We start from the raw sequence: 56022 nt of genomic DNA, 5'->3' as shown, positions 1-56022 counted from the left end.
GACGGCCTGCATCTGCGCGGGGGTCAGCGTGAACCCGAAGATGTCGAGGTTCTGCCGCTGCCGCTCGGCGTCCGCCGACTTGGGAATGGGCAGCGCGCCCAGCTGGGTGTGCCAGCGCAGCAGGACCTGACCGGGCGTCACGCCGTGCGCCTCGGCGACGGTGACGACGACGGAATCCTGGAGCAGGTCGGTGCCGCGGCCGAGCGGGCTCCAGCTCTCCGTGACGATGCCCTTGCCGGCGTGGAAGGCGCGCGACTCCTCCTGCGGGAGGAAGGGGTGCAGCTCGATCTGGTTCACGGCGGGCAGCACGCCCGTCTCCTTCTCCAGCCGCTCGACGTGCTCGACAGTGAAGTTGGAGACCCCGATCGACCGTACGAGGCCCTCCTCGCGCAGTTTGATCATGGCCCGCCAGGAGTCGACGTACTTGCCGACGCGGGGGAGCGGCCAGTGGATCAGATACAGGTCCACCTGCTCCACCCCCAGCCGGCTCCGGGACTCCTCGAACGAGGCGAGGGTCTGCTCGTAGCCGTGGTGCCTGCCCGGGAGCTTCGTCGTGACCACGATCTCCTCGCGCGGGACACGGCTGCGGGCGATCGCGCGGCCCACGCCCCTCTCGTTGCGGTAGTTCGTCGCCGTGTCGATCAGGCGGTAGCCCAGCTCCAGGGCGGTCAGCACCGCCCGCTCGGCGTGCGCGTCGTCCATCGGCCAGGTGCCGAGGCCGATGGCGGGCAGCGCCGTGCCGTCGTTGAGCGTGTGCGCCGGAATGCCGTCCACGGTCCACCCTTCGCTCGACTCTGCCGTACCGACAGTATGGGCGGGCCCGCCCATGCCCGCCGCCGCGGGCCGAGGCGGCCCGGCTGCCCTCGGGCAGGCCGCGAGGCCAGAAGTGGCCTGGACGGGAAGGGGTGCGGGTCGCCACGGTGGAGGATCGCTGTCACGATCTTTCACGGAGCCGGACGACCGATGGAGTGCGCATGACGACGGACAGGGCCATGGCGGGTCAGCGGGCCGCGGGGATCGAGGTGAACCCCGTCGCCGGGCACATCGGGGCCGAGATCACGGGCGTCGACCTGGCCGGGGGGCTGGACGACGCCCAGGTGGCCGCGATCCGCGACGCGGTGCTGCGCTGGAAGGTGGTGTTCTTCCGGAGCCAGAGGATGGACCACGCCGCGCACGTGGCGTTCGCGCGGCGGTTCGGCGAGCCGGTGGTACTGAGGCGGCGGGGCGGGGCCTCACCTGCCGGCTTCCCGGAGATCGAGACGACCGCCGACCGGCTGGAGCTCGGCGGCAGGTTCGGCATGGAGCACGAGGAGTGGCTCCAGCGCCGCCGGCACACCCTGCTGCGCGGCTGGCACTGCGACCACGGCGCCCGGATCGACCCGCCGGCCGCGACGATCCTGCGCGCCGAGACCGTCCCGCCGTACGGCGGTGACACCACCTGGTCGAACCTGGCGACGGCGTACTCCGGACTCTCCGCGCCCGTGCGCGAGTTCGTGGACGGGCTGCGGGCCGAGCACCGGCTCGGCGTCGGCTACCAGCCCCGTCCCGGCGACGACGCCTACCTGCGCAACCTGCTGGACCATCAGGTCGCCTCGGAGCACCCCCTGGTGCGCGTCCACCCGGAGACCGGTGAGCGCGTCCTGTACGTCAACGGCTACTACGTCGAGCAGATCACCGGCGTCTCCCGCCCCGAGAGCCGGCTGCTGCTGGAGATGCTGCTGGAGCAGGCCGTCCGCCCGGAGTACACGGTCCGGTTCCGCTGGGAGCCGGGCAGCGTGGCCTTCTGGGACAACCGCGCCACCATCCACCTGGCCCCCGGCGACAACGCCCACACAGGGCAGCCGCGGATCATGCACCGGGTGATGCTCGCCGGTGACGTCCCCGTCGGCGTCGACGGCAGGCCGTCGGAGCCGATCAGCGGTACCGAGCCGGGCCACTGGTGAGGTCAGGCCCCGGTCCGCCGGCCCGGCGCGGGGCCGGCTTCGTCGCCGTGCCGGTGAGGATCCGCACGCGGTCCTCGTACGCGAAGGTGAACGGCGGCGCGAACGCCACCTCGTCCACCTCCCGGAGCGCGGCGTGCGCATGCAGGCACTCGGAGAGTTCCCCCCTGGTGCGGACCAGGTCAGGCGCGCACACCAGGCGGGCCGGGACCTGCGGGGAGGCCGTGCGGGCCAGGCGCCCCGCGGCGTGCTCCTCGTGCTCCTCGTGCTCCTCGTACTGCGCGGTAGTTCGCGCGCCGCTCCGGTGACGCGGAGTCGGTGGGGCGGGCGCGGAAGTGCGGGGCCACTGATCGGGTGCTGCAATGACTGAAGGTGCTACCTCCCGGCCGCGCCGCGGGCGACCGACGTCGAAGGGGGTGTCGGCCGGATCCGTATCCGCCTCAGAGGAGTGGCCGTGAACCAGGACATCGACGACATGGGGCCGATCGACTATCTGATCATCGAGTTCCCCGGCAACCGCATGACGGGCGAGGGGTTCCCCCTGCTCCTGGATCTGGTGGAGCGCGGCATCATCCGGATCATCGATCTCGTCTTCGTGCGCAAGGACGCCGACGGGTCGGTGGGGGTGATGGAGTTGCGTGAGATCGGCGACGAACTCGATCTGACGGTGTTCGAGGGTGCCTCCTCCGGGCTGCTGGACCAGAGCGATCTGGACGACGCCGGTGCCGCGCTGGATGCCGGCAACTCGGCGGCGATCCTCGTGTACGAGAACGTATGGGCCGCGCCGATGGCCCGGGCGCTGCGGCGCGGCGGGGCCCAACTGGTGGCGAGCGGGCGCGTTTCCGTGGACGCGCTGGTGGCGTCGCTCGACGCGACCGAGCCGGCGGCACCCTGAGCGGACCCGCGGCCGTCGGCTGGGCCGTACGCCCTCCGTCGTCCCGCCGCACCTTCGCGCGGACCAGATGGGAGATGAGTGAGCATGCCAGGACTTCTTCGTGGGGTGGCCCGCACGGCCGTCGTCGCGGGTACCGCCACCGCGGTGTCCAACCGCGTCTCGCGCCGGCAGGCGGGCCGGTGGGCCGAGCAGGACAGCCGGCTCCAGCCGGCGTCCGAGCAGCCGGCCGCGCCTGCCGCCGCCGCGCCCGATCCGGCCGCCGACGACATGACCGGCAAGATCGACCAGCTGAAGCAACTCGCCGACCTCAAGGCCCAGGGAGTGCTCAGCGAGGAGGAGTTCGAAGCCCAGAAGCGCCGGGTCCTTGCCTGAGACGGAGGGGCGAGGAACCGCGAGGGAGGCGGGCCCTGCCCCCGAGGACCCCGCCGTGACCCAGCCGGAGGAGGCGGACCGGCTGCGTAGTCTGTTGCGTACCCCGGCCTACCAGAAGGCCCTCGTCGCCTCGGCGCTCATCGGCGTCCCGGTGTCCCTCGCCGCGTTCTGGTTCCTCGCCGGCCTCCATCAGCTGGAGCACCTGATGTGGGCCGGACTGCCGGCGGGGCTGGGCTGGGAGACTCCTCCCTGGTGGTGGCCGTTGCCGCTGCTCGCGGTGGCCGGCGTCGCCGTCGGGCTGGTCGTCAAGCACCTGCCGGGCAGCGGCGGGCACATCCCCGCCGGAGGCCTGAACGCCAAAGGGACGACTCCCGCCGCCCTGCCGGGGGTTGTCCTCGCGGCCGCGGCCAGTCTGCCCCTCGGCGCCACGCTGGGGCCGGAAGCCCCGTTGATCGCCCTCGGCAGCGGCCTCGCACTGCTGTTCGCGGAACTGGTCAGGACGCTGAAGGCGCCGCAGGGCACGGCGTTCCTCGGCGCGGCCGGCGCCGCCGCCGCACTGTCCGCCATCTTCGGCAATCCGCTGGTCGCCGCAGTGATCCTCATCGAGATGGCCGGAGTGGGAGCCCCTCAGCTGTTCGCGGTCATGCTGCCGGCACTCCTGTCCAGCGGGGTCGGGGCGCTCGTCTTCACCGGATTCGGCCGCTGGACCGGCCTGTCCACGGGAAACCTGTCGTTGACCCTGGGCGTACCGGTTCCCCGCCTCGACGCCGGGGACGTGCTGTGGTCCGTCGTCATGGCCGTCGGCATCGCCGCGGCGCTCCACACGATCCTGGCCACCGGACGGTGGGCGGCGCGATTTGTCTCGGGGCGGCTCGTCACCGGCACGGTGATCTGCGCTCTCGGCGCCGGAGCGTGCGCATCGGTGTACGCGCTGAGTGTGGACCGGACGCCGGCGGACGTGGCGTCGTCCGGCCAGGCCACGCTGGCCCGGCTGGCCGAGAACCCCCACGCCTGGGGCGTCGGTGCCCTGATCGCCGTACTGCTGTGCAAGGGAGTGGCGTACGCGCTGTGCCTCGGCAGCCTGCGGGGCGGGCCCATCTTTCCCGCGCTCTTCCTCGGTGCCGCGGCGGGTGTGCTGCTCGCGCCGCTGCCCGGCCTCGGTGTCGTCCCCGGCATGGCGGCGGGCATGGCGGCCGCCGCGGTGGCCACGCTGCGCCTTCCGGTCAGCAGCGTGGTGCTGGTGGTCCTGGTGCTGCGCAACGAGGCGGTCATCCCCGTGGTGATCCTCGCGTCCGTGGTGGCCTTCGTGACGGTCCAGCTGCTGCCGGCCGGCCGCCCCTTGACGCAGGCCGGCAGGCGGGCGGCACCTCCCGCGGCAGCGGGGGACGACCGCCGCCCGGGCTGACCGCCGCCCACGGCGCGGCGGCGCCGGATGCGTACAGGCCGGGGCAGGCCGACACTGGAACGGGAGTGCGGCGCCGGACGGAGCTCCACGTGACGATCGCAGGAGACGGATCACGTGACGGGGGAGGAGACGCAAGCTCACGTGACGCTCGGAGGAAAGGGGCCGACGTGGCAGTCCTGCCCGGCCGCCGGCCTGACCCCGCGGAGGACCGCGACCCGCATCCGCCCCGCGCGGCATCGCCGCACCGCATGTCCGAGGCGTCCTTCCGGTCCCTGTACCGCACGGTGCGCGACCGGGCCGCACAGGGCCTGGACGACGCGGGCCGCCGGCGTGGGGCGCTCAGCCGGATCACACCCGGTGATGTGACGGCCGCGGCCAACGGCGTCCGCTACGGGCGCACGGTGTCGCTGGCCGCCCCCATCGAGACCCGACCCGGCCCGGACAACCCGGAACCGGCGTCGCACCGCATGACCGCGCCGGCCGGCGACGAGAAGCCCGCCGCGGACGGCCTCGCGTTCGCCCGCGACCGGTTCGCCATGAACGTGCACGGGGACGCCGACAGTCACCTCGACGCGCTCTGCCATGTGATGTTCGACGGCGAGCTGTACGGCGGCGTACCGGCCGGCAGCGTGACACCGGACGGCGCCGGCGCGCTGACGGTGGACCTGGTGGCGGACGGCGTCGCCGGCCGCGGCGTCCTGCTGGACGTCCCGCGGCTGCGCGGGGTGCCCTGGCTGGAACCCGGCGACCAGGTGACCGCCGGCGACCTCGTGGCGGCCGAGGCCGCCCAGGACGTCACGGTCGGCCCCGGCGACCTGCTGTTCGTGCGCGTCGGGCACCGCGACCGGCGGCGCAGCCTCGGCGCCTGGGACGCGGCGCGGGCACGCGCGGGCCTGCACCCGGAGGCGGCGCGCTTCCTGGCCGAGCGGGGTGTCGCCGTCCTCGGTTCGGACGGCAACAACGACACCGCTCCCAGCCTGGTGGCAGGGGTGCCGTTTCCCCTGCACGTCCTGGCCGTGCAGGCCATGGGCCTGCATCTGCTGGACTACCTGGACTTCGAGGAACTGGCGCCGGAGTGCGAACGGCTGGCCCGGTGGCACTTCCTGTGCGTGGTCGCCCCCCTGCGGCTGCCGGCGGCCACCGGTTCCCCGGTGAACCCGATCGCCGTCCTGTGACCGCGCCGGGCCCCGGACGCCCCGAAGTGCCGCATCACCACCGGGCGCGTACGTTCGAGAAGGGGCCGGAGCCGTGGCGTCCCGGCAGCCGCCGGAGCCCGCGAACGCGAGGAAAGGGGGCCGCCATGGGCGACTTCCCCCATTACGACATCATCGTCATCGGCACCGGCGCGGGCGGTGGCACGCTCGCCCACCGGCTCGCTCCCTCGGGCAGACGCGTCCTCATCCTCGAACGCGGCGACTACCTGCCGCGCGAGCGTGACAACTGGGACTCGACGGCCGTGTTCGTCAAGGGCAAGTACCGGGCGCCGGAGTTCTGGCTCGACAGGCACGGCAACGAGTTCCCGCCCGAGGTCAACTACTACGTGGGTGGCAACACCAAGTTCTTCGGCGCGGCGCTGTTCCGGCTGCGCCCCGAGGACTTCGGGGAGCTGCGCCACCATGACGGCCTCTCTCCCGCCTGGCCGATCCGCTACGAGGACCTCGAGCCGTACTACACCCAGGCCGAGCACCTCTACCGGGTGCACGGACGGCACGGCGAGGACCCCTGGGAAGGCCCCGCCAGCGCGCAGTACGCCCATCCACCGGTCCAGCACGAGCCGCGCATCCAGCAGTTGAGCGACGACTTGGAGAAGCAGGGGCTGCACCCCTTCCACCTGCCCATCGGGGTCGACCTGACCCAGGGCGACGGGGGCCGGGCCACGCACGCCAGTGCCTGCATCCGCTGCGACCGGGTCGACGGATTTCCCTGCCTGGTGCGGGCCAAGTCCGACGCCCAGGTGATCTGCGTGGAGCCGGCGCTGCGGCATCCATCCGTCGAGATGCTCACCAACGCGCAGGTGACGCGGCTGGAGACCGACCCGGCGGGACGCAGCGTCACGGCGGTCGTCGTCCGGCTGGCGGGCGAGGAGGAGGCCCGCTTCTCGGCGGACGTCGTGGTGGTGGCCTGCGGCGCGGTCAACTCCGCCGCGCTGCTGCTGGCTTCGGCCGGCGAGGCGCATCCGAACGGCCTGGCGAACAGCTCGGACGTGGTCGGCCGGCACTACATGCGGCACAACAACCTCGCGCTGATGGCCGTCTCGAAGGAGCCGAACGACACCCAGTTCCAGAAGACCCTCGCCCTGCACGACTGGTACCTGGGCGCGGACGACTGGGAGTACCCGCTGGGCGGCATCCAGATGCTCGGCAAGTCGGACGCCGAGCAGATCCACGGCGAGGCCCCCCGCTGGGCGGGCGCGGTGGCACCGGACATGCCCTTCGAGGTCCTGGCCCATCACGCCGTCGACTTCTGGCTGTGCGGCGAGGACCTGCCCCAGCCCGGCAACCGGGTCACCCTCGACGGCGACGGCCGCATCCGGCTCACCCTCGACGAGGGCAACAACATCGCCGGCCTCACGCGCCTGCGGCACAAGCTCCAGCACATGCTCGGCCGCCTCGGCATGCACGAGCACCGTCTGCTGTCCCACAGCATCTACCTGCACAAAGGCATGCCCATCGGCGCCACCGCGCACCAGGCGGGCACGGTGCGGTTCGGCACCGACCCGGCGACCTCCGCCCTGGACGTCAACTGCAAGGCCCACGACGTGGACAACCTCTACGTCGTCGACACGAGCTTCTTCCCGAGCATCGGCGCGGTCAACCCGTCCCTCACGGCCATCGCCAACGCCCTGCGCGTGGGCGACCACCTGCTGGAGCGGCTGAACTGACCTCCGGTCCGACACGTTCTCCGCGCCCGGGTGAAGATCCTCAGCCGGTCGGCGCAACGGGTACGCGCCCGTCCTTCCCCGACCTGTCCGCGGTGATTGTGTGCCGCTGAACATCCGGGCCCGGGCCCGGACGGTCCGGGCCACCAGTCGAGGAGACAGCCATCATGAGTTCCCCCGAGGGCGCATCCCAGGGCGTGATCCCCGCACAGCTGCTCAAGGGCCAGAAGGCTCTCGTCACCGGCGCCAACTCCGGCATCGGCAAGGCCACCGCCGTCGCCCTGGGCCGGGCCGGGGCCGACGTGGTGGTGAACTACGTGGCCGGCCCCGAGGAGGCGGACAAGGTGGTCGAGGAGATCGCCTCCTTCGGTGTGCGGGCGGCCGCCTACCAGGCGGACGTCTCCGACGAGGACCAGGTCGTCGCCATGACGGACCGGATGGTCGAGGAGTTCGGCACCATCGACATCCTGGTCGCCAACGCCGGGTTGCAGCGCGACGCCCCCTTCACGGAGATGACGCTCGCCCAGTGGCAGAAGGTCCTGGACGTCAACCTCACCGGGCAGTTCCTCTGTGCGCGCGAGGCGACCAAGGAGTTCATGCGGCGCGGAGTCGTCCCCGAGGTGTCGCGCGCCGCGGGCAAGATCATCTGCATGAGTTCCGTGCACCAGATCATCCCCTGGGCCGGGCACGTCAACTACGCCGCCTCCAAGGGCGGCGTCCAGATGATGATGCAGACGCTGGCCCAGGAACTCGCGCCGAAGAAGATCAGGGTCAACGCCATCGCCCCCGGAGCCATCAGGACCCCCATCAACCGCAGCGCCTGGGACACCCCCGACGCCCAGAAGGACCTGTTGAAACTGATCCCCTACGAGCGCGTCGGCGACCCCGAGGACATCGCCCACGCGGCCGTCGGCCTCGCCTCCGACCTCATGGACTACGTCGTCGGCACCACCATCTACGTCGACGGCGGAATGACCCTCTTCCCCGGCTTCGCCACCGGCGGCTGACTCACCCCGCCCGCTTCGGCCCCCACAGACCGGACCCCACGAAGAGAGTCATATGCACGACACGGTCCAGCTGCTGGCGGACGCCCCCGCGCAACTTCTCCCGGCCAGATCGCTGATGGCCTTCACCCTCGCCTCCCACATCATCCTGGTGCCCCTGGGCGTGGCGCTGCCGCTGATCACGCTCATCATGCACGGCTACGGACTGCGCCGCGGCGACGCCACCGCCCTGCTGCTGGCGCGGCGGTGGTCGGCGGTCATGGCCGTGCAGTTCGCGATCGGCGTCGTCACGGGCACGGTGCTGTCCTTCGAGTTCGGGCTGCTGTGGCCGGGCCTGATGGGCAGGTGGGGCGACGTCTTCGGCATCGGGTTCGGGGTCGAGGCCTGGGCCTTCTTCCTGGAGGCCGTCCTGATCGCCATCTATCTGTACGGCTGGCGGCGGCTGCCCGCCCGCACCCACTTCCTGCTCGGACTGCCACTGCCCGCCACGGCACTGCTCGGCGCCTTCGGGATCCTGGCCGCCAACGCCTGGATGAACACCCCGCGGGGCTTCACCCTCGACTCCGCGGGCAACCCGGTGGACGTGAAGATCTGGAAGGCGATCTTCACGCCCATGTTCGGCCCGCAGTACTGGCACTTCGTCGTGGCGATGCTCCTGACCGCGGGCTACGTCGTGGCCGGTGTCTACGCGGTCGGCTGGCTGCGCGGCCGCCGGGACCGCTACCACCGGCTCGGCTTCACGATCCCCTTCACGGTCGCCGCGGTGTTCACGCCGGTGCAGTTCATGCTGGGCGACTCCATCGCCCGCCAGGTCTTCCACAAGCAGCCGGTGAAGTTCGCCGCCATGGAGATCGTCTGGGAGACCGACACACACGTCCCGGAGTACCTCTTCGGCAGGCTCCATCCGGACGGCACCGTGACCGGCGGCATCAGGATCCCCCAACTCGACTCCGTCCTCGCCGGGTTCAGCCCGGACACCAAGGTGACCGGGCTGACCTCGGTCCCCGCCGACCAGCGGCCGAACGCCACCCAGGCGACCATCGCCCACTGGGCCTTCGACACGATGGTCGGCATCGGCTCCCTGCTGGCGCTGCTCGCCCTGTGGTACGGCCTGGTGTGGCTGCGCCGCCGCAGGCTGCCCGCCTCCGCGTGGTTCTACCGCGGTGCCGCCGTGGCCGGAGCCGCCTCCGTCGTGGCCGTCGAATGCGGCTGGATCACCACCGAGGTGGGCCGCCAGCCGTGGATCGTCTACGAGAACATGCGGGTCGCCGAAGCGGTGACGCCGACCCGCTCCACCAGCCTGTGGATCATGTTCGGGCTGGTCGTCGTGGTGTACGTCTTCATCTTCGCGTCCTTCCTCGCGGTGCTGCTCGGGATGCGTTCGCGATGGCGGCTCGCCGACGAGGGGGGTGAAGTGGCTCCGCAGGAGACACCGGAGAAGGACACCCCGTACGGGCCGCGCTCCAGGGTCCCGGCCGGGAGCGCGGCCGGCCCCGGCGGCGACGCGGCCGCCTCGTCCCCGGGAGACCGTCCATGATCGCCGGTGTCATCGCCGTCGTCCTGCTGCTCGCGATCGCCGCCTACGCCTGCGCGGGCGGCACCGACTACGGGGCGGGCTTCTGGGACCTGACCGCCGGGTCGGCGGAGCGCGGCAAGCGCCCCCGCTGGCTGATCGACCACGCGATGGCTCCCGTCTGGGAGGTCAACAACGTCTGGCTGATCTTCGTGCTGGTCATCATGTGGACCGGCTTCCCCGTGTTCTTCCAGCAGGTGTTCACCGCGATGTGGCTGCCGCTGGCGCTGGCCACCGTCGGCATCGTGCTGCGCGGCGCCGGCTTCGCCCTGCGCAAGCCCGCCCGGCGGCTGGCCGGCCGGCGCCTGTACGGCGCGATCTTCGCGGTCGCCTCCCTCCTGACGCCGTTCTTCCTCGGCGCGGCGGCCGGGGGAGTGGCCTCGGGCCGGGTGACGGCCGGGACGGCGGCGCCGGCGGACGCCTGGTCCAACCCCACCTCCGTACTGTTCGGCCTGCTGGCCGTGGCGACCACGGCCCTGCTCGGAGCGGTGTTCCTGGCCGCGGACGCCCGCCGGTTCCAGGCGCCGGACCTGGACGGCTACTTCCGGCGGCGGGCCATGGGGGCCTTGGTGGTCGTCGCCGTGCTCGCCGTGATCACTCTGGCGGTCACCCACCAGGACGCCCCTCACGTCTGGCACGGGCTCACGCACGGTGTGGGGCTCTTCTTCGTCGTGGTGGCGGCGCTGGCCACACTCGTCACCGCCTGGCTGCTGGTCCGCCCTTCCGGGGCCTGGTCCCGGGTCACCGCGGTCGCCGTGGTCGCGTCGGCCGTCATCGCCTGGGGGATGGCGCAGCGCCCCTACGTCGTCCCGACCTCACTGACCGTCGCCGACGGGGCGGGCGCACACACCACCCTGCGCTGGCTGGGCCTTGTCACCCTCGTCGCGGTGGTGCTCGTGTTCCCCGCGATCGCCCTGCTGTACTGGCTGGACACCCGCGGTGAACTGGAGGGCCTCACCGACGCCGACCTGCGGCGCGGTGGTGCGGGTGACGAGGGCTGACCCCGCGGTGCCCGCGGGCGCGTCCCGGGGGGGGAGCACGGTGACCGAGGACCGGATCCTGCTGGGCCTCGCACTGACCGTGGCCCTCGCCGTCGGCTCCCAGATCCTCGCGGGCCGGCTGCGGATGCCGGCGCTCATCGTGCTCCTGCCGGCCGACTTCGCCGCCGGCGCCCTGACAGCGGGCGCCGGCGCCTTCGGACCGGTCCTCCTGCGCCGCACCGTGACGTCCCGTCATGAGCGGGGCGCCACGTTCCACGTGCGGTCCGCGTCGGTGCCCCGCCGCCGGGACACGACGCCCTCTTCGTCGTCCGGCGTGACGGACGGCTGGAACCGGTCGCCGAGGAAATCCCCGCCGACGTGGGGGAGGGCGACTCGCTGGAGCTCCTGGGCCCGCGCGGACGCCGGCCGGCTGAAGGGGCCGACGGCTGGCCGACCGCTACGTCCGGCAGAGGGACGCGTTGAGAGTGATCGCCGCGTCGATCAGGGCGAGATGGGTGAACGCCTGCGGGAAGTTGCCCAGTTGGCGGCCCGTCGGGTCGATCTCCTCCGAGTACAGACCCAGATGGTTCGCGTATCCCAGCATCTTCTCGAACACCAGCCGCGCCTGGTCGGTCCGCCCCGCGCGCGCCAGCGCGTCGACGTACATGAAGGTGCACAGCGAGAAGGTTCCCTCCGAGCCGCGCAGCCCGTCCGGCGAGGCGTCGGGGTTGTAGCGGTAGACCAGGCTGTCGCTGACCAGTTCGCCCTCCATGGCGTCGAGGGTCGACGTCCACAGCGGGTCGTCGGGGGTGATGAACCCGACCGTCGCCATGCGCAGCAGCGAGGAGTCGAGCACGTCGCTGCCGTAGTGCTGGACGAAGGCCTGACGGCTCTCGCTCCATCCCTTGGCCATGACCTGCTCGTAGACCTCGTCGCGTGTGCTGCTCCAGCGTGCGGCCGAGGAGGGCCGGCCGTTCGACTCGGCGAGCCGCAGGGCGCGGTCGAAGGCCACCCACGACATCACCCGGCCGTAGGTGAAGTCCTGCCGGCCGCCACGGGTCTCCCACAGGCCCTCCTCGGCCCTGTCCCAGTGGTCGGCGAGCCAGTCGAGGTTCGTCAGCAGCGCGCTCCATCCGCGGTGCCCCACCCGCAGACCGTGCCGGTGCGCGAAGTAGATGCTGTCGAGCGCCTCGCCGTAGATGTCCAGCTGGAGCTGGGTGGCGGCGCCGTTGCCTATCCGCACCGGCGCGGAACCCGCGTAGCCCTCCCAGTGGCCGAGGATCTCCTCGTCCAGGTCGGAGGAGCCGTCGACCTTGTACATGATGTTCATGGGGCCGGTGTCGCTGTCCCGTCCGGCCCGTTCCTTGACCCGGTCGCCGATCCACTGGATGAACGCCCGGGCCTCGTCGGTGAAGCCCAGCCCCAGCAGGGCGTACACCGAGAACGAGGCGTCACGGATCCAGGTGAAGCGGTAGTCCCAGTTGCGCTCGCCGCCCAGTTGCTCGGGGAGCGCCGCCGTCGGAGCGGCGACCACCGCGCCGCTGGGGGCATAGGTCATCAGCTTGAGCGTGATCGCGGAGCGCTCCACGGCCTCTCGCCAGCGCCCCGAGTACTGGGACTGCTGCAGCCAGGAGCGCCAGAACAGGACGGTCTCGTCGTGGAGTTGCTGGTATTCGGCGAGTCTGATCTCGCGGGGTGGCCCGTCGGCGGCCCACTCCAGGACCAGCCCGCGCTGCTGCCCGGCCTGCAGGGTCAGGTTGAAGTGCAGGTCGTTCTGCCGGTCCGTGACGACGTCCAGCAGCCGCTCGTCCTCCGCTTCGCGGACGGGGTGCACGGTGAGTTCCGAGCCGTCCTCCCCGGCGAACACCGCGCCCCTCTCGGTGAGGTGCAGCCGGTGGGCCTCGCGGCCGTAGTCGAAGCGCGGGGCGATGCACACCTCGAACGTCATGCTGCCGCGCACGCAGAGGACCATGCGCACCAGCCGGTGGCCGGCCGTGGCGGTCGTGCCCGTCACGGGCATGAAGTCGATGACCTCGCCGGCGCCCGCCTCGGTCATGAACCGGGTGATGAGGATCGCCGTGTCGGGGAAGTACAACTGCCTCGTCGCGTACGTCGTGTGCATCGGGCGGACCGTGCACTCGCCGCCCTTGTCCTTGTCCAGGAGCGCGCCGAAGACGCTGGGCGAGTCGAAGCGTGGGGCGCAGAACCAGTCGAGGGTGCCCTGGGTCGTCACGAGCGCCGAGGTCTGCAGATCTCCGATGAGCCCGTGGTTCTCGATCAGCGGGTATTCGTCCATCGGGGCGTCCCTTCCGGTGCGCGATTCACCCGGATGCACCCCCCGGATCAGCGTAAGCCGGGGGAACCGGTTCGGCTCGTCGGGTCCCGGGCGCGCGGGGAGGGCGTCGTCGGCGGCCGTTCACCGGGCCCGGCGCGCGGCGGTACGGCGCGTCGCGTGGTGCCGCAGCCGGCGCTGTACGCGCGGGGTGAGGATGCCGGCGGCCATGAGGACCAGGACGTTCGGCGGCAGCTGGACCGGCGAGCCCCGGCTGGGTCACGGTGCGCGGCATGACCGTACGGAAGTGGATCAGGTCCATCCGACCCCCTAGGTCCCCGGACCGTCCCTCCGGTGAGGGGGCCGCTCCCCGTCCGGGCCGGTCGCCGCCCGCAGCGCCGCCGCCAGGACGTCTTCCGGGCTGCCGGACGCTTCGACGGTCGCACCCGGCTCGTCGGGCTCCAGCGGTTCCAGGACCTCGTACTGGGAGTCGAGCAGCCGCGGGGGCATGAAGTGCCCCTTCCGGCGCGCGATCCGCTCCGCGGCCGTCGCACGGTCCACGGACAGATGAAGGAACCACACGTGCGCCCCCGTGCGCCGGAACTGGTCCCGGTACTCCCGCTTCAGCGCGGAGCAGGTGACGACGCCCCCGCGCCCGCTCGCCGCCGCCGACCGGATCCACGCGGCGAGGGCCGCCAGCCAGGGCCGCCGGTCGGCGTCGTCGAGAGGGTGTCCGGACGCCATCTTGGCGCGGTTGGCCTCGGGGTGGAGGTCGTCGCCCTCCAGGAACGGCACGCCGAGCCGTCGCGCGAGCCGCACGCCCACGGTGGACTTGCCGGAGGCCGACACGCCCGTCACGACCACCACTCGCGTTCCCTGGACCATGCCGGTCAAGCCTCCCGGGGTGACGCCGAACGTGCCTCAGTCCACTATGACCCTTTACGTCACCATGTGCCGCGCGTGAGGTGCCCCGCGGGCCGCCGGGGTCCCCGCAACGGTCGTCCTCACCGGGCGCATCCGCCGGCTCCGGCGGATAGTGGTGCCGGGACGACGTTCCAGCCGGCTCCTCGCCACGCACAGGAGGTTCGATGGCCGCCAGACGGTCGCTGACCGCGCTCACCGGCGTCGTGATGCTCGGCCTCGTGGTGACAGCCTGCGAGGATCACGCGCTCGGCACGATCGAGTTGCGCACCGGGCGCGGGTCGGTGGAGGTCCTCTCGAACCCGTCGGTCAAGGGGTGCCACCGCTTCCGCGAAGGGGTGGTCCATGTCAACAACCGGACACTCAACGACATCATCCTGTACACGACTCCCGACTGCACCGAGCCGCGGGGCGGGGAGAGCGTGTATCTGCCCACGGAGACGTCGGACGACGCGGTCCGCTCCACGGGACTGTGGCGGAGTTTCAGCGTCGTCCACTGACGGTCCGCCGGCATGACGCGGGCCGGGGCCGTGGGCCCCGGCCTGGTGAGGGCAGCCGCTCCGGCTCAGCTGAACGGATCAAGCGTCAGGTTCGCCTGCTGCGGATCGCCGTCGTGGATCAGGGACTCGTGGTGGCCGACGTCGTCGAAGGCGAAGGCGTACGCCTTCCCGTCGGCCATCCGGTCATGGATGATCCGGGCGTAGTGGTTGGTGACCGCGTCCTTGTAGAAGTTCACCGGCGAGGTGTCCGGCTGGTCGGGGTCGGCGAGCAGTGTCGAGCGGTTGAAGCCCGCGCACAGGGTGCGGGAGATGGGCCCGCGCACCTGGTCGTTGGGGGCGTCGAGCAGCCGGTGGCAGCCGAACACGCTGCTCGCGTCGGGCTTGTGGAAGCTTGTGACGACGGCGCCGGAGCTGTTGGTGAAGTTCATGACGCCGCCCGAGACCCGCCCGTAGTACTTCGTGTTCGGCTGGTCCCCGAACGGTGTGACGGTCAGCGTCGTGGTGGCGTACTTCTGCCAGACCCTGTCGATGTAGTCGTTCATGACCGACGCCGGAAGGGCCCCGGTCTCCAGCCCGTACAGCGGTGACAGCGCCCGCAGCACCGTGCCGTCGGGGCGGGTCTGGATCAGTCCGCCCCAGCCGCCCGGCTGGGCCCGCAGCGCGTCGAACACCCCGGTGTAGCCGCCCGGCTTCAGCCGTCCGGTGCCCGCCACGCCGCCGTCGGCGCGCCGCAGGCCGACCGAGTAGGGCGCCGAGAACATGTCGACCTGGGTGCTGTTGAGCCACAGACCGGAGTCGTTGAGGGTGTACTCCGACCAGTTGAAGAGGATGTTGCGGTTCGGGTCGCTCGGATTCTGCACGGCCGGCTGCACCAGACCGCCCGTGGTGAGGCGGAAGTCGAGTTTCTGGCCGTACGAGAAGTAGATCCGGCCGGAGAGCTTGGGGATCCGGATCGTCTTGGACTGCCCGGCGGCCGGTCCGGGGATCGACGCGTCCGGCGCCGGGGTCGGCGGGTTGCCGCCGGCGGGCCAGGCGTGGAAGGTGCCGTTCGCGTCGGCCCAGCCCTGCTGACCCGTCGTCAGCGAGGTGCCGAGGGTGTAGACGTACACCGGCTCGCCCCGGCCGGAGCTGTTGGTGATCTTCAGTGGGATCGTGGCGGGCACCGCGGCGTCCGCGGGCGGCGCGGTGCCGAACGTCAGCAGGCCACCGAGCAGGGTGGCCGCCGCGGCTGCCGTGAGGAACCGGTGTGTGAGGCTTGCGAGCACTCTCCACCTCCGTGCGGGTGTGGGGGGGGAGTTGGTCCGTACCTGATTCTGAGAGCGCTCTCAGCGTTGCGTCAGGGCGCGAGCATGTCAATTACTTGGGCAACGGAAAGGCGGCGCCCGCCTGTTGGGGCGCCGCCGTTCGTCTTCGCGGGAGAGGCGGCGAGTGGTCAGAAGGTGCGGTCCAGGAGGTCCAGCAGGAGCGTGGCCGGCGTGACCGGAGTACAGCTCCGCCGTGATGCGGTCCGCCACCAGGTGCGCACCCGCCGGGTGCCCGGCCTATTCGAACCGGGTGGTGTCACCCGCCCCGCGCCGTACGATCTCGGCCTCGCCCCCGGAGAAGTCGATCACCGTCGTCGGTTCCGTGCCGCAGTCCCCGGAGTCGACCACCCCGTCCAGGACGTGGTCGAGCCGGTCCTTGATCTCCCACCCCTGCGTCATCGGCTCCTCCTCGTCGGGCAGGAGCAGCGTGCTGGACAGCAGGGGCTCGCCCAGATCCGCGAGCAGGGCCTGGGTGACGACGTGGTCGGGGATGCGCACGCCCACCGTCTTCTTCTTGGGGTGCTGGAGCATGCGCGGCACCTCCTTCGTCGCGGGCAGGATGAACGTGTAGCTGCCCGGCGTGGAGGCCTTGATCGCGCGGAACACGTCCTTGTCGACCCGCACGAACTGGCCGAGCTGCGCGAAGTCCTGGCACACGAGGGTGAAGTGGTGCCGGTCGTCGAGCCGGCGGATGGACCGGATCCGGTCGGTGCCGTCCTTGCTGCCCAGCCGGCAGCCGAGCGCGTAGCAGGAGTCGGTGGGGTATGCGATGAGCGCCCCCGACCGGACGCTGTCCGCGATCTGGGTGATGGTGCGCGGCTGGGGGTTGTCGGGGTGCACGTCGTAGTACTTCGCCATCTGCCGAGCTTATGCCGCGGGGACGGGGGAGGCCGAGTGGGCAGGGGAGTGGAGTGGTGCGGGAGGGGGAGGAGGAGCGGCGCGTGGCCGGGAGGGCCGCGGCGGCGGAAGAGCGGGCGAGGTGCTGCCCTTTTCGCCGCCCGTTTCCCGGCCCGGTACGCCCGTCCACGCCGCGAAGGTCCCAGGGCTCCGTGGCTCACCTTGAGGTAAGGTCCCCGACCGACGTGCCCGGTGCGGGCGCAGTGCCAGGGGACAGGGAAGACAGGGAAGACAGGGAAGACAGGGACAGGGAGAGGACGTGGCCGGGCGAGAGGGCGAGCGCCGTCGCGCGGAGACGGCGGTCGGCGTGGACATGAAGTGGGCGCAGGAGCTGCTCGACCATCTGCGGCCGTCCGGGCGCGACGTCCGCAAGGTCGTCGCCTGGCTCGCCGCCGCCACCCACGCGGACGTGGCGCTCCAGGACGACGCCGGCCACCTCCTCGCGGGCACCCGCACGCCCCTCGACGAGGCCCTGGTCGCCGACATCGTCGCCGGGCGGATCGCCTCCGCCGGGCTCCACGACCCCGTACGCCACATGAGGATGGTCCGGGTCGAACTCCCGCACCCGGCGACGGCGGGCGTCCTCGCCGTGGCCCGCCCCGCGGCCTTCGACCGGCGTACCGCGGACATGGTGACCCACACCGCCGGAGTGCTCGAAGTACTGCTGCGGGCCCGCGAGAGCGCCGCTGCCGGACACCGTCTGCGCCGCGCCACCTCCGATCTGCGGCTCGCGATCCTGCAACTGCTCATGGTCGAGGACACCGTCTCCGCCCGCCGGGTCGCCGCGGGGCTGTGGCCCGGTCTCCTCGACACGGACACGGCCTGCGTCTATGTCGCCGAGAGCCGCCCCGAGGACCGCGACCGCCTCGCCGAGGAGTGCGTCCGTGCCACGGCGGAGCGGGCACTCGTCGTGCGCTGCCCGGCTGTCGACGCCCATGTGATCGTCGTGACACCGGGCGAGGCCGCCGCCGCGGAACTGCGCGAACTGGTCGGCGACCGCCCCGGCACCTTCCTCGGAGGCAGCGCCCGGCAGAGCCTCGCCCGCACCGCCACCGCGTACGGCCAGGCGGTCAGTGCCCTCGCCGTCGCGCACTTCCGCCCGGACCGGGCGGCGGTGTACGCCGAGCGCACACACCCCGAACGGCTCATGGACCCGGCCGCCCTGCGCGACTGGGCGGCCCGCGTCCTGCGTCCCCTCGACGCGCTGCCGCACCACACCCGCGCCGAACTCCTCGCCACCACCCGCCTGGGCCTGGAGTTCACCGCCGTCAACGCGGCGGCGGTGCTGGGCGTCAGCCGCAACACCGTCCGCGCCCGCATGGAGCGCGCGGAGGGGCTGCTCGGCACCGACCTGTCCGACCTCACCGTCCGCGCCGCCGTCCACCTGGCCCTCAACACCCACGCTTCCGCGGCCCCGTTGCCGGACGGCGGCGGCGGTGCGGGAACCCGGCTGACCGATCTGCTGGCCGGTCCCGCCCTGCGCACGTGGGCCGGTGAGCTGCTGAACCGTCTGGACAGCGACACCCGGAACCTGCGCCGCACCCTGCGCACCTGGATCGCGGCCGGCGGCAACGCCGAACGCGCCGCGCACCTCCTGGGCGTCCACGCGCAGACCGTGCGCGAGCATGTGCGCAGCGCCGAGCCCGTTCTCGAACGGCAGCTTCTGGCCGGGGGCAGTGACCTCTACGAGGTGGTGCTCGCCCATCTCGCGCACGGTGACCTCGACCAGCCCGTCCTGCGGGGGGCGAATCCGGGCCATCCGGACGCACCTGTGCACGGTTGAGTCCTCGCGGCGCCCGAACGGGCACGGACGCGATTCACAATGAGCCAACCGTGCACGTAGGTTCGAGGCGGGCCGCAGGGGCACGACCGGAACGGGGGACCGGTCGGGCCCCGGGCGGTGCCGGCCGGCTCAGTCCCGCAGCCGTACCGGCACCTCCTGCCAGCCGAACGCGATGAAGGACGGCACCTGCCGCAGCTCGTCCCCGGCCGCCCTGATCCCGGGGAAGCGCTCGAACAGCGCGGGCAGCGCGGTGAGCGCCTCCAGCCGGGCCAGCGGCGCGCCGATGCACCGGTGCACACCGATCCCGAACGCCAGGTGGTCGTCCGCGCCGCGCGTGGCGTCGAAGACGTCCGCGTCGGGCCCGTAGTGCGCGGGGTCGAGACCGGCGGCGGCGTACGTCGTGATGATGGCGTCCCCGGCCGCGATGGTGACGCCGCCCGCCTCGATGTCCGTGACGGCGAAGCGCAGCGGCAGCGACGCGATGGACGGATGGACCCGCAGCGTCTCGTCGACGACCGCGTCCCAGGTGATCTCCCCGGCCCGCACGGCGGCCAGTTGCCCGGGGTGCCGCAGCAGGGCGACGACCGCGTTGCCGATCAGGTTCACGGTCGTCTCGAACCCGGCCCCGATCACGAGGAGCAGGGTGTACAGCAGTTCCTCGTCACTCAGCCTGTCGCCGCCCTCGTCCCGTACCCGGATCAGCTCGGTGGTGAGGTCGTCCCCGGGGTGCTCGCTGCGGTGCGCGATCAGCGCCGGCAGCACCGTGCCGATCTGCCGCTGCACGGAGGCCGCGTGTTCCGGGCTGGGGTCGGAGGTGTCCATGATCGCCGCGATCATCCGCCTGGTGTCGTCCCGCATCTTGTCCGGTACCCCGAACAGGTCGCAGATGATCCGCATCGGCAGCGGCTCGGCGAACCCCGCCCTGACGTCCACCACACCACCGTCGGCCCCGGCCGTCTCCAGCGCGTCGAGGAGTTCGGCGGTGACCGCCTCGACGCGCGGGCGCATCGCCTCGGTGCGCCGGTGGGTGAAGCTCGGCGATACCAGCTTGCGCAGCCGTGCGTGGTCGGCGCCGTAGGTGGAGAGCATGTTGACGACGCCGATCCAGCCCAGGATCCAGCCCCAGGAGGGGCGTTCGCCGACCTCGGGCCACAACTTCCAGTGCAGCCGGGGATCCTTGCTGACCCGCGGGTCGAGGATCAGCTCCCGGAGGACGTCGTAGCCGGTGGGCGCCCAGGCGGGAATGCCGCCGGGCAGCTCCACGGGCACCACGGCGCCGAGGGCGCGCAGCCGGGCGGTCTCGGCGGCGATGTCGGCGCCGAACGGGTCGATGGCGATGCGCTCGGTCTCGGTCATGTGCGGTCTCCTGGCTGGTCGGGGGAGCGCGGGGTGAAGCGCACGGGCAGCGCGGTCAGCGACCGGTGGAAGGGACCGGGGCGCCAGGTCAGGCGTTCCCGGGGCACGAGGGGCTCCATGTCGGGCAGCCACTGCGTGAGCCGCTCGATCGCCTCGGTGACGATGAGCAGCGTGTGCTGCTTGACCGGGCAGGCGTGCGGGCCCGCCGACCAGGACAGGTGCGAGGCGTCCCCGGGGCGCCGGGTGCCGCCGTGCTCCTGCTCCGCGAAGTACGCCAGCGCGCCGTAGGAGATGACCACCGGCACCGCCGCCCGGATCCACACGCCGTGGAACGACAGGGGGCTGCGGGCGAAGTGGATGCCGTAGTTGGCGAGCGGTGTCTCGTGGTGCAGCACCTCCACCACCGCGTCCGTCACGGGCCGGGCACCGCTGGTGAGGGTCGAGTAGTACTCGGGGTTGCCGAGGATCCTGGACAGCGCGTTCGACAACAGGTTCGAGGTCGGTTCGTGCCCGGCGCCGAGGGTGAGGAACACCTGCCAGGTGACCTCCTCGGGGGTGAGTCCCGCCGGGTGGTCGAGGAGCCGGCTCGGCAGGTCGTCGCCGCGCTGCCCGACCTTGGCGGCGATCAGACCGATGACGTAGTCGCCGAACTCGGCCTCGCCCTCGGCGGCCTCGCTGCCGCCTTCGATCAGCTTGCCGAGGGCGGCGTTGAGCCGTTCGCTCTCGCTGTCCGGCATCCCGAAGAGGCTGTTGAAGACCAGCGCCATCAGGGGGCGGGCGAAGTCCGCCACCAGATCGGCCTCGCCGAGCGGCCCGAACCGGCTCACCAGCATGTGCACCGCCCGGTGCACCCGCGCCCGCAGGTCGTGCGGCTCGACCAGGTCGAAGGTGTCGATCAGCGTGGTGCGGTAGCGCACATGGTCGGCGCCGTCGGCGAACAGGGTGTTGGGGCGCCAGCGCATCATGCCGAGGACCGGCGAGTCGTCGGCGACGGTCGCCTCCCACGGCCGGGGGTCGTGCGAGAACGTCTCGGTGTCGTGCAGCAGGTCCAGCGCGGCCCGGCGGTCGACGACGACGTACGCCGGTACGCCCGGCGCGAGTTCGGCCCAGCCGATCGGGCCCTGGGCGCGCAGATCGGCGTAGTAGCGGTACGGATCCAGCGCGAAGCCGTCCTCCCACAGCCGCACGGGCACCGAGCGGGAGAAGGCCTGCCGGGCAGGGGGATAGGTGGTCACCGGGACTCCGGGGGGTGGCGGTCGATCAGATGCTGGACCAGGGCGAGCAGCGCGTCGAGGGAGGAGTCGCGCTCCCGGGCGTCGCACGTCACCATCGGCGTGCCCGGATCCAGGTCGAGCGCGGCGCGCAACTGCTCCTCGCTGTAGTGGCGAGGGGCGTCCGGGAAGGCGTTGAAGGCGACCGCGTAGGGCAGCCCGCTCTCCTCGACCAGCCCGAGCACGTCGAACGAGGCCGCGATCCGGCGGCTGTCCACCAGCACGAGCGCGCCGAGCGCCCCGTACGCGATGTCGTCCCACAGCGGGCGGAACCGCTCCTGTCCGGGGGTGCCGAACAGATAGAGCACGATCCCGCCGGTCAGGCTGATCCGGCCGAAGTCGATGGCGACGGTGGTCGTCGACTTGTCCCGCACCCCGGCGAGGTCGTCCACCGTCGCGGACGCCTCGGTGAGGTGCTCCTCCGTGTGCAGCGGCCGGATTTCGGACACGGAGTCGATCAGGGTCGTCTTGCCCACCCCGAACGGGCCCGCGACCAGGATTTTCACCAGTTCGCGGGCGCTGTCGGGGAGGTGGATGCCGCTAGTTGTGCTTGAGGTCGCGGAGGCCATCGGCCACTCTCTTCAGCAGGTCGGGGTCGAACCGTTCGGCGGGTGGGATCGGCGCGCGGGCGAGCGCCAGGTTCCGGTCGACGAGCCCGGCCGCCAGCACCCGCACCGCGGAGACCGGCAGCCGCAGCAGCGCCGCGGCCTCCACCACGGTCAGCGAGCCGTCGGCCAGTTCGTCGAGGAGCGCCAGCTGGGCGGCCGGCAGGTCCTCGGGCGGGGGCTCGCCGCTGCCGGTGAGCACCGAGAGCCGCTCCAGACGCGGGCGGCTCGGCCGGGCCACACCGCCCGTCGACAGATACGCGGGAACCAGGGGACGGCCGCCCCGGCGGGCGGTCATGCCGACGGGCCGCCGTCGGCTCCTCGGGGCGCCGCGGCCATCGCCTTCTCGCCGAGCCGCGCCACCTGCGAGTGCACCCGGTGTGCCAGCAGGTCCAGCCGCACCTCGGCGTCCCCGTGGGCGGCGACGACGGTGCCGTGGTCCGTCGGCACGATCAGTACGTAGCCGTGGTCGGACTCGATGACGACCTGGCGCACCTCGGCCCGGTCCCGGTCGGCGAACGCCGCCGCGGCCGTCCGGCACGCGCCCTGCACGGTGCTGGTGATGGCGGCCACCCGCTCCGCCGACGGCTGCGACAGCGCGTCGGTGTAGCCGGTGACGAGGCCGTCCCGGGTGAGCAGGACGGCGGCCACGACGTGCGGTACCTCCAGGATCGGTTCGAGCACCCACGCCGTGTCGCCCGCATCGCGACTGGTCATCGAGCCGCTCCCCCTTCGTAGTCGGTCTTTTCGGTGTCGCTGGTCGCTTCGTCGGCCGGCTCGGGCCCGCCGTCCCGGGCGGCGGCCCGGGCCGCCGCAGTACCGGACTGCAGCGCGCCCAGAGCGGCCGCTGCCTCCTCGGGCCGCGGCGCCTGTGCGCGGGGCGCGGCCTCGCCGGAGACGGGCGCCCGGGTACGGCGCCGCCGCTGCGGCAGCCCCCCGGCGTCCCGCGGCCCGCCGTGCGGGGACACGGCGCCGGGGGCGGCGTCGTCCGGTTCGGTGCCGTACGCGTGTGCCGGGGACGGCGGCGCCTGCGGCTCGGCCCGGCGGGTCGAGCGGGGGGCGCTGGCCGCGGGCGGCCGTTCCTCGGGGTCGACGCGGCTCAGGAGGTGGCTGTCGATCAGCAGCACGGCGCGCACTCCGCCGTACGGGGAGGGCGAGGACAGGTCCACACCGAGGTCGAACTGCCGGGTGAGCTGGCCGATCGCCGCCAGGCCCATGCGCGGCGGGTCGCCGAGGTCGGTCAGCAGGATCGGCTCCGAGCCGGCCACCAGCCGCTGGGCGCGGTCCCGTTCGTCCTGGGTCATGCCGAGGCCGGCGTCGTCGATGGTGACGCACGCGCCGTGGTGGACGTGCTCCAGGTTGACCGTGACGTCGGTGTCGGGCGCGGAGTGGCGCAGCGCGTTGTCCAGCAGCTCGGCGACGATGATCGCGACCGGCTCGACCGCGTGCGACACGAGGGCCGTGCCCCGTTCCAGATGGTTGTGCACACGGACCCGCCGGTAGCCCGCGAGCCGGGCCTGACCGCCCGTCACGGCGTCCACCAGGTGCGATTCCTCACGGGCGAGCCCGACCCACGCCCCGCACACCACCGCGGCGATCTGCGCCCGGCGCAGCGACTGTTCGTTCTCGTGGTCGAGCTCGAACAGCGTCTGCGCCAACTCGGGGTCGTCGTAGCGCTGCTGCAGCCCGCGCAGGGCGTCTTGGAGCCGGTACAGCGCCGCCTGGATCTCCCGGGTGGCGCCCCGCATCCCGGCCTGCGCGGCCGCGTCGATGCGGGTGCGCTGCGAGGTCAGCTCACCGCGCAGCGCCACCAGGACGTCGTCCAGCGCGCCGCCCAGCGGGGTGCCGGTGAGATGCGGCTGACGTGGACCGGGCACCGTGAGGTGGGGGCGGTCCAGCTGCCGGGCGGCGGCCGGCATGCGCTGTGCGGCGAGGTGCCCGAGTTCCGCGGTGAACGCGTTGAGGCTGCCGTCGAGCTGGCGGCGCAGGGAGGCGATCTCGGCTCGTTGCCGGGCCTGTCGGCGACGGGACCGCACGAGCCCGCCGCCCAGGGCGAGCGCGGACAGTGTGCCGGCGGCGAGCGCACCGGCGGCCAGGTCCGGTAGTTCGATCATCGAAAGGGTTCCAGGGGAGGTCGCGGCAGAACGGAATCCGAGGCCCCGGGGCGAGGCACTCGGAGCACAGTACAACCGTCAGCGACCGATCTCGCACGGTGAGGTGGGACTTGATTCCGAATTGGGCCGCTCTCTGTTCGCTTCTGCGCCGACTGTCGGAAATGCCATGCCGGTCAAGCGAGTTGACGGGCGCGATCGGCCGTCAGGTGCCGCACACCGGCGCCAGGACCGCGAGGCTGCTGTTCGCCTGACGCAGCGCCAGCTCCAGTGTGGTGGGCGAGTGCAGCGCGCCCGTTCCGTCGGGCGGGATCAGCCACTCCAGGCACCGGGTGGACCGGTACGGCGGCGGCACGGCCACCCACGACCCCCGGCCCGCGTTGCGCAGTCCGGCGCCGATCCACTTGCTGTCCGGGTCCGGGGGCAGGAAGAAGCCGACCCGGTGGGCGGCGACGTCCACCAGCGTCGGCCCCGGCATCGGCAACGAGGGCCGCCACAGCAGGTCCAGCGCCAGCAGGCCCAGCTGGTCGGGCACGCTCAGCACGTCCCAGAAGCGTCCGGCTTCGAGCAGGGCGACGCCCTCGCCCCGGTCCCAGTCCCGCTTGCACGCCCTGGGATCGGGTGCGGCGGCGGCGAGCCACTCCACTCCTCGTGTCCAGCCGAGATCGCTCATGTTCCGCTCCGGGGGATGGCCGCCGGCCCCGGTGGGGACCGATCCGGCATATGCATGCTGGTAGATACTTCTATGCGGGGGAAGGGGTGGCGCGGGCTGGCGTTCGTGGCGGTTCCGTTCGGGATCCGGCCGTGTGTCCGAAGTGCGCCGAGTGGTCCGCCTGTGTGCCGGGCAGCGGGAGGGGTACCCGAGTCGCGCTGAGGGGCCCGCGCCCGAAGGGCTCCGCCCGATCGGTGAAGGAGGAGGCCCCGATGACCAGTGGCACGGAGGCCGGCGGCGTCACCGGGACGCCGGACAAGGACTACAACCTGATCTGGTACGTGGAGGCGTGTCTGAACAACGCCCTGCGCCTGGAGACGTACATCCAGGACGCGGAGCGCGAGAAGGACAGCGAGGTCGCGGACCTGTTCCGCAAGGCCCAGGCGGACAGCCGCAAGGGTGCCGAACTGGGCAAGGCCCTCCTGCGCTCCCGGCTCGACGGCACCTGAACCCCGCCTGCCGGGGCCCGGACGCCGGCGTGCCGCGCCGGTGCCCGGGCCCTCGCATGCGCGGGGCGCCGGCGTAATCCGCTGCGGACCGGTGCGTGACGCCCGCCGGACCGCCGGACCCCGGCCGGCAGGCGGGGCCGAGCTCACGGAAGCGGCTGTTCGGCCCAGATCACCTTGCCGCCGGGCAGGTAGCGCGTGCCCCAGCGCTCGGCGAGCTGCGCGACCAGGAACAGGCCGCGCCCGCCCTCGTCGGTCATGGCCGCGTACCGCAGATGCGGGGCGGTGCTGCTGCCGTCGAACACCTCGCAGATCAGGCTGCGGTCCCGCAGCACCCGCACCCGGATCGGCGCACCGCCGTAGCGGAGGGCGTTGGTGACCAGCTCGCTCAGGATCAGTTCCGTGGTGAACGCGAGGTCCTGAAGACCCCATTCCGTCAGTCGCCGGGTGACTCGGGCGCGTAGTTCGGCGACGGCCGCCGGATCGGGCTCCACGTCGCAGGCGTCCACCCGGTCCGGCCCGAGCGCCCGCGTGCGGGCGACCATCAGGGCGATGTCGTCGTTGTGCCTGGCCCCCAGCCGTGAGTCCAGCACCGCCTGGCAGGTTTCCTCCGGCGACGGCCCGGCCTGCTCCAGTGCCGTGCGCAGCAGATCGAGACCGACGTCGATGTCCCGCTCCCGGTCCTCCACCAGCCCGTCGGTGTACAGCACCAGCCGGCTGCCCTCCGCCACCTCCACCTCCTCGGTGTCGAACGGCAGGCCGCCCAGGCCCAGCGGGGGACCGGGGGGCACGTCGAGGAACTCCACGCCGCCGTCGGGCCGGACCAGCGCCGGTGGCGGATGCCCGGCGCGGGCGAGGACGCAGCGCCGCGCCACCGGGTCGTAGATCGCGTACAGGCAGGTCGCGCCGGTGACGGGCGCGGTGCCGCCCTCGGCCGCCTCGTCCTGGTCGATCCGGGCGACCAGCTCGTCGAGCAGTCCGAGCAGTTCGTCGGGCGCGAGGTCCAGGGAGGAGAAGTTGTGCACCGCGGTGCGCAGCCGGCCCATCGTGGCCGCCGCGTGCAGCCCGTGCCCCACCACGTCCCCCACGACCAGGGCGACGCGGGCACCGGACAGCGGCAGCACGTCGAACCAGTCGCCGCCGACCCCGGCCTGGGCCGGCAGATACCGGTAGGCGAGCTCCAGGGCACTCTGCTCGGGGAGGCTGCGCGGCAGCAGGCTGCGCTGGAGCGTCACCGCCATGGTGTGCTCGCGGGTGAAGCGGCGGGAGTTGTCGATGGACACGGCGGCGCGGGCCACCAGCTCCTCGGCGAGGGTCAGGTCCTCCGCGTCGAAGGGCCCGGAGCCGGTCCCGCGCCAGAAGGTGACCATCCCGAGGATCAGGGAACCGGCCCGCAGCGGCGCGGTGATCAGCGAGTGGATTCCGTAGTCCAGGGCCTGCGAGGTGAGTTCGAAGTCCTGCGCCTGCCAGCCCGGCGCGTCCCGCAGCCGGGGCTCCAGCGTCGCCTGCGCGGCACGCAGACTGCGGGCCTGCGGCGAGGAATGCACGAACTCGATCCGCTCGCCCACCGGGTACAGAGGCGGATCCTTGCGCACGCCGGCCAGGGCCGTGCGGCGCATCTCGGTCCCGGGCCCCGGCTGCTCACCGCTGAGCACCGCGTCGAACAGGTCCACGGTCACGAAGTCCGCGAACCGGGGTACGGCCAGATTCGCCAGTTCCTCGGCGGTGCGCGTCACGTCCAGGCTGGTGCCGATGCCCGCACCGGCCGCGTACAGCATGTCGAGGCGTTCGCGCGCCAGCTCCGCCCGCCCGGACAGGGAGCGCAGCTCGGTCGAGTCGCGCAGGGTGGCGACGCTGCCGTGCGGGCCGCCCCGCAGATGGGTGGGCCGCTGGTTGACCGCCAGCAGCCGGTCCTTCACCAGCCGCACCTCGTCCGTGACGACCTGCCCCGACGCCAGCAGCTCGGCGACGTCCGCGGGCAGGCCGAGATCGTGCACCCCACGGCCCTCGGCGTCGTCGGGCAGGCCGAGGAGCCGACGGGCCTCGTCGTTGGCGAGCAGCAGATCGCCGTCGGCGCCGACGATGAGCACGCCCTCGCGGACCGCGTGCAGCACCGCGTCGTGGTGCTCGTACATCCGGGTCATCTCCCGCGGCCCGAGACCCCGTGTCTGCCGCAGCAGCCGCCGGCTCACCAGCGCCGTGCCTGCCGTGGCCATCACCAGCCCGGCCGCAGCGGTGAACAGCACCAGCGGCAACTGCCGGTTGGCCGCGCCCCCCACGTGCTCGGTGGTGATTCCGGCCGACACCAGCCCGACGACGTTGCCGTCGGGGTCCTTGACGGGCACCACGGCCTGCACCAGCTGCCCTATCGTCCCGTCGATCTCCTCCACGACCGTGCCGCCCGCGAGCGCGGGCCCGAGCGTGCCGACGAACTGTTTGCCGATCCGGTCCGGGATCGGGTGCGTGTAGCGGATGCCGTCGGTGTTCATCACGACGATGAAGTCGACCTCCGCCGCCTTGCGCGCCGCCTCGGCCCGTGGCTGCAGGACGGCCGACGGGTCGGGGCTGTTCAGCGCCTCGCGGGTGCCCGGCGCGTGGGCGAAGGTCTCGGCGACGGCCAGCGACCGGTTGCGGGCCTCCTCGGTGCTGTCGCTGCGACTCTGCAGGACCAGCGCCACCACGGCCACCACGACCAGCAGCAGCACGATGAGGACCTGGAAGAAGAACACCTGCCCGGCGACGCTGCGCCCACTGAGCGCGGCTCGCAACGCCGCGGCGGGACTCCACCGCGAACGGCCGCCCTTTCCCTGCGCGTCGGGCCCGCCGTCCGTGTCGGACCGCGCCCGCCGCCCGCTCGGCCCGGAGACAGGCGTGCGTGCGGCGTGCTCTGCTGCGGGGGGACGGGTGGGCCGAGTACGGGATCGGCCCAATTGCCGGACCATGTGCCCTGTCTACACTCCCGAGCCCGAGGAGGCGAGAGAAGTCACACCGCGTGGTGAGCCGCTTGTGTCATGTGACGGGGCCCGCCTGGTACGCCTCCCGGCATGCCTGTCCGCGCCGGCGGGACGCCGTTCCTCCCCCCTTGCCCGCCCGATCCTCATCGTGGCTGCGCGGCACGGCGGGCGGCGAGGAGCAGGGCGATGTCGTCGGGGCGGTCCGCGGAGTGCCGGGCGGCAGCCGTGAGCCGGTCCGCGAGGGTCACCAGGGAGCGGCCGCCCCGCCGGCTCGCCAAGGCACCGCCCTTGGCCAGCGCCACCCGCAGCGCGCTGATCCCGTCGTCGATGTCGTGGCCGACCCGCTCGACGAGCCCGTCGGTGTACAGCGCGAGCACGGCACCGGGGTCCATCACCAACTCCGTCACCGGGTAACGGGCGAACGGGTCCACCCCGAGGACCACGCCGCCGGGAATGTCCAGCACGCGCGTACGTCCGCCCGGGCGGCGCAGCAGCGGCGGCGGGTGCCCCGCCCGGGCCACCATGGCCCGGCCGGTGAGCGGGTCGAGACGGACGTAGCAGCAGGACGCGAACTGGCCGGGGTCGAGGTCGATGAGCAGATGGTTGGTGCCGCTGAGCACCTCGTCGGGCGGCCGGTCGTCGAGCGCGAACGCGCGCACCGCGCTGCGCAGCTGACCCATGGTCGCGGCGGCCTGCACCCCGTGCCCCTGCACGTCGCCGATCACGAGGGCGAGTCCGTCCCCGGCCTCGACGACGTCGTACCAGTCGCCGCCCACGTCCATGCCCTGCGTGCCCGGCAGGTACCGGCCCGCCGTCTCCACCCGGGGATGCACCGGCAGCCGCCGGGGGAGCAGGGCACGCTGCAGTCCGCGGGCGAGGGCGGCCTCGGTCTCGTAGCGCTGCGCCTTCTCCATGGCGTGCGCGATGAGCCCGGCGAGCGCGGTCAGCACCGTGCGTTCCTCGGTGCTGAAGCTGCGGGGCCGGTCGAAGCCGAGGATGCAGGAACCCACCGGCCGCCCCGACGCGATCAGGGGCAGGAAGGCGCGGGCGCCCTCGGTGGCATCCAGGGGGATGCCGGGGTAGGTGCTCGCGAGCTGCTGCATCGAGTCGAAGAACAGCGGCGTGCCGGTGGTCAGCGTCTCCACCCCGGGCAGCCGGGCGTCGAGGCCCACACCCTCGAAGGGCGCGAGGAACCCCAGTGGGAAACCGGTCTCCCAGGCCAGATACAGGTGCCGGTCCTGGAGCAGGTAGATGGCGAGGCGGCGGCCGCCGAACGCGGGCAGCAGCTCCTGCATCACCACGGCGGAGACCTGCCGGGCGGTGGTCGCCTCGGTGAGCGCGATGGCGAGGACGATCGGCCGGTGCACCAGCGAGGTCGTGGCCACCTCGGCGTCGGGGGTCTCCTCCGCCGCCTCGGGCGGGTCCGGGGCCTGCGCGCCGCGCTGGGCCGGGGCGACTGTGCAGGTCAGGAACTCCGGGCCGGGATGGACGGAGAGCGACAGCCAGTTGCCGTCGTACCCTTCGAACCGCTCGGCGCCGGTCTCCCCCGCACCCGGCGAGGGCCGTCTGACGTGGAAGTGCACGGGCTGGGGCGACAGCAGCGCCGCCCGCAGATGGTCCTCGCACGCCGAGTGGCCCAGCCACGGCACGCCCTCCCACAGCGCACGCCCCAGGAAGCGTGCCCGTGGCTCGCCCAGCAGTTCGGCGGCGCGCGGATTGGCGTAGACGATCAGTCCCAGCCGGTCCATGCAGAACACGCCCTGGGGCAGCTGGTCGGCGGCCGCGTCGGCCATCGAGCCCGCGTCGAGGACGATCCCGGCGACCGGCTGGTCCGGGCCCGGGGCGGCGGCATCCGTGCCGCACACCTCCACCATCCGGGGCGCGCCCCCGGTGGTGCGCAGCAGCAGCGGCCCCGAGGGCTGCTTGCCGGCGGCCGCCTCCCGCAGCAGGTCCGCGAGCTGTTCCCGGTCCTCTGCGATCACGGCACCGATCAACGTGTCCGCAGCGCGGGGCTGTTCGTCGGCCGCCAGCCCCAGCAGGGCGCGCGTGCTGTCGTCCGCCGTGACGACGTCGGTCACGGGCTGCCACAGGAAGCGCCCGATGCGCTTCGGCGTGCGGCGCGGGCCCAGCGGTCGTACGCACAGCGGCTCGTCGTCCCAGACGAGCGGCACCCCCGCCGCCCCCAGCCGCCGCACGCCGGTCGCCAGCTCCTCGGCGATCTCCGCCAGCCGGTCCCGCTTGGCCAGCACCTCGGTGACGTCGGAGACGGCGGGCAGCAGCACGGTCAGCACGCCGAAGGGCGACGCCGACCCCATGAGGGGCACGTTGACCGTCCCCACCGGGAAGGGCAGTCCGGCCGCGAACTGCGGATAGCGGCGCATGCTCTCGGTGCTGTTCGGCAGCACCACCTTCACCCCGAGCCGGTAGGCGTCGGCCACCGGCAACCGGCGGTCCACGTGCAGCCGCCACCAGGGCCGGTACAACCGGGCCGGCAGCCCCACGAGGGTGGCCAGCCGCAGGACGCCGGGACTGCTGGACAGCAGATAGACGCCGGCCGCGCGGCCGTCGGTGGCGCGGACCGCCTCACCGGCGGCGTCGGCCAGCAGCGTGGCCAGCCCGCCGAGCGTCCTGTTCCGGCCTTCGGCGCTCCCAGTCATCGGCCCTACCTCGTCCCTGCGCGCGAATCGCGCGGGCGACACAGCAAGAATGCGCCACGACGCCCCTTGCCCGCACCCGGGCGGGGCCGAATCCGGAGCGTACGCCATGGGCCGCCGCACGGGACCTGCCCGGAGGGCACCGATCTGCCGGAACGCGGGCCCGGGCGCCCCCGGCAGGCCCGCCGCGCGTCAGGATGCCCGCAACGTCCGCTTCGCGAGCTCGTACGCCGGGAGCATCGCCTCGTGCTCCGCGGTGTCCAGCCCGCCGAGGTGCAGGACGACCGGGCCGTCCGGTGTGACGACGGCGAGCGCGCGCTCCGTCTTGGTCTCGTCCGTCAGCTCGCTGGTGCACCGGTACCGCACCTCGGTACCGGCGAGGCCGCCCGCCTCGAACGACCGGTACTTCTCCTCGCCCGCCCCCTCGCCGGCGGCCAGGAACTCCTCCAGGACGGTGCGTGCGTCGGCCGCGCCCGGCTCGCCGGTCCAGATCCGCAGGAAGCCGATGTGCCCGGCGGGCTTGGCGTCGACCTCGCAGGCGGCGCTCACCGGCCCCTGCCGCCACACCATGTCGGCGACTTCCTCCGGTACGTCCTCGCCCGGGACGGCGGTGGATTCCGCCTCCCACCGCGCGGCGATGCGGAAGGTGACCGGCAACTCGCAGGGCGAACCCGCCGCACCGATCGTGCCGCCGCTCCCGGCGTCCCCCGCCGCCCCGTCCGCCCGCTCGGGCCCGCCCGCCGCCGACGCGCTCGCGGACGCCTCGGCGTCGTCCCGCGCCGCCTGCCCGCAGCCCGTCAGCAGCGCCACCGCCAGCGCCAGGTGGACCAGCCCCCGCCGCGCGTTCCCCGCCCCGACCCGCACCGTGATGTCCCCTCTTCGATGAGGTCGGCACTGTATCCCGGGTGCCTGCCCGGGAGCTGCGCAGGCCGGGAGGTCAGCGGGCCAGGGTCGCCCTCGCCGCGTCGAGGGCCCGTACGGCGTACGACCGGCCGAAGAGCACCGCGTGCACGAGCAGCGGAAAGAGCTGGTGCAGCGCGACGCGGTCACGCCAGCCCCCGGCGAGGGGGGCGGCCTGCTGGTAGCCGTCGAGCACCTCGTCGAGATGAGGACAGCCGAACAGGCGCAGCATGGCCAGGTCGGTCTCGCGGTGCCCGCCGTGCGCGGCCGGGTCGATGAGCCAGGCGTGTCCGTCGGCGCCCCACAGCACGTTGCCGTTCCACAGGTCGCCGTGCAGGCGGGCGGGCGGCTCGGCGGGCCCCGCGAGTTCCGGGAGCCGCTCGCAGACCTGCTCCACGACGCGGGCCTGCGCAGCGTGCAGGGTGCCGTCGTCCACGGCACGCCGCAGATAGGGCAGGACACGGTGCTCGGCGTACCAGCGGGGCCAGTCGGTGCCGGGGACGTTGCGCATCGGCGCCAGTCCGATCGAGGCGTCCGTCGGGCCGCCCGGCGGAGCGGTCCCGAACGCCCGCGCACCCGTGGCGTGCAGCGCGGCCAGGTCCCGCCCGAACCGCAGCGCGGCCCGCCCGCCCGGACGCCCGTCCGGAACCCGGTCGGTCACCAGCCACCGCCCGTCATGACCGTGCACGGCCGGAACGCGCACCGCGCCCGCGGCGCCGAGCCAGCGCAGCCCCGCCGCCTCGGCTCCCACCCCGCCCGGGGCGTCCTGGCGCTTCACCATCACCACCCGCCCGTCGTCGAGGGTGACCTCGGCGAGTGTGCCGGACACGGGCCGTACGCGGGTGACGGCCCGCCCGGTGAAGCGGGTCGCCGCGGCCCCGGGCCCCTGGTCGCTGGTCTGCACGGCCACCACCGTACGGCAGGGCCGATGCGCGGTTTGCCGTTTCGGCAACGTCGTTTGTCCCCCTGCCCCGGCCGGGCCAGGCTCGAGCTGCGGACACCGCACCAGGCCGGTGCACTTCGCCAGCCGCCGCAGCCCCCGAGAGTCAGGGCGCCCCGGAGAGCCGGACGGCCACTCCTCGGGAGCCGCAGAAGGCAGGACACCCCCAGCCACATCCGGCCCTCCCGGGCCGGATGACAACTCACGGAGATCCCATGACCGCAGTCCCCGCACCCACCGAGCCCGCCGCCTTCTGGGAGGCCCGGTACCGCGACACCGACCGCGTCTGGAGCGGCCGCCCCAACGCCCTGCTCGTCCGCGAGGTGTCCGGTCTGCGTCCCGGCACCGCCCTCGACCTGGGCTGCGGGGAGGGCGCCGACGTGGTGTGGCTGGCGTCCCGGGGCTGGCGGGCCACCGGCGTCGACATCTCGCCCACGGCCCTCGAACGCGCCGCTCTGCACGCCGCGGACGCGGGGGTGGGCGACCGCACCGCGTGGGAGCGGCACGAACTCGGCCACAGCTTCCCCCAGGGCACCTTCGACCTGGTGAACGCGCAGTACCTCCAGTCCCCGGTGGGCATCGACCAGCAGGGGGTGCTGCGGAGCGCCGCCGATGCGGTCGCCGAGCACGGCACACTCCTGATCGTGATGCACGCGGGCTGGCCGTCCTGGCAGGACGAACCCCCCTTCGACCATGTCTTCCCCACGCTGGAGAGCGTCCTCGCCGAACTGGCGCTGCCCGAGGCGGGCTGGTCCGTCGAGACGTCGGAGACGGTACGGCGGGCGAGTGTCTCGCCCGACGGGGAGGAGGGCTACCGGGACGACAACGTGTGGCGGATCCGGCGCCTTCGACCCGACCCGAACGGCTCCGTGTGACCGGCACCTGCCACGGGAACTCGGCGGCCATGACCGAGCAGGCAGCACTCCAGGCGTCGTACTGGCTCGACACCCTTCCGCCCGGTGACCCGGCACCCCCGCCCGCCGCCGACCTCCAGGTCGACGTCGCCGTCGTCGGCGGCGGCATCGCCGGGCTCAGCACGGCATGGGAGCTGACCCGGCGCGGGCACGGGGTCGCGGTGCTGGAGGCCGACCGGATCGCCGCGGGCGTCACGGGCCACACCACCGCGAAGCTCAGCGCCCAGCACACCCTCGTCTACGACCGGCTGCGGCGCACCCGTGGCACCGACGGGGCGCGCCTCTACGCGCGCTCCCAGACGGAGGCCATCCACCACGCCGCCGGGATCGTCGAGGAATTGGGGATCGCGTGCGACTGGGAGGAAACCGCCGCCTACACCTTCGCGCAGGGCCGCCGGCGGATCCCCGAGCTGCGGGCCGAGGCGGAGGCGGCCAAGGAGGCGGGTCTGAGCGCCGAGTTCGTCACGGAGACGGACCTGCCGTTCCCGGTCGCGGGGGCGGTACGGGTCGCGGACCAGGCCCAGTTCCATCCACGCAAGTACCTGCTCGCGCTGGCGGACGCCATCCGCGCCGGGGGAGGGCAGCTGTACGAGGGGACGCGGGTCACCGAGCTCACCGAGGGGGAGCCGTGCGTGCTGACCACGCAGGACGGCATCCAGGTGACCGCGCGCGCGGTCGTCGTCGCCACCCACTACCCGATCTTCGACCGCGCCCTGCTCTTCACCCGCCTCTCGCCCCGTCGGGAGCTCGTGATCGCCGCTCCCGTCGACGCGGCCGAGGCGCCCGACGGGATGTACATCACGCCCGAGCACCGCACGCGCTCGGTGCGCACGGCACCGTACGACGATGACGCGGACGGCAAACGCCTGCTCATCGTGACCGGCGAGCACTTCACCCCCGGCAGCGGCAAGGACACCGAGGAGCTGTTCGCGACCCTCACCAGCTGGGCCGAGCGACACTTCGGCACGCTGCACCTCAGTCACCGCTGGGCCACCCAGGACAACGACTCCACCGACCACGTACCGCTCGTCGGCCCGCTGCATCCCGCGAGCCGCCAGGTCTACGTCGCCACCGGCTTCGGCGGCTGGGGGCTCAGCGGTGGCATCATGGCGGGCCGGCTGCTGTGCGACGAGATCACGGGTGGTGAGGTGCCGCCGTGGAGCGAGCTGTACGACCCGCGCCGCATCGCCCCGGTGCTGCGTGAGGGCGGCGAGTTCCTGCGTCACCAGGCCACCGTCGCCCGGCACTTCCTCGGTGACCGGCTGCCGGGCCTGACCCGCCCGGGCCCGGACGACCTCGCCCCTGGCGACGGCGCCGTCATGCACATCGGTGGCCGTCGCTGCGCGGTGCACCGGGACGAGGACGGCCGGCTGCAGGCGGTGTCCGCGCGCTGCACGCACCTGGGATGCCTCGTGGCGTTCAACCGGGCCGAGCAGGCCTGGGAGTGCCCCTGCCACGGCTCCCGCTTCGCCCCCGACGGACAGGTCGTGCAGGGCCCGGCGGTACGGCCGCTGGAACAGCGGGACATCTGAGGGGGCGCCCGGCGGCTTCCGGCCAGGGCCCCTACAGCTCCCGCCGGGGAGGGGTACCGGGTGGTGGGCGGGACGAGGTCCTCCATGGACGGCCCCGTCGGGGGCGGTGCCGCCCGGCTGGATCACCCGGCCGCGACGGTCGCGGGACGGTGGCGCTCTGGCCGGATCCCGACGGCCTGCGCGGCCGCCGTACAACATGTGCGCTCGGCGTGGGCCGCACGGCGCGGTCGGCGGCGTGGCCGTGCGCCACGTCTCCTCGGCGCCTGACGGACGCGTGACCTGCGTGACGCGGGCGCGGGAGCCGCTCCCCGCTCCCACCGGCCGATCACGGTGACCGGTGGGCACCTGGTCCACCGGGCCCGGATGAGCCGGCGGTGTTTGAGCCTCGCGGAGCGGGCCACCCGGTGGGTGACAGCGAACGCCGCCGATGCTTGGAGTGAACGATCGTGGCGCGAGAGCAGAAGGCCAAGGCCAAGATGGAAGAGGCCAAGGGCAAGGCCAAGGAGGCGGCCGGCCGCGCGGTCGGCAACGAGCGGATGACGGCCGAGGGCAAGGCGGAACAGTCCAAGGGCGACGCTCGTCAGGCCAAGGAGAAGACCAAGGACACGTTCAAGCACTGAACGCGTCGCAAGTGGAGCGGGCTCCCTGTGTGCGGGGAGCCCGCCCGTTCGTTGTCGTGGGGCGAGCGGGAGCCCGCATCTCGTCCGGCGTCCCCGCGGCGGCCGGGGGAGCCCGGCGCGGGGACGCTTCCCGGCTCTCGACAGTTGCTACGAGCGTTTTCGGCCAATCTCACAGCGTTACTAGGCGGGCACGTCCCGTGCGGATAGCGTGAGCGCGCCGCGTCGCCACACCGGGGGCACAGGGCCCCGCAGGGACTTGCGCGCGGCGGAGGCCTACCCCTTTGACCACAGCATCCGTGCTGATGGCCGACGTCTTCCAGGTTCAGCCGTACACATCCCACTGCGAGGTGATCCACGCCGAGGGCGCGCATGCCGTCATCGGCGTCTCGCCGGGCAACAGCTACTTTTCCGCCCGGCGGCTGCACGACCTCGCCCGCTGGGGGCTGGACCACTTCGAGAAGATCGACTTCGTCTACACCGACCTGTACCTGGCCGAGATGTACGAGGCGACCGGCTACGCCCCCGACGACGCCCGCAGAAAGGCGGTGAAGAATCTCCGGGGCGTGCGCGCGAAGGTCCGCGACGCGGCCACCGCCGCCGACCCGGAGGGGGCGCGGCTGCGCTGGCAGCCGATGTCCGACTTCCGCTCCAACCCGGCGTACCAGGAGATCCACCGGCGGCTGAAGAGCCGGCTCCGCACCGACGACGACTTCCGCGCCGTGTGCGAGGCCCTGGTGACCCGGTTCCTGAGCGCACGCGGGGAGGAGGTGAGCGAGCAGCGGCAAGCGGTGTGCCTGGAGTACGTGTGCGCCGAGGCCCCGCTGTTCCTCGACACCCCCGCGATTCTCGGTGTGCCGTCCTCGCTCAACTGCTACCACCAGCTCCTGCCGATGGCGGAACTGCTCTACTCGCGTGGCGCCGGCCTGCGCGCCTCCCGCAACCAGGGCCACGCCGTGGTCACCCCCGTCACCGCCGAAGGAGCCACCACATGACCATCGCGCCTGACACCGCCCGCGCCACGGACGTGCTCGACTTCCCGTTCTCGTGGGACGGGACGCGGGTGCCCGCCGAGGTGGAGGCGCTGCGTGCCACGACTCCGGTACGGCGGGTCCGCACGATCGCCGGCGACGAGGCCTGGCTGGTGTCCTCCCACGGCCTGTGCCGGCAGGTGCTGGAGGACGACCGGTTCTCCTTGAAGGACACCTCCGCACCCGGCGTCCCGCGCCAGTACGCGCTGACGATCCCGCCCGAGGTCGTGAACAACATGGGCAACATCACCGGCGCCGGGCTGCGCCGGGCGGTGATGAAGGCCCTCAGCCCCAAGGCGCCGGGTCTGACCGAGTGGATGCGTGCCGAGGCCGAACGGCTGGTCGACGCCCTCGTCGAGGCCGGTCCCACCGCGGATCTGCGGGCCGCGTTCTGCGATCCGTACTCGGCCGGGATGCACTGCCGCATTCTCGGCATCCCGCAGAGCGAGGCGCCGCGGTTCCTGCGCAGCCTGGACATCGCGTTCATGAACTCGCCGTGCCCCGTCACCGGGGCGAAGATCAACTGGGACCGGGACATCCGCCGTATGACCTCGCTGCTGGACGATCCCGCGACCCGGGGCCTGATGGGCGAACTCGCCGCCCTGCGCGACGACCCCGACTACGCGCACCTGACGGACGAGATGCTGGCCACCGTCGGCGTCACCATGTTCGGCGCCGGCGTCATCTCCACCGCCGGATTCCTCGCCATGGCGCTGGTCCACCTGCTCGTCCACCGCGCCACCTGGGACCTGCTCCGGGACCAGCCGGAACTGCTCGACCGAGGGCTGGAGGAGCTGCTGAGGGTCAACCTCTCCATCGGTGACGCCCTGCCCAGGCTGGCCCTCGCGGACGTCCGGCTGGGCGACGTGGAGGTCAAGAGGGGCGAGCTCGTGCTGGTCCTCGTCGAAGGGGCCAACCTCGACCCGCAGAAGTTCCCCAACCCGCACCGCTTCGACGTCCACCGGGAGAACGCCGCAGACCATCTCTCCTTCGGCGGCGGCTCCCACTACTGCCCGGCGACCGCCCTGGGCCGCGCCCACGCCCGGATCGCCCTGGAGGTGCTCCAGCGGCGCCTGCCGGAGCTGAGCCTCGCCGTGCCGGTGGAGCAACTCGTGTGGCGCACGGGCTTCATGAAGCGCATCCCGGAGCGGCTGCCGGTCGCCTGGTAGCGCCGGCGCCCGACGTCAGTCCTTGGCGACCAGCGCGGGCGTCGACGCCGTCAGCACCTCACCGCGGAAGAAGGCCGGGTTGCGCCACCGCATCACGGACATGATCACCAGGCCCAGGGCCAGGAGCCCGACGCCGATCACGAACACCGACCCCACCCCCAGCACGGACGAGCCGCTGCCGTACGCCGGGTCCCACATGTCGACCAGCGTCTTGGCGAACACCGCCGCCAGCAGCACACCGCCGACCACGGGGAACAGCCCCTTGAACACCAGGTCGCGGCCGGAGCGCAGCAGCTCCGCACGGAAGTACCAGGCACAGGCGAAGGCCGTCAGGGCGTAGTAGAAGCAGATCATCAGGCCGAGCGCGTAGATCGTGTCGACCAGCACGTGCTCGCTGACCAGCGTCATCAGCGTGTAGAACACGCCGGTCGCGACACCCGCGGTGACCGTGGCCCGCCCCGGTGTCCTGAAGCGGGGATGCACCCGGGCGTACGAGGCGGGCAGGGCCTCGTACGTCGACATCGCGAGCACCGTGCGGGCCACCGGGATGAACGTGGTCTGGAGGCTGGCCGCGGCCGAGGCGAGGACGGCGACGAAGAGCAGGATGCCGAGGGCGGGGCCCATCACCGGCCCGGCGAGCGCGGCGAAGACGTTGTCGGAGGTCTCGGGGTTGGCGAGGCCGAGCCCCTGGTCGCCGGAGCCGACGACCATCTGCGCCGCGACTCCGGTGGCCAGGTACGAGCCGACCAGCACGACCATGGCGACCAGGGCCGCGCGGCCGGGTGTGCGGCTGCTGCCGCTGGTCTCCTCGTTGGCGGTCAGGCAGGCGTCCCAGCCCCAGTACATGAAGATCGACAGCGACAGGCCGGCGGTGAACGCGCCGAACGACTGCACGGCGAACGGATTCAGCCATGACCACGAGAAGTCCGCCGAGGTCGGGAAGTCCGGCGTACCCGCCTTGCCGAAGGCCATCGCCACGAACACGGCCAGCACCACCAGCTGCAGCGCCACCAGCGCGTACTGCACACCCTTGGTCGCGGTCATCCCGCGGTAACTGATCACCGTCGCGACAGCGATCAGCGCGAGGCAGGTGAGGATGTGGACGGCCCTGTTCCCGTCCAGGGCGGCGACGGACTCGCTGCCGGTGATCTCGCCGGCCAGCAGCCAGAAGTAGGAGGTGGCCACGCCGGCCAGGTTCGACAGGACGATGATCGTGGCGATCACCAGCCCCCAGCCGCACATCCAGCCCACGCCCGGCCCGAACGCCTTCACCGTCCAGGTGAACGAGGTGCCGCAGTCCGGCATCACCCTGTTCAGCTCGCGGTACGCGAAGGCCACCAGCAGCATCGGCAGGAAACCCGCGAGGAAGACGGCGGGCATCTGGACGCCCACCTCGCCCGCCGTGGAGCCGAGCGTCGAGGTGAGGCAGTACACCGGGGCCACGGTGGACACACCGATGACCGCGCTGCCCAGCAGGCCGACGGAGTTCCCGCTCAGGCCCTTGGCGCGCATGCCTCCGGAGGCCGCGTCCGTGTCTGCGGCCTGGGGCCGTACGTCCAGCTGAGTCATGAACAGGACGTTAATTCCTGCGGTTTCCGTGCCAGCTCGATGTGACGTCGGCCTGGCCCGACGCTTCATTTCCAATTATTCCACGGTACGGCACTCAGTTTGCCTGTGTTTTGAAGGTCAATCTTGGATCTTGATCCGGGCTTCCAAAGTCGACTCCCGGCCGCCCGCCGTTCGGTAATCGCAGCCGGGCCCGATGTGGCGCATCGCGAACTTTCCGAGTGATCCGCGCCACACCGAGCCTGGCGTCTCCTCACACGCGCGGCGCGAACCGCTCCCACACCCGGTGGCTCTTCAGCAGCCCGGAGATCTCCTCCAGGACACCGGTCCCGGACTCGCCGGTCACCACGCCGGGCGCGTCGTCGGGCACGCCCGCGGCCTCAAGCGCGGCCTGCGCGCCCGCCCAGCCGCCGATGGCCTTGCCGTGCCGGAACGCCTCGCCCAGCATCAGCAGCACCCTCGGATCGGTGGGCCGCGCGCCGTTCGGCTCGCCGTTGCCCGCCTTGGCGTCCCTGGCCCCGTAGGCGTCGCCGCCCGGCCCCGGCACGCCCGCCAGCAGCAGGGCGTCGAACTCGATCGAGCGGGCCGTGGCGAACGTCCGCTGCACCGTGACCGGCTCGCCCTCCGGGTCGAGCTTGGCTCCTGAGCCGAACCGTCGGCATTTCTGCCAGTTGTAAAGCTTGCCTGCGTGGCACCTGAGTGGCATGGGATGGATACGCACGACAGGGCACAGGGGCAGGCGTGGCTACGACGCCGCCGTGGACGCGGTACGGCGGGCCTGCTCGGCCCCGGGACGGGAGCGCGACCTGGCGGTGCAGGCCGCGAAGGCGGCGCTGGCCGCATGGGTGGCCTGGGCGGTGGTGGGGTGGTGGCTCCAGGCGCCCATGGCCTTCGTGGCGCCCTGGGTGGCGGTCGTGCTGGTGGAGTCGACCGTGTACCGGTCCGTGGCGCACGGCCTGCAGCAGCTGGCGGCCATCGCCTTCGGCACGGTGGCGGCCACCGCGGGCGTGCTGGCCCTGGGCAACGCCATGGCCGCGATGGCTCTTGTCCTTCCGCCGGCGGTCATCGTCGGCAGCTGGCGGCAACTGGGCAGCCAGGGCATCTACGCGGCCACCGGAGCGCTGTTCGTCCTCACCGACCCGAACGTCGGCGTCACCGGTTCGGCGGCCCGGATCGCGCAGGCCCTCTTCGGCGCGCTGGTGGGCATCGCGGTCAACGCGCTGATCCGCCCGCCCGTGTACCTGCGTGACACCCGGGCCGCCCTTGAGGACGCGGCGGGCGAGGCCCACGCCATCCTGACCTCCGTCGCCGAAGGGCTCCGGGAGGACGAGTGGGACGCCCACCGCGCCGAGGGCTGGCACGAACGGGCGCTGCGCCTGCGGCGGCTGGTCGACCAGGCCCGCTCATCCCTGGGCTGGAGCCGCGAGAGTCTGCGCGTCAACCCGCTCGGCTGGCGCCGGCAGTCCTCGCCCGGCCGCGCGTACGACGATGCCGTCGTCGTCCTCGACTACGTGGCCGTCCACACCGCCGGCGTGACCCGCACCGTGAGGGAGGTCGCCGAGGAGAAGCGCGGCCCCACCCGGCCGGACCCCCGGATCGCCGGCCCGTACGCGGACTTCCTGTGCCGCGCGGCCGAGGCGATCCACCTGTACGCCAGGACCCGCTTCGGCGACGGATCCGAGGACGAGCTGCGGGAGTCCGTCGACAAACTCGACCGGGCCCTCGACGCCCTGCGGGAGCAGCTGCCCGGGCGGGTCCCGAACGGCCCTGAGGCGCTGGCCGTCCATGGTGCGCTGCTGGCACAGGCCAGCCGCCTTGCCGAGCAGCTGCCCCGGGAAGCGGAGCGCCGCGAGTGACGCCCCGTCATCCGAGGAGAGGTTGAACTCTGCAACTCTGCGCATTCTGCAGGCTTTCGCATCCATCGTGTGGATGCGGTGTCACCGGATGCCGGAGGTACTGCTCTACACCCTTACACCCTGAGGGGATGGTGACATGCCTTCCACCGAGAAGATCACCACGGAAGTCCAGAGCACCGACATCGACGCGGTGCTCGACCCGGCCGAGGCCGACGGCGTCTGACGCGACAGCCGCGAGTGCGCCGCGCTCGCCCTGTCCGACGACGGCGGTTCCCTGCTGCTGTCGCCGCCGACCCCCGCGGCCCAAGCAGGGACAGAAGTCCTTGGCCGCCCACCCGCCGCGTCCGGGCGCCGGCGGCACCGTCGCGTGGAGCCACTGGTCGATGACCCGGGGGCTGAGCCGCTTCGCAGCCGGCGCACCGGCGCCGGGGAACCCGACGCCGTCCGGCTCGACGGGACGAGCCGGCAGCAACTGGCCCACCGGCTCGCGGTGCCGGCCCCGCTCGCCCTGCCCGGCGAGGACTGCGCCGTGGCCCGGGTGGACCGGAGCCGTCGCGTGCCACCGGATACGCCGTCCCCCACGTCGTCTTCCCTACTGCGACGCGGGGGCGGCACCGGACGAGGCGGTGCGCCGTGTCCGATGCCGCCGGGCCCGAGGGACCGTCACACGCGCTGCCACAGCGCCGGCGTGGCGGCCGGCGACCAGGCGCCCTGCGCCTGGTGGGACTGCAGGCACTGGTAGCGGACGCCGTCGTGGACCACCGTGGCCCCGATGTGGTAGACCCGGCCGGCGGCCCATCCGTCGGCCTGCCCGCCGTCCTGCTGACCCGGCGCCGAGGCACCGGTCGAGGCCGTCTTCAGCGTCAGCCCGTAGTCGCCGAGGACCGGGTTGACCGGCTGGTAGAACGTCGTGCCGCCCCTCGTGCAGTCACCCGTGCCGCCCGAGGTCACACCCTGTGCCTGGGCGCCCGAGACATACGGGCCACCGGAGTCGCCCGGCTCGGCGCACACCGTCGTCCGGGTCAGCCCGTCGACGACGCCCTCGGCGTAGCTGACACTCGTGCCGTGCTGCTGGATCGTGCCGCAGTGCCAGCCCGTGGTGGAGCCGGACCGGCACACCGACGCCCCGACCAGCGCCTCGACGGAGCCGCCGATCTGCACGGTCGCGCCCTCCTCGCCCTTGACGTTCGCGGTGGCCGTCCAGTCCCCGCCGGCCGAGACCCACGCCATGTCCTTGCCCGGGAACGCGGAGGCCTGGAAGGCGCCCTGTTCCGCCTGGTCGTAGCCGGTCGTCCGGTCGCCCGGGTCACCGCAGTGGCCGGCGGTGGCGAAGCCCTGCCGAGCGCCCTTGGTGACCGAGAAACCGACCGAGCAGCGGGCCGCGCCGTTGACGTAGTACGCGTCGCCCCCGGTGATGTCCGCCATCAGATGCGGCCGGTTCGACGACACCTTCACGTCGACCTGCTTGGTGTCGAGGCCGGCGGCCCGCAGGAAGGCGTCCGCGGCAGACCTGCTCGCCGCCTCGAGTACGACCTTGTTCCTCGGCACGTCGACGAACCACTGCGGGGCGTTGCGCGTGCTGACCAGTGAGGCGGCCTTGTCCAGCTTGCCCTTGACGGCCGTGAGGTCGGCCAGGGTCGCCTTGACGACCGCGGCCTTCGCGCCCTGCCCCTGGATGGTGGTCACGTCCGCCGTGCTGGTGGTCGCGACGGTGAGCGTGCCCGAGGTGGCGCCGCTGAGCCAGGCGCCGGCGAACCGCTCGCCCAGCGCCAGGCGGAGGCGACCCGCGCGGGTGCCCGCCTCCGCCTCGTTCACCAGCCGGGTCGCCGCCTGCTGCCCGGTCAGACCGAGGTCGCGTTCCAGCGCGCGCAGCACCTGGGCCGACGGCCGGTCGGCCCCGAGCGTCTGGGTCGCCGAGGGCAACGGCCCCGCCAGTGGCGGCGGCTCGGCCTCGGCCGCCGCGGTCGAACAGATCCCGCTCAGCAACAACGTGCCGACCGCGGCCAGGGCCGTACGGCGCCCGGCCGCGGCATGTCTGTGCACCATGCGAAAGGTCTCCTTCCAGTCAGGTACGGGGAGAAACCGTCCCGAAGCCCTAGGGCTTGCCTGGAAGGGGCCGCGGAATGTCCGTCCCGCGGGTGTTTCGCGCTTTGGTGAGGCGAAGGGGCGCCAAGTGCAGTACGCCGCCCGCCGTCGCCGGGTTCGTCCCGGTACGGCGCCCCGCGGCTACGGCAGCCGCGCACCCACGGGCACGTGGTAGACGTGGAACGCCCGGCCGATCACCGGCTGCGCCACGTTGCGTACCCGGACGCCGCCGCTCGTCATGCCGTGCTCGGTGCCGGCGTGCGCGTGCCCGTGCACCGCGAGGTCGGCGCCCGCGGTGTCGATCGCCTCGGCCAGCAGATAGCTGCCGAGGAACGGATAGATCTCCAGCGGCTCACCGGCCAGCGTCTCCGGCACGGGGGAGAAGTGCGTCAGGGCGACCCGCACGTCGCAGTCCTCGACGGCCAGCTGCTCGAGCGCCGTGCGCAGCCCGTCGGCGCACCGGCGGGAGTACCGCACGAACTCCTTCATCAGCGGCTCACCGAACTCACCGGCGCTGCGCCCGACGAAGCCGCCGCCGAACCCCTTGGTGCCCGCCACCCCGATGCGGCTTCCGCCCGCGGTCACGACCGTCGCCCGTCCCTCCAGCACCTGGGCACCGGCGTCCTCCAGGATGGCCGTGACCTCCCGCGGACGGTCGTCGTGGTGGTCGTGGTTGCCGAGCACGGCGACGACGGGCACCCCGAGATCCGCGATCTCGCGTGCCACCACCCGGGCCTCGTCCGCGGTGCCGTGCCGGGTGAGATCCCCGGCCAGCAGCAGGACGTCGGCACACTCGGGCAGCGTCTCGAACGCCGGGCGCAGCACGCCCTGGCTGTCGGGACCCATGTGGATGTCCCCGACGGCGGCGATCCGGATCATGTGAGGTCCTCCGCGTGATCGGGCGAGGACGAGTCGGTGACCACGAGGTCGCAGTGCACCGGCAGCCCGGCCAGCTCCTCCTGGGCGAGACGGCGTACCTCGTCACGGCAGCGGGCGGAGGGCACGGTGCCGGTGAGCAGCACCGCCTCACCGCGCACCTCGATGCGCACCCCCAGCTCACCGAGGTCCCCGGCGGCGAGGCGGTCACGCAGGTGCGCGACGCGGTACTCCAGGTGCTCGGTGGCCGGAGCGCCGGAGACGCCCCCGGCGTCGGGGCCGGTCATGACTGCTCCTCCCGCGAAGTGATCACGCTCAGGCGTTCGAGGAGGAAGAGGAAGGCGGCGGCCATCGGCTGGTCCCCGATGTCCTGACGGATCCGCTCCCAGTCGACCTTCTCGCGCAGCGCACGGGCGATCGGCAGGACCGCGCCGAAGTCGCAGTGGTGCTCGGAGAAGGCGGCGAGCAGGCTCGACAGCAGGTCGGTCGGCGCCAGCACCGGCATGCGCACCGAGTCCACGGGGATCTCCTGCGCCCGCTCCAGCATGCCCGTCGAGACGGGGCGGTGCGCCAGCTCGAAGATGATGTCGATGTCCTGCCCGAAGCATGTCGACTTCAGCAGCCAGTCCTCCGGCGGGGTGTGGACCGGCAGCCCGGCGCCGCGCAGGGTGGCCGCGACGGCCTCGGCGTCCTCGGGCCTGATGCAGAAGTCGGCGTCGTGCTGAAGGTTCTCGCCGGCACCGTGGGCGTACGCGGCCACACTGCCCGCCAGCGCGAAGTCATGCCCGCCCCGCTTGAGCAGCGTGCCGACCTGCTTGGCCGCTTCGAGGATCGCCTGGTTGCGATCCCGGGGCAGGTCGCTCGCCGCCTCCGGCGCCGGCCGCTCCGCGGGCGGCTGCGCCGCCACCCGGAGACCGGGGCCCTCGGCACGTGCGGCGAGCGTCGCGTCGTCGCCGTTGTGCACCATCCCGATCACTCCCTCCGCGCTAGCCCTGGGTACCCTCCCTGCACGGTTCGACACCGCCCGTACCGGCGCGTGCACCGCTGTGCCCCGGCGGACACGACCGACCCCTGCCCCCCGCCCGGGCCGGTGGGCCCCCGGGCGGACGGTCCGCACGGCGAACACCGGGTCGAGGGTTTCGACGAGCTGCTCGACGGCGACGGCGACCCGCCCGGGGCATCGCCGGGCCGGCAACGCACGCACGTGGTGGGGGCCTGCGCCGGGGACAGCACCGGCAGCTTCGCCGCAGGGCGCGCGAGGGCGCCGATGTCACTCTCGCCGTCCGCTGCACGGCAGCGGACGACCGCGTCGCCGAGGACATCGCCGCTTCGATGGGCAACCAGCGGTACGCCGTCGACGCCGGCAACGCGCGACGCCTGTGGACCCTGTCGGAGGACCTGCTCGCACAGGCCCGCTGAAGGCGCCCGGAGCGATGACGGCCCGGATGCGCCACGCCGCCGCCTCACGCAGCGTGGAGGGAGACACACAAACAACCCGGGGGCCCGGCACCGTCCGACGCGCCCGCCCGGACGAGGAGAACCTCATGGCGAAGGACAGGAAGCGGGACGAACCCCTGAAGCGCGGTGACGAGGTCACCTGGAGCAGCCACGGCAGCGAGGCGGAAGGCAAGGTGCAGAAGAAGATCACCAAGCGGACGCGGGCCGCCGGCCGGACCGTGGACGCCTCGCCCGAGGAACCGCAGTACGAGGTGCGCAGCGACAAGTCCGGCAGGCCGGCGGTGCACAAGCCGTCGGCCCTGCGGAAGAAGAAGTGACACGACGTGGACGACGACGAGAAGCGGGAGACCTGGGAGGCGTTCGACGAACTGGTCAACATGACGCCGTCCGCGCTGGACGACTGGCTGGCCACGGACACCTCCCGCGACGCGGGCCAGCACGGGGGCGGCGGTGAGTCCACCGGGCACGCCTCCGGGCGCCGCATTCTCGCCATTCTGCGCGGCAGCAGGAGCGACCTGTCGGACGACGACTACCAGCACATGCGCAAGGTTGTCGGCTACATCCGCCGCCACCTGGCGCAGCGGCCGTCGGGGGACGTGCGCGACTCCCGCTGGCGCCACTCTCTCATGAACTGGGGCCACGACCCGCTGGCGTGACAGGGCGGCCGCCCGGAGCGTACCGAGCGGCCCGCCGCCCGCGCCCGTCAGCAGCGGACGAAGACCAGCGCCGCGTTCTGCCCGCCGAAGCCGCAGGCGGCACCGACCGCGGCCGCCACCGGTGCGGGCCGCGCCGCCGCGCAGCCAATAGCACGGAGACGTCCAGAACGGTCAGCTCCAGCCCCCAGCAGCCAGGCACATCACCCCTGCCCCCAGCAGCCAGGCACATCACCCCTGCCCCCAGCAGCCAGGCACATCACCCCTGCCGCCCGGCCGCGCCCGGCGACGCGGCCGGGGTGCGCGCCGCGTCGCTCATACGGCCGGCACCGTGTTCTCCCCGACCGCCGTGCTACGGCAGACCGACGCCCGGTCGCAGACCACCGCGCTCCGGCGGTCTCCCACGTGCTCCGCCGCCACCGCGTGCTCCGCGGCCCGCGCGAGGTCGGCGACCACCTGCTTCACCAGCGCCGCGGTCCGCACGTTCGGGTACATGTGCGCACCACGGAAGAGCCGGGGCTCAGCAGGTGCGGCGAACAGGCTGTTCCAGGTGGCGAGCTGCTCCGCGCTGGTGGTCGGGTCCTGCTTGCCGCCGTACAGGGCCAGGGGCACCTCGAGCGGCGGCTCGGGCCGATGGCGGTGGTGCAGCAGCAGCAGACAGTCGGCCAGCAACGGCGTGCCCACGCCCGCGAGCAGTCGCGCGTCGTCGAGCAGCCACTGCGGCACGGGGCCACCGATGAGCATGGCCAGACCATCCGTGCCCGCGGTCAGCAGGGGCACGAGGCCCTTGGCGTAGGCACCGTCCTGGGGTCCGCTCAACGCGGACAGTCCCGCCCAGATCGGCATGCGTCCGCCGTCCCGCCGCAGCCGTCGCGTCGTCTCGAACGCCATCAGCGCCCCCACGCTGTGACCGAACACCGCGAACGGCCGCGCATCGGCCGGGTCGTCGAGGATCTCCGCCAGGCGCGCGGCGAGGTCCGCGGGGTCCGTCAGTGACGGCTCGTCCGCCCGGGGGCCGCGGCCGGGCAGTCTCACCGTGCACAACTCCACCCACCGCGGCAGGTGCTCCAGCCACGGGTGGAAGAAGTCGGCGCCCGCGCCGGCCGGTGGCAGGCAGTGCAGCCGCACCGCCGCCTCGGGGCGCTCACCGAGGACAATCCGTTCAGGTCCGGCCAGTTCCCGGCTTCGCACCCTGCACACTCCCAGCTCGGTTCGGCGGCTCGTACGGCCCTCAGCCGAGGCGGATACCGAAGCACCAGGGTCGGACACCCGGCAGGGCACAGCAGCCTTCACCGTGCCGGGCACGGCCGAGCGAGGGAACGAGCACCGCCGTGGCGGACGCGCCATTCACCGAAACGCCGCATGGGGCGCGCCAGGCCTCGGTGCCGCCCGCCTGCCGGAGCGGCAGGCGGGCGGCCGGTCAGCCCATGCTCTTGGTGCCGTCCAGGGACTCCCGGATGATGTCGGCGTGACCGGCGTGCTGAGCCGTCTCGCCGATGAGGTGCAGCAGGACCCGGCGGACGGACCAGCGGGTGCCCGGCTCGTGCCAGGGGGCAGGCGGCAGCGGCTGGGACAGGTCGAGGTCGGGCAGCGTCCCGACCAGTTCGTCCGTTCGGCGGGCCACCTCCGTGTAACGCTCCAGCACGCCCGCCAGCGTCTCGCCGGGCAACAAGCGGAACTCGTCGGCCCGCGCGGCCCAGTCGGCCTCGGTCATGCTGTTCCAGTCGCCCAGGACCTCGGGCCCGTGCTGGATGAAGTCGACCCAGGACCGTTCGACCGAGGTGACGTGCTTGATGAGGCCGCCGAGGCACAGTTCGCTGCTGGTGGTGCGCCGTCCGGCCTGTTCGTCCGTCAGGTCACGGGTGGTCAGGCGCAGGAACCGGCGATGGTGAGCCAGGGCCTGAAGCAGGTCGGCGCGCTCGCCGGTGGCCTCCGGCGAGGTCTTGGTCGGGGTGGTGGCGTGATGCGTCGCGGTCATCGTCTCCGGCTTCCGTCAGCGGTGTTCCGTGTTCCGTGGACGCGTCCCACACTAGGAGCCATATAGGACAGATCCTGACCTGAAGGCGCGGGAACCCAGGGGGACTGGAGAACTCCGCCGCGCGGGCTCCCCACGCATCCGCGCACAACGCCCGCTCGACCACGCCGGTGCGGACGGCGGCGGCGAGCCAGGCACGGGCGAAGATGTCCGTGTCGGCCGGGAGCAGGCGGCGGAAGGCGTCGCGTGCGCCGTCCGCGGCGGCGCCCTGGAGTTCGTCGAGGAGATCGGCCGCCGTGGCGAGGCCGGCCCGGCGCAGGCGGATACCGTCGCCCGATCCGCCGCGGGCGGCGGCCGGCACGCGAGGGCCGCCTGAAACCGCCTGGCGCACGCGACGGCGCAGCAGGTGCATCCCCGCCACCGGCCGCGGCCGGTGGCGGGGACGGTCCCGGTGGGCAGGTCCGCGTGCTGGAGGCGGTCCAGACCCAGGCCCACCCTCGCGGCGGGGTCGGCCGGATGCTCGGTGGCGAGCAGCAGGGCCCGGAGGCGGCCAGGCCCTGCCGCGCGTGCCGCTGCAGCCACTCGCCCAGCTGACGCGGTCCCACCACCGCCGGATCGTCGGCGATCTTGGAGGGTACGGACTTCAGCCGCCGTCCGGCCCCGTTGCGGCACACCACCTTGCCGTCGTCGAGGGCGACTTCGTAGCCGCCCGCCGACACCCACCCCATGCGTGCCTCCCGTACCCGCAGTGATCAAGTGACGGGAACTGTTGAGCAGGCCTCTGACAACGCGGTCCGGGGTGTGGACGGCGGACCGGAACCGCCGTCGGCGACGGTCCGCATCCGCCCGCGTCAGGTGGACGAGGAACAGCCGGTGATCCTCCGGGGCGACGCCGTCGCGCCGAGGCGGAGCGTCAGAAGGCGGTCGGGGTCGGCGAGATCGGCGAGCCGGGTGAGGCCGGGCAGGGCGTGCCGCGTCGTCCCGATGTGGGCAGCGCTTCGCCGCCCCCAGCCTCGCCGGCGACGGGGGCCGGAACGGGAGTTCGCCGGTACGGCGGCCGCGTCAGCTGTCGGGAGTGAGCACCATGCGGAAGCGAGCGGTACCGGCGAGCATCTTCCGGTACGCCTCGCCGGCCTGGCTCAGGGGCATGACCTCCACCATGGGGCGTATGCCGTGCAGCGCGCTGAACGCCATGGTGTCCTGCACATCCTGCGCGGTACCGGACGCGTGACCGCGTACGGTCCTGCTCCGCATGATCAGTTGGACCGGGCTGATTCCCATGGGGCCGGGATCCACCCCGACGACGGCGAGTTCACCTCGGTGTGCCAGTCCGTCGACCGTCGCCGCGATGGCGTCGGAGGCGCCGGCGGTGGCCAGGACGACCTTCGCGCCGCCCAGAGACTGAAGAGCCTCGGCGACCGGGGTCCCGCCCGTGCTGTCGATGTAGTGGTGCGCCCCGAGCTGTTTGGCGAACTCGGCCTTGGCGGCGCCCCGCGCGATGGCCACCGTCTCGAACCCCATGGCCACGGCGTACTGGACGGCGAGATGCCCCAGACCTCCGATGCCCTGCACGGCCACCAGGTCGCCCGGCTCGGCGGGGCTGCGCCGCAGTCCGTTGTAGGTGGTCACACCCGCACAGGCCATGGGTCCGGCATCGGCCGCCGTCAGCGCGTCGGGGATCCGGGCCAGGGCGTCGATCGGCGCGATCATGTATTCGGCGAACCCTCCGTCGTAGGCCCAGCCGGGAACCTTCAGGTTCTCGCACGCGATGAAGTCGCCCTGCCGGCACGGCGTGCAGTGACCGCAGCTGCCCCCGAACCAGCCCACGGTCACCCGGTCCCCCACGTTCCAGTCGCTGGCCTGGGCGCCTTCGCCGAGCTCCTCGATGCGGCCGCCGACCTCATGCCCCGGAACCACCGGGAACTGCACGCCGGGCACTGCGCCGCCGACGAACAAGTCGTCGCTGTGACAGATTCCGCAGGCTTCGACGGCAATCCGTACATGGCGGGGACCGGGGTGCGGCACTTCACGCTCGACGACGTCGAAGGGCCCGTTCGGGGTGGCGACCTGCGCGACCCGGTAGGTGCTCATGTGTGCCTCCTGGATCAGGAACGGCGGACCTGAGCCGGGCGACAGCCTGGTGACCCACACGCCGGCAAAGGGGGATCGCGTGGGTGTGCCTGCGCGCAGAGCGACGACTCCGGCCGTGAAGAGCGGCCGGTGGTGCGGGACCCGCGCGCACCGCCTGGCGGTCACCTGTTGCTCGCGCTCGAGCGAAAGCCTTTCCATCCCACCACTGCCCCGACCGCGGGGCAACCGGTGCCCCCGGAGGTCACGGGCGGCCTCGTCTGGTCCCGGACGGCGCCCTTGCCGTGACAAACGTCACCTGTCAGCATGGTGACGTGAATCTGGAGCATGTCTTTCCGTGCGGAAATCCAGCCCTCGACTTCGCCGCGACGCTCCGCGCCCGCAGGTCGGTCCGGTTCGAGATGTTCGTGTCCGGGGACCGGCTGGACGCCTGGTACCTCGAATCCGGGATCGTCGACGCGGTCACCCCTGCCCGGGAAGCCGATGTCGAGCGCGCGGTGACCGTTCGCGAAGCGATCTACCAGCTGGTCACGGCCCGCATCGCCGCAGAACCCTACGACATGGGGGCGCTCGCGGTGGTGAACAGCGCGGCCCGCAAGCCTCCCGCGGCGCCGCGACTCACGGCGACGGGACGATGGACCGACGCGACGCAGGAAGAGGCCCTGTCCCTCGTGGCGCGTAGCGCGGTGGAGCTCTTGAGCGGCGCGGACGTGCCGCTGATGAAGGAGTGCGGCAATCCGGAATGCACCCGCATCTACATCGACCGGTCGCGCGGTATGCGCCGGCAGTGGTGCGGCATGGATTCCTGCGGGAACAAGGTCAAGGCGGCCGCCTACCGGGCGCGCCAGAAGCAGGCCCGGACGGCCGGCGCCCGCTGACGGGCCGCAGCGGGAAGGGGTGCCCCGCACCGGTGGGCACCGTCTCACCTCGTTCCCGTCGCAGCCCGCGTCACCCTCTTGACGGGTGATGGCATGGTGAGGCAGTATCGTCACCACTTGAGCTGGTGACGTGAAAATTCGATCCACTGCGTGAGTGAGGGCGAGATGACGCTCGAACAGCCGGAGAACCCGGATGCCGCCCAGGCCGGTCGCCGTGAGCGGTTCGGCAAGCTGCCGGAGCGGATCCGCCTGGAGGACACCGTCGAGGAGAGGCCGGCCACCGTGCCGGATCCGGCGAAGGACACCTACAACGCCGACGAGTGGCTCGTCCGGAACTGCCTGTGACCCACGGAGGAGTGTCATGAAGCTGCCCAGGATTCTCGCCGTCCCGGCGGTGATCGTGGCCTCGGTCACGATCGCCTTCGGTTGCTTCGTGCAGGTCTTCTGACACGTCGCTCCCGTGGGCGGCGAGCCAAGAACTCGCCGCCACCACCTGGCCGACGACGCGCGTCGGCACGGCGTGCACGGTCATCGCCCTCGCGCCCGGCGAACACAAGGCCCGCACGGCCCGGGACAGGGGTGCCGACCACACGGTCGTGTCCACCGGCGGCGCTCTCGTGGAACCGGTCCGGTCTTCCGCGATCACATCCCCATCCGCGAGGCGCTGCTGCGTCACAGCGCCACCCTCTTCGACCTCGTTCGGCGTAACGTCCTGAATCCCGGCATCGGCGGGCGCTACGCCTTCGAGGACGCCGCCCGAGCCCACCGGGACACCGAGTCCCGCGCGACCAGCGGCAAGCTGCCGCTTCTTCCGCAGCCACCGGCGGCCCCGCGGCTCCAGGCTGGTTCCGGTCCTGGTGGTGAGCCGCGCGTCGGGTGACTCCCGGTGGCTGAGCCCCGTGCGGTGGCTTATGCATGGATGACGGAAACACCCGAGGCATCGAGGGAGTACGGCGTCATGACCCCAGGCGACGAAGCGATCACGTGTCCGTTCGACTTCAGCGAGGGCTTGGAATTCGACCCCGCACTGGCCGCGCTGATGGACCGCGATGCCATCGCCCGGATCCGGCTGCCCTACGGTGACGGCGACGCCTGGCTGGTCACCGGGTTCGAAGGGGTGCAGAAGGTCACCACCGATCACCGGTTCAGCCGGGCGGCCATCGTGGACCACGACTACCCGCGGCTGACACCGGAACCCATCGTCTCCACCGAGTCGATCAACGTGATGGACCCGCCGTACAGCAGCCGTCTGCGGCGCCTCGCGTCGCAGGCGTTCACCCAGCGGCAGGTGGACGGGATGCGGGCAAGGATCAGCCGCCTCGCGGACACCCTGCTCGACGGGATGGCCGCGGAGGGGCCCGGCGCCGATCTGGTGCGTCACCTGTCGGACCCGCTCCCGCAGCACACCATCTTCGACTTCTTCGGGATCCCCCGGGACGACTGGGCCCGCATGCGGCAGAACCTGCAGCACCTGCTCGCCACCGGCCCGGACAGCCGTGAGACCGCCGCGACCGCGAAGGCCGAACTGCGGGCGTACTTCGTCGACATGGTCGAACAGCGGCGCAGGACGCCCAGGAACGACCTGATCGGAGCGCTGGTCGCCGCCAAGGTCGGCGAGGACACGCTCGACGACCAGGAGATCGCGGTCATGGCCCTGACGCTGACGCTCAGCGGGCAGGACACGGCCACCTGCCAGATCAGCAACATCGCCTATCTGCTCCTGACCCGACCCGAGCTGATGAAGCGTCTCACCAGCCGGCCGGAGGACCTGCCGGCCGTCCTGAACGAGATGCTGCGTGTCATCCCCTTCCGTAAGGGCGTCGGAATTCCCCGCGTGGCGCTGGAGGACGTGGAGTTGGACGGGGTGCAGATCCGCAAGGGCGACTTCGTGCACGTGTCCTACCTGACGGCGAACCGCGATCCGGAGCGCTACCCGGAACCTGATCTCATCGACCCGGACCGGCCCGCCCTTGCGCACATGACCTTCGGCTGGGGCGGACACCGGTGCATCGGGGTGCCGCTGGCCATGGCGGAACTGGAAGTGGCTGTCGGGCGGCTGCTGGAACGGTTCCCGGGACTGCGCCTCGCGGTCTCACCGGAGGAGGTGCGCTGGGACAAGGGAACGATCCGGCGCTTCCCGATCGAGCTGCCCGTCACCTGGTAGGGGTCGAGAGCGCGGGCCGGTCCAGGAGCCGGCCCGGAGGAGCACCCGCAGCGCGGGGAGGGGGCTCCGCCGCGCGCAACACCGCTCATGGACGCCAGGGATCGGGGACCTCGTCCCCGGTCTCCCGCGTGCCGGGCCGGCCCTTCTGCGCCCACGCCGTGTCCAGGACCAGCTCCGCCATCCGGAACACCAGCTTGTGCCGTGGCTGGTCCGAACGCCCGTACAGGCAGACGTAGTAACCGCCGTCGGGGTACCGGAAGATCTCACGCCGCAGAATCCTCCGGAAGGCGAGCTCCGGCTCCCCGGTGCACGCCGCCCGGTACAGAGCGGCCTCCGCCTCCTCCCGCGTACCGTGGAATCTGCCGACCGTCCTCGTCTCGGAATCGGAGTCGAGAGTCTCCACGGTGATCACCCATACAGCCATGAACTTGTCCCCCTCAGGTGCACGTGACTACCGGCGTGGACGTCGGCATGGGGGAATCATGGTCCGGGAGCCCTCTCAGCGCCAGCGCGCGCTCATGGCGATGTGACCTGCTCGATCAGCGTCTGCACGTACAGGCCGCGGGCGGCGTCGAGTTCGGGAGGGGTGCCGGTGCGCACGGCGGTGGCGAAGTCGCGGCGGAGGACGGGCCAGCACTCCTCGTGGTCGATGCCCGCCGTGTCGTAGACGGCCTGCTTCCCGGAGCCGAAGAGTTCGATGCGGGTCAGGGCCCGCGGTACCGCGACGGCGCCGGACAGGGATGCCTGGCTGACGGCGCCGTTCGCGTGCTCCATGGTCAGCTCGATCCAGCGGCGCGGATCGCCGGTGCCGCGGATGTGGGTGATCGGGCCGATCGAGGCGTCGAGGAGGTCGAGGAGGTGCGGGCCCAGATCGAGCAGGGCGCCGTGCTCCAGTCGCCAGCCGGTGGCGAAGTCGCCGCCCAGGAAGGCGCCGTGCAGGTAACAGGAGCGGGCGCCGGTCACGTCGAGCGCGCGGGCGGTTCCCAGGAAGGCGCGGGTGGTGGGGTGATAGCGCTTGGTGAGGACGAGCTGGGAGACGACGCCGGCTTCGGCCACCGCGTCCGCGAGCCGTCGTGCCGACGCCAGATCGGGCCCCAGGGGCTTCTCCAGCAGGACGGCCCTGCCCTGCTTGGCGGCGAGCGGCGCGAGTTCGGCCTGGACGGCGGGCGGGACCGCGAAGGCGACCGCTTCGCAGCGGTCGAGCAGGTCCTCGAAGTCGACCGCCACGTGCGCCCCGTAGGGGGCCGCCGTCTGCTGGGCGGCTTCGGGACGGCGGGCCCACACGGCGGCCAGCCGCGTCTCGGGACCCGCGGCGAGCATCCGGGCGTGCATGGCGCGGGCCCAGGGGCCGGCGCCCACGAGGCCGACCTCGACGGGCCGGTGGACCCAGGGGGCGGGGGTGCTGGTCACGACGTTCCTGTCTGCGGGGGAGGGCTCGCCTGGTCGGCGAGTACGAGGCGGTTGAGGCGGGCGTCGGCCCGCGCCGGGGCGTAGAGCAGCTCGACGACCATGGCCGCGGCCCCGATCAGACCGGCGTGCTCGCCGAGGCGAGAGGTGACGATCTGCAGGTTGGCGGTGGTGCGGGGCATCGCACGCTGGTACAGCAGTTCGCGGACGCCGGTCATGAAGGGGACGCCCGAGAGGTCCCCGGCCAGCATCAGCACCCCGGGGTTGAGCAGGGTGACGACGGTGACGAGGACCTCGCCGGCACGCCGGCCGGCCTCCCGGGCGAGGCGGACGGCGTCGGGTTGCCCCTCGTCGAGGAGGCGTTTGACGTCGTGGCCGGTCGTGGTGTCCATGCCGAGGGCGGACAGTTCCTTGGCCAGGGCCCGCCCGCTGGCGACGGCGGCCAGGCAGCCGTAGGAGCCGCACATGCACAGGGCGTCGGACCGGTCGTGGAGACGGATGTGGCCGATGTCGCCGGCTCCGCCGTCGACGCCCCGGTAGACGTCGTTGCCGACGACGACGCCCGCGCCGATGCCGGTGGACACCTTCACCAGCACGAAGGCGGAGCAGTCCGCGTGGCTCGCCTGGTGTTCGGCCAGCGCCATGAGGTTGGCGTCGTTGTCGACGAACACCGGTACGGGGCCGTCCTCCATGCTGGGGCCCACATGGTCGGCGTACGCCTTCTGCAGGCGTTCGCGGACGGGGTAGCGGTCCCAGCCCGGCATGACCGGGGGTTCGACCACCCGGCCCGTCTCCCAGTCCACCGGGCCGGGTACGGACAGCCCGATGCCACAGACATGGGTGGCTGCGACGCCCGCGGCGGCGATCAGCTCCGGGAACCACGCGGCGAGTTGCTCCAGCACCTCGTCCGGCCCCTCGGTGATGTCCAGGAGCCGGACGTGCTCGGCGAGGATCGTCCCGGCCAGGTCCAGCACGGCGATCCGGGCGTGCCTGGTCTCCAGGTCGACGGCGATGACCGACGCGTGGGACGGGTCGAAGAGGATGCAGGCCGAGGGGCGGCCGCCGGTGGAGGTCCCGCTC

At 72.8% G+C, this 56022-nt stretch carries 52 protein-coding genes and 1 pseudogene (2 of these 53 running past the window's edge); 24 read left to right on the top strand and 29 right to left on the bottom strand.

Features of this window, described 5'->3' with window-relative positions; all coding sequences use genetic code 11:
* A protein-coding gene (locus ACGF8A_RS19690; RefSeq protein WP_393109779.1) for an aldo/keto reductase crosses the window boundary here: on the bottom strand, positions 1-774 show its 5' portion. Its footprint begins 57 nt before the window's first position; the window shows 774 of its 831 coding nt (coding positions 1-774); it begins with the start codon at positions 772-774; its stop codon lies off the left edge, out of view.
* A 200-nt stretch (positions 775-974) separates the two neighbouring features.
* Here ACGF8A_RS19690 and ACGF8A_RS19685 point away from each other — a divergent pair, with 200 nt between their 5' ends.
* Positions 975-1943 carry a TauD/TfdA dioxygenase family protein gene (locus tag ACGF8A_RS19685; RefSeq protein WP_393109777.1) on the top strand — a complete coding sequence of 323 codons (969 nt, stop codon included), beginning with the start codon at positions 975-977 and terminating at the stop codon, positions 1941-1943.
* On the opposite strand, the gene ACGF8A_RS19680 is transcribed toward ACGF8A_RS19685, so the two are convergent.
* A complete protein-coding gene (locus ACGF8A_RS19680; protein ID WP_393109775.1) occupies positions 1915-2136 on the bottom strand; it encodes a hypothetical protein in 222 nt (73 codons plus the stop codon). The genes ACGF8A_RS19685 and ACGF8A_RS19680 overlap by 29 nt on opposite strands.
* A gap of 279 nt (positions 2137-2415) precedes the next feature.
* Here ACGF8A_RS19680 and ACGF8A_RS19675 point away from each other — a divergent pair, with 279 nt between their 5' ends.
* From ACGF8A_RS19675 to ACGF8A_RS19640, 8 genes are all read left to right on the top strand, one after another.
* The gene (locus ACGF8A_RS19675) at positions 2416-2835 is read left to right on the top strand and encodes a DUF6325 family protein (RefSeq protein ID WP_393109815.1); all 420 of its coding nucleotides are present in this window, start codon (positions 2416-2418) and stop codon (positions 2833-2835) included.
* An 84-nt stretch (positions 2836-2919) separates the two neighbouring features.
* Positions 2920-3207, top strand: a complete 288-nt coding sequence (locus tag ACGF8A_RS19670; RefSeq protein ID WP_393109773.1) for an SHOCT domain-containing protein — start codon at positions 2920-2922, stop codon at positions 3205-3207.
* A gap of 55 nt (positions 3208-3262) precedes the next feature.
* A complete protein-coding gene (locus tag ACGF8A_RS19665; protein ID WP_393109771.1) occupies positions 3263-4612 on the top strand; it encodes a chloride channel protein in 1350 nt (449 codons plus the stop codon).
* Positions 4613-4860: 248 nt separating this feature from the next.
* Positions 4861-5787 (top strand): cyclase family protein, encoded by a 927-nt coding sequence (locus tag ACGF8A_RS19660; RefSeq protein ID WP_393109813.1) that lies wholly within the window; start codon positions 4861-4863, stop codon positions 5785-5787.
* A gap of 125 nt (positions 5788-5912) precedes the next feature.
* Positions 5913-7493 carry a GMC oxidoreductase gene (locus ACGF8A_RS19655; RefSeq protein WP_393109769.1) on the top strand — a complete coding sequence of 527 codons (1581 nt, stop codon included), beginning with the start codon at positions 5913-5915 and terminating at the stop codon, positions 7491-7493.
* Positions 7494-7657: 164 nt separating this feature from the next.
* Positions 7658-8497 carry an SDR family oxidoreductase gene (locus ACGF8A_RS19650; RefSeq protein WP_393109767.1) on the top strand — a complete coding sequence of 280 codons (840 nt, stop codon included), beginning with the start codon at positions 7658-7660 and terminating at the stop codon, positions 8495-8497.
* A gap of 52 nt (positions 8498-8549) precedes the next feature.
* On the top strand, positions 8550-10031 hold the full coding sequence (locus tag ACGF8A_RS19645; protein ID WP_393109765.1) for a cytochrome ubiquinol oxidase subunit I: 1482 nt from the start codon (positions 8550-8552) through the stop codon (positions 10029-10031).
* Complete coding sequence (locus ACGF8A_RS19640; RefSeq protein WP_393109763.1) at positions 10028-11068, top strand: cytochrome d ubiquinol oxidase subunit II; 1041 nt, start codon at positions 10028-10030, stop codon at positions 11066-11068. Before ACGF8A_RS19645 ends, ACGF8A_RS19640 begins: the two co-directional genes overlap by 4 nt.
* 436 nt (positions 11069-11504) lie before the next feature.
* On the opposite strand, the gene ACGF8A_RS19635 is transcribed toward ACGF8A_RS19640, so the two are convergent.
* Together ACGF8A_RS19635 and ACGF8A_RS19630 are read right to left on the bottom strand one after the other, a co-directional pair.
* Positions 11505-13343: a glycoside hydrolase family 15 protein gene (locus ACGF8A_RS19635; protein WP_393109761.1), complete on the bottom strand. Its 1839-nt coding sequence runs from the start codon at positions 13341-13343 to the stop codon at positions 11505-11507.
* Between the two features lie 306 nt (positions 13344-13649).
* On the bottom strand, positions 13650-14204 hold the full coding sequence (locus ACGF8A_RS19630) for a gluconokinase (protein WP_393109759.1): 555 nt from the start codon (positions 14202-14204) through the stop codon (positions 13650-13652).
* 203 nt (positions 14205-14407) lie between these two features.
* Between ACGF8A_RS19630 and ACGF8A_RS19625 the strand changes: the two genes are divergently transcribed.
* Entirely contained in the window at positions 14408-14740 is a 333-nt protein-coding gene (locus ACGF8A_RS19625; RefSeq protein WP_393109757.1) for a hypothetical protein, read from the top strand.
* A 65-nt stretch (positions 14741-14805) separates the two neighbouring features.
* Here the strand turns inward: ACGF8A_RS19625 and ACGF8A_RS19620 are convergent, their stop codons facing one another.
* Positions 14806-16005, bottom strand: coding sequence for a glycoside hydrolase family 64 protein (locus tag ACGF8A_RS19620; RefSeq protein WP_393109755.1), 1200 nt, complete (start codon positions 16003-16005; stop codon positions 14806-14808).
* A 276-nt stretch (positions 16006-16281) separates the two neighbouring features.
* Positions 16282-16902: an L-threonylcarbamoyladenylate synthase gene (locus ACGF8A_RS19615; RefSeq protein ID WP_393109753.1), complete on the bottom strand. Its 621-nt coding sequence runs from the start codon at positions 16900-16902 to the stop codon at positions 16282-16284.
* Positions 16903-17254: 352 nt separating this feature from the next.
* Between ACGF8A_RS19615 and ACGF8A_RS19610 the strand changes: the two genes are divergently transcribed.
* On the top strand, positions 17255-18724 hold the full coding sequence (locus ACGF8A_RS19610; protein ID WP_393109811.1) for a helix-turn-helix domain-containing protein: 1470 nt from the start codon (positions 17255-17257) through the stop codon (positions 18722-18724).
* A 129-nt stretch (positions 18725-18853) separates the two neighbouring features.
* On the opposite strand, the gene ACGF8A_RS19605 is transcribed toward ACGF8A_RS19610, so the two are convergent.
* The 7 genes from ACGF8A_RS19605 to ACGF8A_RS19575 form a co-directional block, all read right to left on the bottom strand.
* Positions 18854-20080 carry a cytochrome P450 gene (locus tag ACGF8A_RS19605; RefSeq protein ID WP_393109751.1) on the bottom strand — a complete coding sequence of 409 codons (1227 nt, stop codon included), beginning with the start codon at positions 20078-20080 and terminating at the stop codon, positions 18854-18856.
* On the bottom strand, positions 20077-21315 hold the full coding sequence (locus ACGF8A_RS19600) for a cytochrome P450 (RefSeq protein ID WP_393109749.1): 1239 nt from the start codon (positions 21313-21315) through the stop codon (positions 20077-20079). Before ACGF8A_RS19600 ends, ACGF8A_RS19605 begins: the two co-directional genes overlap by 4 nt.
* Entirely contained in the window at positions 21312-21920 is a 609-nt protein-coding gene (locus ACGF8A_RS19595) for an ATP/GTP-binding protein (RefSeq protein ID WP_393109747.1), read from the bottom strand. Before ACGF8A_RS19595 ends, ACGF8A_RS19600 begins: the two co-directional genes overlap by 4 nt.
* The gene (locus tag ACGF8A_RS19590; protein WP_393109745.1) at positions 21892-22254 is read right to left on the bottom strand and encodes a DUF742 domain-containing protein; all 363 of its coding nucleotides are present in this window, start codon (positions 22252-22254) and stop codon (positions 21892-21894) included. The genes ACGF8A_RS19595 and ACGF8A_RS19590 overlap by 29 nt, the downstream gene beginning before the upstream one ends.
* Positions 22251-22673, bottom strand: coding sequence for a roadblock/LC7 domain-containing protein (locus ACGF8A_RS19585; RefSeq protein ID WP_393109743.1), 423 nt, complete (start codon positions 22671-22673; stop codon positions 22251-22253). The genes ACGF8A_RS19590 and ACGF8A_RS19585 overlap by 4 nt, the downstream gene beginning before the upstream one ends.
* A complete protein-coding gene (locus tag ACGF8A_RS19580) occupies positions 22670-24070 on the bottom strand; it encodes an ATP-binding protein (protein WP_393109741.1) in 1401 nt (466 codons plus the stop codon). The genes ACGF8A_RS19585 and ACGF8A_RS19580 overlap by 4 nt, the downstream gene beginning before the upstream one ends.
* Before the next feature lie 202 nt (positions 24071-24272).
* Complete coding sequence (locus tag ACGF8A_RS19575; protein ID WP_393109739.1) at positions 24273-24740, bottom strand: hypothetical protein; 468 nt, start codon at positions 24738-24740, stop codon at positions 24273-24275.
* 251 nt (positions 24741-24991) lie between these two features.
* On the opposite strand from ACGF8A_RS19575, the gene ACGF8A_RS19570 reads away from it, so the two are divergent.
* Entirely contained in the window at positions 24992-25228 is a 237-nt protein-coding gene (locus ACGF8A_RS19570; protein ID WP_393109737.1) for a hypothetical protein, read from the top strand.
* A 143-nt stretch (positions 25229-25371) separates the two neighbouring features.
* Here ACGF8A_RS19570 and ACGF8A_RS19565 read toward each other — a convergent pair whose 3' ends face one another.
* The 4 genes from ACGF8A_RS19565 to ACGF8A_RS19550 all read right to left on the bottom strand — a co-directional run bounded on the left by ACGF8A_RS19565 (position 25372) and on the right by ACGF8A_RS19550 (position 32637).
* Positions 25372-28167: a SpoIIE family protein phosphatase gene (locus tag ACGF8A_RS19565; RefSeq protein WP_393109735.1), complete on the bottom strand. Its 2796-nt coding sequence runs from the start codon at positions 28165-28167 to the stop codon at positions 25372-25374.
* Positions 28168-28322: 155 nt separating this feature from the next.
* Positions 28323-30836 (bottom strand): SpoIIE family protein phosphatase, encoded by a 2514-nt coding sequence (locus tag ACGF8A_RS19560; protein WP_393109733.1) that lies wholly within the window; start codon positions 30834-30836, stop codon positions 28323-28325.
* A gap of 189 nt (positions 30837-31025) precedes the next feature.
* Positions 31026-31697, bottom strand: a complete 672-nt coding sequence (locus tag ACGF8A_RS19555; RefSeq protein ID WP_393109731.1) for a lipoprotein — start codon at positions 31695-31697, stop codon at positions 31026-31028.
* 73 nt (positions 31698-31770) lie between these two features.
* Positions 31771-32637, bottom strand: coding sequence for a fructosamine kinase family protein (locus ACGF8A_RS19550; RefSeq protein ID WP_393109729.1), 867 nt, complete (start codon positions 32635-32637; stop codon positions 31771-31773).
* Between the two features lie 251 nt (positions 32638-32888).
* On the opposite strand from ACGF8A_RS19550, the gene ACGF8A_RS19545 reads away from it, so the two are divergent.
* From ACGF8A_RS19545 to ACGF8A_RS19525, 5 genes are all read left to right on the top strand, one after another.
* Positions 32889-33548: a class I SAM-dependent methyltransferase gene (locus ACGF8A_RS19545; protein WP_393109727.1), complete on the top strand. Its 660-nt coding sequence runs from the start codon at positions 32889-32891 to the stop codon at positions 33546-33548.
* Positions 33549-33577: 29 nt separating this feature from the next.
* On the top strand, positions 33578-35119 hold the full coding sequence (locus ACGF8A_RS19540) for an FAD-dependent oxidoreductase (RefSeq protein WP_393109725.1): 1542 nt from the start codon (positions 33578-33580) through the stop codon (positions 35117-35119).
* 446 nt (positions 35120-35565) lie between these two features.
* Entirely contained in the window at positions 35566-35739 is a 174-nt protein-coding gene (locus ACGF8A_RS19535) for a CsbD family protein (RefSeq protein WP_393109723.1), read from the top strand.
* A 281-nt stretch (positions 35740-36020) separates the two neighbouring features.
* A complete protein-coding gene (locus ACGF8A_RS19530) occupies positions 36021-36731 on the top strand; it encodes a tRNA-dependent cyclodipeptide synthase (RefSeq protein WP_393109721.1) in 711 nt (236 codons plus the stop codon).
* Positions 36728-37936 carry a cytochrome P450 gene (locus tag ACGF8A_RS19525; protein WP_393109719.1) on the top strand — a complete coding sequence of 403 codons (1209 nt, stop codon included), beginning with the start codon at positions 36728-36730 and terminating at the stop codon, positions 37934-37936. Before ACGF8A_RS19530 ends, ACGF8A_RS19525 begins: the two co-directional genes overlap by 4 nt.
* Positions 37937-37951: 15 nt before the next feature.
* Here the strand turns inward: ACGF8A_RS19525 and ACGF8A_RS19520 are convergent, their stop codons facing one another.
* Positions 37952-39505, bottom strand: coding sequence for an APC family permease (locus ACGF8A_RS19520; RefSeq protein WP_393109716.1), 1554 nt, complete (start codon positions 39503-39505; stop codon positions 37952-37954).
* A 250-nt stretch (positions 39506-39755) separates the two neighbouring features.
* Positions 39756-40148 (bottom strand): annotated as a pseudogene (locus tag ACGF8A_RS19515) (catalase HPII); the annotation flags it as partial.
* Positions 40149-40206: 58 nt separating this feature from the next.
* On the opposite strand from ACGF8A_RS19515, the gene ACGF8A_RS19510 reads away from it, so the two are divergent.
* Entirely contained in the window at positions 40207-41358 is a 1152-nt protein-coding gene (locus ACGF8A_RS19510; protein WP_393109714.1) for an aromatic acid exporter family protein, read from the top strand.
* 663 nt (positions 41359-42021) lie between these two features.
* Here the strand turns inward: ACGF8A_RS19510 and ACGF8A_RS19505 are convergent.
* The 4 genes from ACGF8A_RS19505 to ACGF8A_RS19490 all read right to left on the bottom strand — a co-directional run bounded on the left by ACGF8A_RS19505 (position 42022) and on the right by ACGF8A_RS19490 (position 45286).
* A complete protein-coding gene (locus ACGF8A_RS19505) occupies positions 42022-43404 on the bottom strand; it encodes a carbohydrate-binding protein (RefSeq protein WP_393109712.1) in 1383 nt (460 codons plus the stop codon).
* Between the two features lie 180 nt (positions 43405-43584).
* Positions 43585-44322 carry a metallophosphoesterase gene (locus ACGF8A_RS19500; RefSeq protein ID WP_393109710.1) on the bottom strand — a complete coding sequence of 246 codons (738 nt, stop codon included), beginning with the start codon at positions 44320-44322 and terminating at the stop codon, positions 43585-43587.
* Positions 44319-44606 carry a BON domain-containing protein gene (locus ACGF8A_RS19495; RefSeq protein ID WP_393109708.1) on the bottom strand — a complete coding sequence of 96 codons (288 nt, stop codon included), beginning with the start codon at positions 44604-44606 and terminating at the stop codon, positions 44319-44321. The genes ACGF8A_RS19500 and ACGF8A_RS19495 overlap by 4 nt, the downstream gene beginning before the upstream one ends.
* Positions 44603-45286, bottom strand: coding sequence for a nucleotidyltransferase family protein (locus ACGF8A_RS19490; RefSeq protein ID WP_393109706.1), 684 nt, complete (start codon positions 45284-45286; stop codon positions 44603-44605). The genes ACGF8A_RS19495 and ACGF8A_RS19490 overlap by 4 nt, the downstream gene beginning before the upstream one ends.
* A gap of 577 nt (positions 45287-45863) precedes the next feature.
* On the opposite strand from ACGF8A_RS19490, the gene ACGF8A_RS19485 reads away from it, so the two are divergent.
* Positions 45864-46094, top strand: a complete 231-nt coding sequence (locus ACGF8A_RS19485) for a DUF2945 domain-containing protein (protein ID WP_393109704.1) — start codon at positions 45864-45866, stop codon at positions 46092-46094.
* Between the two features lie 6 nt (positions 46095-46100).
* A complete protein-coding gene (locus ACGF8A_RS19480) occupies positions 46101-46433 on the top strand; it encodes a DUF3140 domain-containing protein (RefSeq protein WP_393109702.1) in 333 nt (110 codons plus the stop codon).
* Between the two features lie 312 nt (positions 46434-46745).
* Here the strand turns inward: ACGF8A_RS19480 and ACGF8A_RS19475 are convergent, their stop codons facing one another.
* The 3 genes from ACGF8A_RS19475 to ACGF8A_RS19465 form a co-directional block, all read right to left on the bottom strand.
* Positions 46746-47621, bottom strand: coding sequence for a thioesterase II family protein (locus ACGF8A_RS19475; protein ID WP_393109700.1), 876 nt, complete (start codon positions 47619-47621; stop codon positions 46746-46748).
* 229 nt (positions 47622-47850) lie between these two features.
* Positions 47851-48408: a DinB family protein gene (locus ACGF8A_RS19470; RefSeq protein WP_393109698.1), complete on the bottom strand. Its 558-nt coding sequence runs from the start codon at positions 48406-48408 to the stop codon at positions 47851-47853.
* Positions 48409-49467: 1059 nt separating this feature from the next.
* Positions 49468-50496: an alcohol dehydrogenase gene (locus ACGF8A_RS19465; RefSeq protein ID WP_393109696.1), complete on the bottom strand. Its 1029-nt coding sequence runs from the start codon at positions 50494-50496 to the stop codon at positions 49468-49470.
* 311 nt (positions 50497-50807) lie between these two features.
* On the opposite strand from ACGF8A_RS19465, the gene ACGF8A_RS19460 reads away from it, so the two are divergent.
* The 4 genes from ACGF8A_RS19460 (at position 50808) to ACGF8A_RS19445 (ending at position 53535) form a co-directional block, all read left to right on the top strand.
* Complete coding sequence (locus tag ACGF8A_RS19460) at positions 50808-51371, top strand: CGNR zinc finger domain-containing protein (protein WP_393109694.1); 564 nt, start codon at positions 50808-50810, stop codon at positions 51369-51371.
* 165 nt (positions 51372-51536) lie between these two features.
* On the top strand, positions 51537-51716 hold the full coding sequence (locus ACGF8A_RS19455; protein ID WP_393109809.1) for a hypothetical protein: 180 nt from the start codon (positions 51537-51539) through the stop codon (positions 51714-51716).
* A 115-nt stretch (positions 51717-51831) separates the two neighbouring features.
* A complete protein-coding gene (locus tag ACGF8A_RS19450) occupies positions 51832-52251 on the top strand; it encodes a zinc-binding dehydrogenase (RefSeq protein WP_393109692.1) in 420 nt (139 codons plus the stop codon).
* A gap of 78 nt (positions 52252-52329) precedes the next feature.
* Positions 52330-53535, top strand: a complete 1206-nt coding sequence (locus tag ACGF8A_RS19445) for a cytochrome P450 (RefSeq protein WP_393109690.1) — start codon at positions 52330-52332, stop codon at positions 53533-53535.
* An 85-nt stretch (positions 53536-53620) separates the two neighbouring features.
* Here ACGF8A_RS19445 and ACGF8A_RS19440 read toward each other — a convergent pair whose 3' ends face one another.
* The 3 genes from ACGF8A_RS19440 to ACGF8A_RS19430 all read right to left on the bottom strand — a co-directional run.
* Positions 53621-53959, bottom strand: coding sequence for a hypothetical protein (locus ACGF8A_RS19440; protein ID WP_393109688.1), 339 nt, complete (start codon positions 53957-53959; stop codon positions 53621-53623).
* Between the two features lie 92 nt (positions 53960-54051).
* Positions 54052-54945, bottom strand: a complete 894-nt coding sequence (locus tag ACGF8A_RS19435; RefSeq protein WP_393109686.1) for a Gfo/Idh/MocA family protein — start codon at positions 54943-54945, stop codon at positions 54052-54054.
* Positions 54942-56022, bottom strand: partial view of an ROK family protein gene (locus ACGF8A_RS19430; RefSeq protein WP_393109684.1) — the 3' portion only. The gene runs 158 nt beyond the window's last position; only the last 1081 of its 1239 coding nucleotides appear in the window; the start codon falls outside the window, past its right edge — the gene reads right to left on this strand; it ends in the stop codon at positions 54942-54944. The genes ACGF8A_RS19435 and ACGF8A_RS19430 overlap by 4 nt, the downstream gene beginning before the upstream one ends.

The organism is Streptomyces sp. NPDC047706 (assembly GCF_043204795.1).
Lineage (GTDB): Bacteria > Actinomycetota > Actinomycetes > Streptomycetales > Streptomycetaceae > Streptomyces.
This window is presented reverse-complemented; position numbering and strand designations above follow the sequence as displayed.

Bases quoted from the DNA above. Each gene is read 5' to 3' on its own strand.
- ACGF8A_RS19595 (WP_393109747.1), bottom strand. From the start codon at position 21,920: ATGGCCTCCGCGACCTCAAGCACAACTAGCGGCATCCACCTCCCCGAC.
- ACGF8A_RS19560 (WP_393109733.1), bottom strand. From the start codon at position 30,836: ATGACTGGGAGCGCCGAAGGCCGGAACAGGACGCTCGGCGGGCTGGCC.
- ACGF8A_RS19570 (WP_393109737.1), top strand. From the start codon at position 24,992: ATGACCAGTGGCACGGAGGCCGGCGGCGTCACCGGGACGCCGGACAAG.
- ACGF8A_RS19625 (WP_393109757.1), top strand. From the start codon at position 14,408: ATGGCCGCCAGACGGTCGCTGACCGCGCTCACCGGCGTCGTGATGCTC.
- ACGF8A_RS19635 (WP_393109761.1), bottom strand. From the start codon at position 13,343: ATGGACGAATACCCGCTGATCGAGAACCACGGGCTCATCGGAGATCTG.
- ACGF8A_RS19510 (WP_393109714.1), top strand. From the start codon at position 40,207: ATGGGATGGATACGCACGACAGGGCACAGGGGCAGGCGTGGCTACGAC.
- ACGF8A_RS19645 (WP_393109765.1), top strand. From the start codon at position 8,550: ATGCACGACACGGTCCAGCTGCTGGCGGACGCCCCCGCGCAACTTCTC.
- ACGF8A_RS19640 (WP_393109763.1), top strand. From the start codon at position 10,028: ATGATCGCCGGTGTCATCGCCGTCGTCCTGCTGCTCGCGATCGCCGCC.
- ACGF8A_RS19575 (WP_393109739.1), bottom strand. From the start codon at position 24,740: ATGAGCGATCTCGGCTGGACACGAGGAGTGGAGTGGCTCGCCGCCGCC.
- ACGF8A_RS19585 (WP_393109743.1), bottom strand. From the start codon at position 22,673: ATGACCAGTCGCGATGCGGGCGACACGGCGTGGGTGCTCGAACCGATC.
- ACGF8A_RS19525 (WP_393109719.1), top strand. From the start codon at position 36,728: ATGACCATCGCGCCTGACACCGCCCGCGCCACGGACGTGCTCGACTTC.
- ACGF8A_RS19465 (WP_393109696.1), bottom strand. From the start codon at position 50,496: ATGAGCACCTACCGGGTCGCGCAGGTCGCCACCCCGAACGGGCCCTTC.
- ACGF8A_RS19630 (WP_393109759.1), bottom strand. From the start codon at position 14,204: ATGGTCCAGGGAACGCGAGTGGTGGTCGTGACGGGCGTGTCGGCCTCC.
- ACGF8A_RS19660 (WP_393109813.1), top strand. From the start codon at position 4,861: ATGTCCGAGGCGTCCTTCCGGTCCCTGTACCGCACGGTGCGCGACCGG.
- ACGF8A_RS19495 (WP_393109708.1), bottom strand. From the start codon at position 44,606: ATGACCGGCCCCGACGCCGGGGGCGTCTCCGGCGCTCCGGCCACCGAG.
- ACGF8A_RS19445 (WP_393109690.1), top strand. From the start codon at position 52,330: ATGACCCCAGGCGACGAAGCGATCACGTGTCCGTTCGACTTCAGCGAG.
- ACGF8A_RS19670 (WP_393109773.1), top strand. From the start codon at position 2,920: ATGCCAGGACTTCTTCGTGGGGTGGCCCGCACGGCCGTCGTCGCGGGT.
- ACGF8A_RS19520 (WP_393109716.1), bottom strand. From the start codon at position 39,505: ATGACTCAGCTGGACGTACGGCCCCAGGCCGCAGACACGGACGCGGCC.
- ACGF8A_RS19485 (WP_393109704.1), top strand. From the start codon at position 45,864: ATGGCGAAGGACAGGAAGCGGGACGAACCCCTGAAGCGCGGTGACGAG.
- ACGF8A_RS19590 (WP_393109745.1), bottom strand. From the start codon at position 22,254: ATGACCGCCCGCCGGGGCGGCCGTCCCCTGGTTCCCGCGTATCTGTCG.
- ACGF8A_RS19565 (WP_393109735.1), bottom strand. From the start codon at position 28,167: ATGGTCCGGCAATTGGGCCGATCCCGTACTCGGCCCACCCGTCCCCCC.
- ACGF8A_RS19685 (WP_393109777.1), top strand. From the start codon at position 975: ATGACGACGGACAGGGCCATGGCGGGTCAGCGGGCCGCGGGGATCGAG.
- ACGF8A_RS19545 (WP_393109727.1), top strand. From the start codon at position 32,889: ATGACCGCAGTCCCCGCACCCACCGAGCCCGCCGCCTTCTGGGAGGCC.
- ACGF8A_RS19505 (WP_393109712.1), bottom strand. From the start codon at position 43,404: ATGGTGCACAGACATGCCGCGGCCGGGCGCCGTACGGCCCTGGCCGCG.
- ACGF8A_RS19655 (WP_393109769.1), top strand. From the start codon at position 5,913: ATGGGCGACTTCCCCCATTACGACATCATCGTCATCGGCACCGGCGCG.
- ACGF8A_RS19580 (WP_393109741.1), bottom strand. From the start codon at position 24,070: ATGATCGAACTACCGGACCTGGCCGCCGGTGCGCTCGCCGCCGGCACA.
- ACGF8A_RS19675 (WP_393109815.1), top strand. From the start codon at position 2,416: ATGGGGCCGATCGACTATCTGATCATCGAGTTCCCCGGCAACCGCATG.
- ACGF8A_RS19650 (WP_393109767.1), top strand. From the start codon at position 7,658: ATGAGTTCCCCCGAGGGCGCATCCCAGGGCGTGATCCCCGCACAGCTG.
- ACGF8A_RS19615 (WP_393109753.1), bottom strand. From the start codon at position 16,902: ATGGCGAAGTACTACGACGTGCACCCCGACAACCCCCAGCCGCGCACC.
- ACGF8A_RS19500 (WP_393109710.1), bottom strand. From the start codon at position 44,322: ATGATCCGGATCGCCGCCGTCGGGGACATCCACATGGGTCCCGACAGC.
- ACGF8A_RS19490 (WP_393109706.1), bottom strand. From the start codon at position 45,286: ATGGTGCACAACGGCGACGACGCGACGCTCGCCGCACGTGCCGAGGGC.
- ACGF8A_RS19610 (WP_393109811.1), top strand. From the start codon at position 17,255: ATGAAGTGGGCGCAGGAGCTGCTCGACCATCTGCGGCCGTCCGGGCGC.
- ACGF8A_RS19455 (WP_393109809.1), top strand. From the start codon at position 51,537: ATGACGCTCGAACAGCCGGAGAACCCGGATGCCGCCCAGGCCGGTCGC.
- ACGF8A_RS19440 (WP_393109688.1), bottom strand. From the start codon at position 53,959: ATGGCTGTATGGGTGATCACCGTGGAGACTCTCGACTCCGATTCCGAG.
- ACGF8A_RS19605 (WP_393109751.1), bottom strand. From the start codon at position 20,080: ATGACCGAGACCGAGCGCATCGCCATCGACCCGTTCGGCGCCGACATC.
- ACGF8A_RS19540 (WP_393109725.1), top strand. From the start codon at position 33,578: ATGACCGAGCAGGCAGCACTCCAGGCGTCGTACTGGCTCGACACCCTT.
- ACGF8A_RS19470 (WP_393109698.1), bottom strand. From the start codon at position 48,408: ATGACCGCGACGCATCACGCCACCACCCCGACCAAGACCTCGCCGGAG.